We start from the raw sequence: 51,720 nt of genomic DNA, 5'->3' as shown, positions 1-51,720 counted from the left end.
TTCCGCTGGGTGCTCGACGCCGACGTTGGGCTGTCGAACGCCGGCGGGCTCCGGCAGGGCGACCCGTGGCACGGCGACGTGACGAAGGCCGACCTGATCAGCCTGATCCCGTTCGAGGAGCCCGTGGCGCTCGCGTCCGTCACGGGCGCGGAGCTCCGCGACGTGTTCCGCGAGATGGCCGCCCCCGACGTGGACTTCGGCGAGGACGACTGGTGGCACGGCCACGTCTCGAACGCCCGGGTCGTCTGGGACGCCGACGCCGAGCTGGTTCTCGAGGCCACGGTCGGCGGCGAGCCGATCGACCCCGAGGCGCGCTACACGGTCGCCGTCTCGGAGTACCTGCTCCACTCCGACCACGAGTTCCCGACGCTCGCGCAGCGCCACCGGATCGACGAGGCCGACATCCAGTACGAGGTGCTCGCCGACTACGCCCGTGAACGCGGGATCGACCCGCGGATCGAGGGGCGGATCGAGATCCAGAATCGGCGGGAAGTCGCCGGCGAAAGTCGGTGAGAAAACGGAAAGACCCTACGCGCTGCCGTCGACGAACTGCTCTGCGCCCTCGTAGAACCAGTAGCCGTTCTCGCGCATCGCGCGCCCGAGCTCCTGGTGGAACTCGACGAAGTCGGCGAACTCCTCCTTCTCGACGCCCTCGAAGATCTCCTCGACGGAGACGACCGTCTCGTAGTCGATCCGGATCGGGTGGTCGCCGTACTGCTCGACGTAGTCGGCGGCCGACAGCGGGAAGTCCTCCTCCTCGTCGACCTTCTTCGCGAGCACCGCGTGCCCGTACTGCCGCCTGCCCTCGCTCCCCTGTTCGCCGTCGGGGTCGTGTGGCCAGTCCATACCCGCGAATTCACCGGGACCGGGCATAGTCATTACGGAACACACGGCGGGCGTCGTCGCCGCGACCGGGCCGACGCCCGTCGACATCCATGCTCCGTTGATTATCCTAACTGATAATCATCTACCCAAGTTTATAAACAGGTGAGAGAATCGCGGTGTAATGCCTCCTGACGAGGATTCAGGCGCCCTCCGGACCCTCTACGACCGCATTCGCGGGCGGTACCTCTTCAAGATCGCGGCGGTGATACTGGTCGTCTCGGCGGTGTTGCTCGGGGCGGGCGCGCTCGCGTTCGACCAGGTCCAGGCGAGCGTTGAGTCCGACGCCCGAGAGACGCTGGTCTCGTCGGCCGAGCGCGAGGCCGAGGGGATCGAGGGGTTCATCGAGGAGGGGAACGACCACGCGCGCCGCATCTCCGCGGAGCGCCGGGTCCAGTCGTCGAGCGAGAACGTGATCCGCGACGAGCTCCGGAACAACGACCGGATCCTCCCGGAGTACGTCGTCGACATCCACTACTACGACCTCGTGTCGAACGAGATTGTGGTGAGCACCGCGACGGAGCGAGAGGACACCACGGTTCGGATCGACGACCGACCGTGGGCGGTCGGGCCCGCCGGATTCGCCGGTCCCGACCAGGTCCGGTCGTTCGAACCGTACGCCGTCGACGGGGAGACCCGGCTCGCGTTCGTCAGCCGGATAGAGAACACGCCGGGGATGGCGATCGTGGTCACGACCAGCCTCGCGGACCGGGGCGCGATCCTGAGCCCGCCGGTCGAGGGCGCGAACATGGAGATCGTCTCGGCGCAGACCGAGCGGGTCGCGCTCTCCGCGAACAGCGACGCGATCTTGGGGGAGTACTTCCTCATCGAGGAGCTCCCGCACCTCGAGACCACGAGCGACGAACCCCGCGTCGACGAGGTCTCGGGCGCGGGGCAGGACGTCGTCGACGCCGACCGGATCGTCGCCGCGAGCGTCCCGGTCGACAACAAGCCGTGGACGGTCGTCGTCGCGGCGCCCGAGGGGCAGGTGTACGGCACCGTCGGCGACGTGACCCGGAGCGTGCTGCTTTTGATCGGGATCGCCATCCTCGGGCTCGTCGCGGTGGGCGCGTTCATCTCTCGGGACGTGAACGGCTCCGTCGACGAGCTGCGGGGGTACGCCGAGGCGATCGAGGCCGGCGACCTCGACGTCGACATCGACCGCTCGCGGACCGACGAGTTCGGGCAGCTCTCCGGGCTGTTCGACCGCATTCGGAACACCATGCGCGAGCAGATCGAGGCGGTCGAAGAGTCCGCCGCGGAGGCGGCCGAGGCCCGCGAGGAGGCGGAGGCGCTCTCCGGGCACCTCGAGCGGAAGGCGGACGAGTACGGCGAAGAGATCGACGCGGTCGCCGACGGCAACCTCACGCGCCGGCTCGACCCCGAGAGCGACAGCGAGGCGATGACCGAGATCGCGACCTCGGTGAACGAGATGCTCGACCGCGTCGAGGGGCTGGTCGTGGCCATTCAGGACGCCGCCGAGACCGTCGGCGAGCGGAGCTCCGAGGTGACCGCGTCCGCCGAGGAGGTGGAGTCGACGAGCGTCGACGTCGCGGAGAGCGTCGAGGAGATCTCCGTGGGCGCCGAGAGACAGGAGGAGAACCTCTCGACCGCGGCCGCCGAGCTCAACGACCTCTCGGCCACCGTCGAGGAGATCGCCTCCTCGACCGACGAGCTGGCGGCGCAGTCGGCAGGGACGGCGGAGTCGGGCGAGGACGGCCGCGAGCAGGCGAACGCCGCGATCGACCACATGGACCGGATCGAGGCGGAGATGGGGAGCACCGTCGACGAGATGGCGGACCTCCGCGATGAGGTCGAGCGGATCGGCGAGGTGGTCGGGCTGATCGACGACATCGCCGAGCAGACGAACATCCTCGCGCTCAACGCCTCCATCGAGGCCGCCCGCGCGGGGGAGGCGGGCGAGGGGTTCGCGGTCGTCGCCCGCGAGGTGAAAGAGCTCGCGGAGGAGACGGCCGAGGCGACGACCGAGGTCGAGTCGCTCATCGAGGGCGTGGAGGACTCCACCCACTCCGTCGCGGACGACATGTTCGCCATGGAGGAGGACGTGGAGCGCGGTCGCGAGATCGTCGACGACACCGTCGACACGCTGGAGGCGATCGTCGAGGAGGTGTCTGACGCGAACGCCGGGATCCAGTCGATCAACGACGCCACCGACGAGCAGGCCGACTCGACGCAGGAGGCGGTCGCGATGATCGACGAGGTCTCGGAGGTGAGCGTCGAGACCGCCAGCGAGGCCCAGAACGTCTCCGCCGCCGCCGAGGAGCAGACCGCGGCGATCTCGCAGATCTCGTCGAGCGCGGAGTCGCTGTCGAGCCGCGCCGACGAGCTCCGGGGGTTGGCGGACCAGTTCGAGGCGCGCGACGACCGGGCGGACGAGGGAGACGGCGACGGGAGCAGCGACGACGAGACCGCCGAGAGCGAGATCAGCGACGACGCCTTCGAGCCGGCGACGGCCCGGGACCCGTCCCGACGCTCGTCCGCACGGGACGAACCGGGGGTCGACGATCCGGTCCCGTCCGACGACGACTGATTCCCGAACCGGCCCGTCCCGCGCCGGCGAGTCGACGCGTAGTTGAATTATACCTCAATTTATTAACTGTATAGTATAATGTAAAAACGTTTAGATTACTCGGTGTCCATCGATCACACGGATCACATCATGAGAGCCGTTGTATACCAAGGCCCGTACGACGTGGCCGTAGAGGAGGTAGACGACCCGGAGATCGAACACCCGAACGACGTCGTCGTCGACATCACGACCTCGTGTATCTGCGGGTCCGACCTCCACATGTACGAGGGGCGGACCGCCGCCGAGGAGGGGATCGTGTTCGGTCACGAGAACATGGGGATCGTGAGCGAGGTCGGCGAGGCCGTCTCGACGCTGGAGGAGGGCGACCGCGTCGTGATGCCATTTAACGTCTCGTGCGGCTTCTGTCAGAACTGCGAGGAGGGGTACACCGGCTTCTGTACCAACGTCAACCCCGGCTTCGCCGGCGGGGCGTACGGCTACGTCGCGATGGGCCCGTATCCGGGCGGACAGGCGGAGAAGCTGCGCGTCCCGTACGCGGACCACAACGCGCTGAAACTGCCCGAGGGACGCGAACACGAGGACGCGTTCTCGCTGCTCGCGGACATCTTCCCGACCGGGTGGCACGGCACCGAGCTGGCGAACCTCGAGTCGGGCGAGTCCGTCGCCATCTTCGGCGCCGGGCCGGTCGGGCTGATGGCCGCCTACAGCGCGAAGATCAAGGGCGCGGCCGAGATCTACGTCGTCGACCAGGTGCCGAGCCGACTGGAGCTGGCCGAGGAACACTGCGACGCCCACCCGATCGACTTCTCCGAGGGCGACCCGGTCGACCAGATCATCGAGGAGCACGGCGGGATGGTCGACAAGGGCGTCGACGCGGTCGGCTATCAGGCGACCGACCCCGACGACGTCGACACCGACACTGAGGACTACTCCTACCAGCCGGCCAAGGAGAACCCGGCGGTCGTCATCAACAACCTCATCCGCGTGGTCCGGCCGACGGGCGAGCTGGGCATCCCCGGCCTGTACGTGCCGGAGGACCCGGGCGCGCCGGACGACATGGCCGCGCAGGGGCGGCTCGGCATCGACTTCGGGAAGTTCTTCGAGAAGGGGCTCAAGTGCGGCACGGGCCAGTGTAACGTGAAGGAGTACAACCGGTACCTCCGCGACATGATCATCGAGGGTCGCGCCGACCCGAGCTGGGTCGTCTCGCACCGCGTCGACCTCGAGGAGGCCCCCGACATGTACGAGGCGTTCGACGCCCGCGAGGAGGGCGTCACGAAGGTCCTGCTCGAGCCCTGAGTCGACGACGCGAAGCCTCGCCGCCGCCGGTCCGACTTTTTCTCACCGCGCCGCGGATCAGGCCCGGAGCCACGCCTTCGGGTGCTCATCACGGAGGTGCGACTGGTACCGCCCGACGAGCTCCGGATAGCCGTCGGCGACGCAGTGCCAGCCGCAGTGCTCGCAGGTGCGTTCGACCGCCTCGTCCCCGCCCTGTACGTGTCCGCCGCGCCTGTAGGTGACCATGTGTGTCTCGTCGCGGGCCGATCGCGTCGATAGGTACCGTACGTCACGCGGGGGGTTCACTCTGTCGGCGCTCGGGGGACGTGGTCCCCTCGTCTCCGTCGAGGTGCACTCTCCCGCTCGCACCGCCGAAACCGGTTTGTCGGTTCCGCGCGTTGCGACCCGTATGTGTAAGTACTGCAACTGGGCGTTCCACGACGGCTGGGGGGAGCTGCTGAAGTACGACGACGTCTACCAGTCGGCCGTCGGCGCCGAGACCGAGTCCACCCACGGGTTCCACGAGGACTGGGACGACCTGCAGGCGGAACTGGGGATCTGACGGGGCGTCGCCCCTTCAGATCGGGAACGCGTCCGCGCTCTCGACGGCCTCGGGAGCGGCGGCCGCCAGCGCGTCGAGCTCGTCGCGGATCCGCGCTTCGTCCATCTCGCTGCCGATGAACACGAGCCGCGTGCGGCGGTCGCCGTCCGCCCCCCACTCGCCGATCGGCCCCGCCTGCACCGAGGGACCGGCCTGACTCACGCCGATGACCTCGTCGGTGCCCGCGACGTTGGCGACCCCCTTCGCCCGCACGACGGCCCCGTCCCAGTCGCCGAGCCAGTCCGCGAACGGTTCCGGATCGAGAGCGTCGGCCGAGCGGTAGACGAACGAGTCGACCCCGTGGGCCGCGGCGGCGCCCTCGCCGTGGTCGTGACCGCGGTGGTCGCCGCGGGGCTCGCCGCCGTCTCCCGACTCGCTCTCCGCAATCGCGCGCTTCCACCCCGGCGAGCGCTTCGCCGTCTCGAAGTCGAACCGCCCCGTGCCGAGCACGTCACCCGGGTCGACCTCGGAGTAGCTCGTCCGAATTCGCTTCGCCCGGGGACCGAGCCGGTCCGCGACCGACTCGATCTCGTCGAGCACGTCGTCCGGGACCATGTCCGTCTTGTTCAACACGAGCACGTCGCAGAACTCGATCCCCTCGACGAGCACGTCGGCGAGGGGGCGGTCCGCCGCCGGCTCCCCGTTACCCGGCAGGCTCTCGCCGGCGTCGAACTCCTTCCAGAACCCGTAGGTGTCGAGGACGGTCACCATCGTGTCGAGCCGGAAGCGCTCGGTCGGGTCGACCTCGGAGTCCTCGGTCCCCTCCGTGAACGCCCGCGCGACCGGGATCGGCTCGGAGATGCCCGACGACTCGACGAGGAGGTAGTCGAACTGGCGCGAGTCCGCGAGCGACGCCGCCTCGCTCAGCAGGTCGTCCTGCAGCCGACAGCAGATACAGCCGTTCGAGAGGTCGACGATCCCCTCCTCGTCGTTCTCGCGCGCGACGAGCTCGGCGTCGACGTTCACCTCGCCCATGTCGTTCAGGATGACGGCGATCCGCCTGTCGCCCGGGTTCGCGAGCAGGTGGTTCACCATCGTCGTCTTCCCGGCGCCGAGGAACCCGCTGAGAACCGTCACGGGGGTCCGGTCGTCGTCGCTCATGTGTGTTACCATGAGCCGTGCTAACAGTATGAAACGATCGATCGGGTCCCTCCGACGCCGACGCCACAAAGCCTATCGCCGCGTCGAACGCATCCGCCCTCATGCGCCGCAGAGCCCTCCTCGCGACCGCGGCCGCCGTCTCGACTACCTCGCTCGCCGGGTGTCCCACGCCCCCGTGGGGCGAGATTCCCGAAACCATCGACGGCGCCGAGGTGACCTTCCGCCGCGAACACACCGGCGAGTTCGACCCCGGCGACAGCGACGCCTTCGACGCGGCCGAACTTCGCCGCGAACTCGATCGGGAGCCGCCCCGACTCCTCGTCAGGGGGCGAACGATGGGCGGCGTGCAGGACTGTTACCGGGTCTCGCTGATCGAGGCGACGCGTTCGGCCGACCTGCTGTCGATCCGGATCGCGATCGAGAAACGTCCGCTGATAACCGCGTGCAACGACGCCGCCGAGTCTCACCCCTACGAGGTGGCGGTCGCGTTCACCGAGCCTCCGGTTCCCGAGCGCGTCGAAGTCCGCCACGGTGAGGACACGGTGTTAGCGGAAACGGTGTCAGTGACCCGTGATCTCGGATCGCGAGTTCATAAGTGAGCCGCGGCGGCGCGCGCCGCCGAGCGCCCATCGGGCGCGAGGTGCGCGTGCGAGGGAGATCGGCCGGCCCTTATAAGCGCCGGCCGACGAGGCTGGGGAGGCGTGAGGTGCGGTTGCGGTGTGGGCGCTGAAACCGTTCACCGTCGATCCGTAGACGGCCAGTTATAAGCGAACGGTTGGGGACTTTGAGCGCATTCTCCCTCGATCCGCGGACAGCTGTTTATAAGCAATCAGCTCGGGATCTGCGGTCTTCACCACGGAGCCGCTGTGAGTTACTTATAAAAGATCGGCTGGAGCGTTGGCCGTGTTTGTCGTCGATCCACAGACAACCATTTATAAAAAGTCGACAACCACGTGGCGATCGCCGACCGCGTCCTATCGCTCGATCCCGCCCTGCGCTTTGATCTGCATGATGTGCCGGACGTTCAGGTAGATCTCCTCCGGCGAGGTCTGTTCGTCGGGGTCGTACAAGTCCGACACGCGGTAGAGGATCGCCGAGAGCTGCTTGCTCTCGGAGCTGTCCCCCCGCACGTCCTCGGCGATCTCGCGGAGGAACGAGCGGACCTCGTCGTCCTCGGCGAACGCCTCGTCGGCCGCGGACGCGGCCGACTCCGGGACGACCGGATCGATGCCGGCGGCGTCGAGGGCGTCGGGTTCGTCGCCGTTCGCGTCGTCGTTCTCGGCGCCCTCGTCGTCACTCTTGCCGCTCTTGCCGTCTCTACCGTCCCCGCTCATCGCCCCCGGCTCACCCCGCGGCGGCGCACGACGCCGGCGTTGTTCGCGACGTTCTCCACGATCACTTTGAAGGCGTCCGCGGTTTCGCCCTCGTTGAGCACGACTGGCTCGCCGTCGTCGCCGCCGGTCCGGACCGCCGGGTCGAGCGGGACGCCGCCCAGGAAGGGGAGGTCCTGCTCCTGCGCGAGGGCCTTCCCGCCGCCGGAGCCGAAGATCTCGTGGAACCCGCCGCAGTCGGGGCATCTGAACCCGGCCATGTTCTCGGCGATCCCGAGGACGTTCGTGTCGTGTTTCCCGAACATCCGGAGCCCCTTCGTCGCGTCGTCGAGCGCGACCTCCTGCGGCGTCGTGACGATCACGGCGCCCGTCAGCGGGAGCGTCTGGAGGATGGTGAGCTGCGTGTCGCCGGTGCCCGGCGGGAGGTCCATCACGAGGTAGTCGAGTTCGCCCCACTCGACGTCCTCGACGAGCTGGGTGATGATCTTGTGGACCATCGGCCCGCGCCAGATCACCGGGTCGTCCTCGCCGGTGAGGAAGTCCATGCTCATCAGCTTCATGCCGAACTGCTCGGAGGGGACGATCGTTTCGCCGTCGGTCTCGGGACGCTGCTCGGCCGACACCATCCGCGGGACGTTCGGCCCGTACACGTCGGCGTCGAACAGGCCGACCCGCGCGCCCATCTCCGAGAGCCCCGCCGCGATGTTGACCGCCATCGTCGACTTCCCGACGCCGCCCTTCCCCGAGGCGACCGCAATCACGTTTTTCACGCCGGGGAGCACCTGCTCGTCCGCGTCCAGATCGTCCGGGATCGACGCCGACAGCTCCACGTCGAGGCCGGTGTCCGCGAGCGCGTCCCGCACGTCGTCGGCGATCGCCGACTCGTGCGGCGAGAACGGGGCGCCGAGCGCGAGCGAGATGCGGACCTCGTCTCCGTCCACCTCGATGTCGTTCACCAGCCCGAGCGAGACGATGTCGTCGCCGAGGTCGGGGTCCTGCACGTCGGCGAGCCGCTCTCGCACGTCCGCTTCGTTCATGTCGAAAGGGAGGGCGGTGGCCCGAATAAGGGTTCTGTACGTGCGCGCCGCGCCCTCGTCGATCCGACGGGGGCCGCGTGTGGATCCCCCGCGGCACCGAACCGATCGGCGACGGACCGGGCTAGTCGATCCGCGTTCCGGCGTCCTCGCCGCGCAGGAACGGCTCCAGTCCCGCGGCGCCGAACACGTGCGCCGGCGCGTCGAGCGCCAGCAGCTCGCGGACCTTCGCGGCCATCCCGCCCGACACGTCGGTCGCGTCGCTGGCGCCGAGCAGGTCCGCGACCGCGCCGAACTCGTCGATCGCGGGGATCACCTCGCCGTCGCCGTCGAGGACGCCCGGCACCGTCGAGCAGACGCCGACCCGGCGCGCGCCGAGCCCGGTCGCGAGCTCGACGACCAGCTCGTCGCCGGAGACGACGGTGACGCCGGCGCCCGCGGTCGCGACGCCGTCGCCGTGGAGCACGGGGACGAACCCCTCCCCGAGCAGCGTCGCCGTCGAGGAGAGCGGCAGGTCGAGGTCGCCGTCCGGCCCCGCGGGCCGCGCCGAAAGCGAGAGGGGGTGTACCGGGATCGCGGGCACGCCGCGGTCGCGGAGCCGGTCGAGGACGGCCCGGTTCAGCTCCGTCATCGCGCCGTGGATGTCCATCACCGCGTCCGCCTCGCTCGTCCCCGCGGTCGTCGAGACGCCGTGCTTGCTGGCGTGGTGATGGCCGAAGCTCCCCCCGCCGTGGACGACGACCAGTCGCTCGACCGCGCCGGCGGCGAGTGCGCTCGCAACCGCGTCGCAGGCCGCGTCGAGGGCCGCGCCGTCGAGCGTCTCCGGCCGGTCCTTCTCCGTGATCAGGCTCCCGCCGAGCTTGAGGACGACGGGGGGCGTCGCGGCGTCCGGTTCGGGGGCGTCCGGGGCGTCCTCGGGGGCGGCGCCGTCGTCCGTCACGGCTCCACCACCCGGACGCCCTCGGTCGCCAGCTCGGCGCGGAACGCCTCCTCGCAGCCCTGCGTGAACGAGAGCGCGGTCTCCGTCGCGTCGCTCGCGTCGAGCGCGACGATGCAGCCGCCGCCGCCGGCGCCCGTGAGCTTCGCGCCGTGAGCGCCGGCGTCGCGGGCGGCCCACACCATCGCGTCGAGCGAGCGCGCGGAGACGCCGAGCGCGGCGAGCAGGCCGTGGTTGAAGTCCATCAGCTCGCCCAGTTCCGCGAGCAGCTCCGGCGACGGCTCCGCGCCGGCCGCGGCGTCGCCCGCCGGGACGGCGTCTTCGAGCAGCGCCTCGCCGGTGCGGACCAGGTCGCCGATCGACTCGACGGTGTCGGCGGCGAACTCGTACTCCTCGCGCAGCTCGCCGACCCCGGCGACCAGCTCGCCGGTGTCGCCGGCGCCGCCGTCGAAGCCGACGACGAACGGGAGGTTCGGGGCCTCGATCCGCTCGCAGTCGTCGCCCTCGACGCGGACCGCGCCCCCCATCGTCGAGCAGAACGTGTCGGCGCGGGAGGCCTGTCCGTCCTGCACCTCGTACTCCGCGCGGTACGCGCGGTCGGCCAGCTCGCGGCGGTCGAGCGGCTCGCCGAGCGCGCGGGTCGCGGCGTCGATCCCCGCGACCACCACGGCGGCCGACGAGCCGAGCCCGGCGCCGAGCGGGATGTCGCTCTCGACGGTGATGTCGAAGCCGGCGTCGGGGGCGTCGGCCGCGTCCCGCGCCTGCTCGACCGCGGCGTCGACGTAGCCCATCGCGGCCTCGACCAGCGGCGTCGGCACGTCCACGTCGGGCCGGTCGCCGGTCCCGCCGGTGTACTCCACCGTGAACCCGTCGAGCGAGAGGTCCTCGGCCTCGACGCGGACGTGGTCGTCCGACCGGGGCTCGGCGGTCACCGTGGCGCGTCGCTCGATGGCCGCCGGCACGGCGGGCTCGCCGTAGACGACGGCGTGTTCGCCGAAGAGGTACACCTTCCCCGGCGCTTCACAGACGGTCATACGAACTCCCTCTCCCCGCGTGCTTACAGGCGTTGCGCTTGGTCCGCGAGCGACATCCTCCGCGGTCCCTCACCTTTTCGTCCGTCGCTCCCGTCGCGTGTGTCATGCAGATCCTCTCGAACCTGCTCGCGGAGTCGCTTCGGGGGTTCCTCGACGGGGTCGTCGCCGCGATCCCCCGCGTGCTCTCCGGGCTGGTCTTCCTCGCGCTGGCGTACGCGCTGGTCCGCGTCGTCCTCGGGATCGTCCGCCGGTCGGTCCGCCGGATCTACCCGGCCGAGCGCGAGCTCGTCGGGAATCTCGTGGTTACCGTCGTGGCGGTCTTCCTCTGGTTCGGCGTCGCGCTCACCCTGCTCAAGATCCTCGGCATGGGTGACGTCGCCGCGAGTCTCGGCACCGCGGTCGGCTTCATCGCGCTGGGCGTCTCGTACGCGCTCTCCGAGATGATCGAGGACACGGTGGCCGGCGTCTACCTCCTCCGCGATCCCGACTTCAACCCGGGCTACCGCGTCGAGGCGAAGGGCGTAACCGGAACGGTCGCCGCCATCGAACTCCGGAAGACCCGGATCGACACGGACGACGGCGACCGCGTCGTCCTCGCGAACCGGGAGATCGAAGGGAAGTGGACCTACGAGGGGTCGGGCGAGGCGGCGTCCGACTGACCATCGGCACGTACCGGTCTGTCAGTCCCCTCTCACCGAACCTTTATCCGATGAGACGGAGAGCGAACGGACATGTCGGGACAGACGACAGTTGACGGCGGGGAAACAGTATCGGGGGACACGACGCTCGCGGCGTTGGCGCACGCGTCGGCGCTCGTCGCCTCGTTCCTCGGGCCGATCCTCTTTTTGATCCTCGCGGACGACGACGACGAGCTCGTCAAACAGAACGCGAAGAACGCGATCAACTTCCAGATCGTCGTGTTCGTCGCGCTCATGATCGCCGGCGTGCTGTCGTTCGTGTTTATCGGTCTGCTGCTGCTTCCGCTCATCGGGCTGATCGACGTCATCCTCGTTCTGATGGCAACGGTGAAGGCCAACGACGGACAGGTGTACTCGTATCTGTACACGCCGGACATCATCTGATCGGACGACGACGCCGGCAGACTGTCAGCTGACGCCATTCTCGCAAGCCTCCCCGCGAAGCGCGCCGTCGCCACTGACGAGCGCGTTCGGAACAGCTCGGCGACCGTTCGATCGCAGAAAAGTCGAACTCGACGTCGAAGGTCGACTTACAGCTCGTCCTCGAAGTCGTCGAGGGCGAACACGGTGTCGGCGCCGCGGCGGTCGAGCGTCTCGTTGGCGAGGAGCCAGTAGACGACCGACAGCGCGCGTCGACCCTTGTTGTTCGTCGGGATGACCAGGTCGACGTTCGACAGCTGGTTGTTGGAGTCGCACATCGCGATGACCGGGATGCCGACGGTGATGGCCTCCTTGACGGCCTGCGCGTCGCCGATCGGGTCGGTCACCACGACGACGTCCGGCTCGATGTAGCCGGCGTAGTCGGGGTTCGTCAGCGTGCCGGGGATGAAGCGTCCCGTGCGGGCGCGGGCGCCGATGGCGTCCGCGAACTTCTCGGCCGGGAACCGGCCGTACTGCCGCGAGGACGTGACGAGGATCTGCTCGGGGTCGTAGTTCGCGAGGAAGTCCGCGGCGGTGCGGATCCGCTGGTCCGTCGTGCTCACGTCGAGCACGTACAGCCCGTCGTCGCGGACGCGGTGGATGAACCGCTCCATGTCCTTCGTCTTCTGCTGGGTCCCGATGTGGACACCGGCGGAGAGGTAGTCCTCGACGGGGATCAGCAGGTCGACATCGTCGTCGGGCATGACGTCGTCGTCGAACGGGGAGGCGTCCTCCTCGTCGTCGGCGTCGCCCTCGGCGTCTCCGGTCTCGGCGTCGGCGGCTGCTTCGGGTTCGGCGTCGGCGGACGCCCCCTCGGCAGCCGCGTCGGCGGTCGGTTCCTCGGTCGTGTCGGCCTCCTCCTCGACCGCCGCGTCGACCGCCTCGGTCTCCGCGTCGTCGTCGAGTTCGACCGCGTCGTTGTCTTCGCTCATGCGTGGTGTCGGCCCGTCATACCGCGTCGTCCGCGATGCGGACCAGTTCGTTCAGCTTGGCGGTTCGCTCGCCGCCGACCGTGCCGGTCTTGATGAAGCCGGCGTCGGTCGCCACGGCGAGGTGTGCGATGGTGGTGTCCTCGGTCTCGCCCGAACGGTGGGAGATGACCGTCTCGTACCCGTTCCGCGAGGCGAGTTCGACCGCGTCGAACGCGTCCGACAGCGTCCCGATCTGGTTCGGCTTGATCAGGATGCTGTTGGCCGCGCCCGTGTCGATCCCCTCGCGGAGCCGCTCGACGTTGGTGACGAACAGGTCGTCGCCGCAGATCAGCGTCCGGTCGCCGACCCGGTCGGTCAGCTCCGCGAACGCCTCGTAGTCGTTCTCGTCGAGCGGGTCCTCGACGTACGCGAGGTCGTACTCGTCGACGAGGGAGGCGACGTAGTCGATCTGCTCGCCGGTCGATTTGGTCTCGTCGCCGTAGACGTACGCGCCCTCGTCGTCGTCGTACAGCTCGGCGGCCGCCATGTCGAGGCCGAAGCGGATCTCGAAGCCCACTTCCTCCTCGACGCGGTCGACCGCCTCGTCGACGACGTCGAACGCGTCCGCGTCCGAGATCGGGGGCGCCCACGCGCCCTCGTCGCCCTTCGCCGCGGGCACGCCGCGCTCGTCGAGCACGTCCGCGACCGCCGCGTGGACCGCGGCGTTCGCGAAGACGGCCTCCGAGACGCTCGGCGCGCCCACGGGGGCCGCGAGGAACTCTTGGATGTGGGTCGCCTCCTTGGCGTGCTCCCCGCCGCCGACGACGTTGCCGAGCGGAATCGGGAAGTTCTCGCCGCGGAACGCGCCGCCGAGGTGCTGGTACAGCGGCGCACCGAGCACGTCGGAGGCGGCCTTCGCGGCCGCCATCGAGATCGCGACCGCGCTGTTGGCGCCGATCGCCGAGAAGTCGTCCGTCCCGTCGGCGGCGCGTAAGGCGTTGTCGACCGCGCGCTGGTCGCCTGCGTAGACGCCTTCGAGGCGGGGGACCGCGTGTTCGCGGGCCGCCGCGATGGACTCGTTGGCCGGGAGCTCAATCGCCTCGTACTCGCCGGTCGACGCCCCGCTGGGCGCCGCCCCGCGGCCGAAGCCGCCGGACTCGGTGAGCACGTCGGCCTCGACCGTCGGGTTCCCGCGCGAGTCGAGCACGCGACGCAGCGAAACGCCGGTGATTCGAGTCATCAGTTGGACTCCCTCCGGACCGTGAACGGGAGCGCGCCCGCGTCGTACTCCTCCGCGGCGACGAGGATCGGCTCCGTCTGGTCCGTCTCGATCAGCACGGGTGCCCCGTAGGACACCTGCAGCGCTCGCGCGCCGAGGATTCGTGCCTTCTCGTATCGATTGTATCGCTGTTCTGACATGGTTTACTGGTACGGCGAGACGACGTCGACGAGGTCGCGGTGGCTGACCAGCATGCGGCGGCAACAGTGCCGGTCGACGCCGAGCTCGTCGAGGACCTCGCCGGGGTCCTCGTCGCCCTCGCGGGCGCGCTCCTTGAACTCCTCCCAGTGTTCACCCACGACGTTGCCGCACGTGAAACACCGGACGGGGATCATCATGACTGGATCACCTCAGCGGTAGGACTTCTGGTAGCGGGCACGCGCGCCGGGTCCGCCCCACTTCTTGGGTTCGGACTGGCGGACGTCGTTGACCAGCAGCGTGCGGTCGAAGTTCATGTACGCGTCGCGCAGCTCGGCGTCGCCGAGGTGCTGGACGAGACCGCGCGCGATGGCGGTCCGCGTCGCGTCGGCCTGGCCGCTGAAGCCGCCGCCCTCGACGTTGACCTCGATGTCCACGTCGGCGCGGAGCTCCTCGCCCGCGATGCGGAACGGCTCCAGCATCTTGAGCCGCGCCTGCTCCGGTTCGACCAGCTCGACTGGCTGGGAGTTGATGCGAACGCGGCCCTCGCCGTCGCGCACGGTGGCGCGGGCGACGGCCGTCTTCTTCTTGCCTGAGGTGTTAGTTACCATGTGACGTTGGCTCCCAGAGACTCGGAGATGTCCCCGAGCGTCGTGAATTTGATGTTCGAGAGGCGGTCGAGCGAGGTGCCGTCGAGGACGACGCTCTCGACGTCCTCGTCGCGCTCGTAGGGGTTCCCGACGTACACGCGCACGTTCGAGAACGCCTCGCGACCGTCCTCCGTCTTGTACGGCAGCATGCCGCGGATGGCGCGCTTGAAGATCCGGTCGGGGCGCTTGGGGTAGTACGGCCCGCTGTCGGAGCCGAGCTCCGCGCGGGTGTGGTACGTCTCCATCGTCGCGTCCTCGTTACCGGTGATGACCGCGCGCTCGGCGTTGACGACGGCGACCGTCTCCCCGTCGAGGACGCGCTGGGCGACCTTCGACGAGACGCGACCGAGGATGCAGTCGCGGGCGTCGACGACGACATCCGCGTCGATCTTCGCGAGACTCATCGGATCACCCGGACGTTGCTCCCTTCAGGATTCTGTTCGATGAACTGTTCGAGCGACACCGCTTCGCCGGCCTGGTCGATCTTCGTGCGGGCGGTGCCCGAGAAGTCGACGGCGGCGACGGTGACGTTCTTTTCGAGCACACCGCTGCCCAGCACCTTGCCGGGGACGACGACCGTCTCGTCTTCCTGCGCGTATCGTTCGATACGGCCCAGGTTGACCTCAGCGTGCGTGCGCCGTGGCTTCTCCAGTCGGTCGGCGACGTCCTGCCACACGTTGGCACCGGAGTCGCGCGAGACCGACTTCAGATCGGCGATGAGGTTCTGTAGTTTCGGATTCGTCTTGCTACTCATAGCTGTCCCTCCTGAACTGGAGAGTTAGTGAAAACGGAGTGCAGGGAGCAGGATTTGAACCTGCGGACCTCTACAGGACAGCGCCCTGAACGCTGCGCCGTTGGCCTGACTTGGCTATCCCTGCGTGCACTCCTGCGTAATCCGGCTCCCTTCAAACCACTTTCGGTCCCGGCGTCGGGACGGCCCGAGTCGAACTCGGGCGCAGACCGCTCCGACGCGGCGTCGGAACGGGTCGCGGCGCCGCGGCTGCGTGCAGGGGCGAGCGCCGAGCGTGCGGTCTGAAGGTCCGTCATTACGTTAGACTGCGACTTTCGTCTGTAGTTCGTCCGCGCGCTCCTCGATGGAGTCGATCGCGCGGAGCAGCAGTTCCTCGACGTCGAACGAGCCGTCCGTCTCGATGTGGAACACGAACGCGCCGGGGACGTCCTCGACGCTGACTTCCTTCCCGGGGAACCGCTCCGAGAGGTCGTTGTCGAACTCGTCGGTGAGCTCGATATCCCCGTCGGGCGTCTCGATGACGCCGCGGAGGATGTTCGGCTCGTCGTCGTCGAACTCGCCGAGGTCGCCCTCGACGGAGACGCGCTGAAGGTGGCGGTAGCCGACGGAGACGCCGCCCTGATGTTTGGCGTGCTCCTTGCCGGTGTCGAGCACCGCGTCGGCCTCGAACTCCAGCCGCTGTCCCTCCTTCAGCTCGATGATCGGGACGTTGTCGTCCGCGACCTCGACGAGCGGGTCAGCGCTCTCGATGTCGCCAGAGTACGCCGTCGCCGGGCCTTCGACGTCGAGCGCGAGGGTGACCTCGTCGCCGATTTCGAAGTCGTCGAGCGGCGTCGTCAGGGGCACGAGCCCCAGCCGAAGCCCGATCATCTCGTCGAACATGACGGAGGAGTTCTCGACGAACCGAACGGTGTCGATCGAGAACGTCGGGACGTCGGCGATCATCGCCCGGCGGATGCCGTTGGCGAACGCCGGCGTGAGCCCGCGGATCAGTACCCGCGCGCTGCGTTCGTCCCGTTCGACGTACTGGACGTCGAAGTCGTCTTCCGTCATGTCAGACTCGCTTGTTCTTAGGCGCCTTCGTCCCGTCGTGCGGGATGGGCGTGACGTCCTCGATCCGGCCAATCTCGACGCCCGCACGCGAGAGCGCGCGAATCGTCGCCTGCGCACCGGGACCGGTGGACTTGTTGAGGTTGCCGCCGGGGCCGCGCACGCGAACGTGCACGCCCTCCAGGCCGGCGTCCTTGACGCGCTCGGCGACGACCTCCGCCATCTGCATGGCGGCGTACGGCGACGCCTCGTCGCGGTTCTGCTTCACCACGGTGCCGCCGGACGACTTGGCGATCGTCTCGGCGCCCGTCTCGTCGGTGACCGTGATGAGCGTGTTGTTGAACGACGCGTACACGTGGGCGATGCCCCACTTTCCTCCGTCTTCGGATTCACTCATGATTGCTCACTCCTGTGACTCCGCGCGCTCGGGGTGGAGATCGTCCGCGAGCGGGCTGTTCTCGTCGAAGGCGATGGCGCCCTCGTCGTCCACGTCGACCTTCACCGAGGGGCGCGTGACGCGTGCGCCGTTGACGGTGATGTGGCCGTGAACGATGAACTGGCGGGCCTGCTGGGTGGAGGACGCGAACCCCTGCCGGTAGGCGACCGTCTGGAGACGGCGCTCGAGCAGGTCGGTCACGTCCAGCGAGAGGACCGCGGAGATGTCGTCGTTGTCGCCGAGGATGCCGATCCGGCGGAGCCGTGCGACGAACTCCGAGCCGGCCTCCTGGGCGGCGTCGGCGTCGCCCTGGGCCTCGCCGAGCAGCCGACGCGCCTCGCGTCGCATGCTGCGCAGCTCGGACTGGGCGCGCCAGAACTCCTCTTTGTTCTTGAGACCGTACCGCGAGAGGAGGTCGGACTCCTCGGCGATGCGCTCGCCCTGGTACGGGTGGTTCGGCGTCTCGTAGCCTTTGGTGTTCTTGCCGGTGCTCATTCTTCGTCACCCGCTTCGTCTTCCGCCATCTCCTCGCGGATCTCCTCGACGTTGACCCCGATGGTCCCCTCCGAGCGACCCGTGGACTTCGTGCGCTGGCCGCGTACCTTCTGGCCGCGCTTGTGGCGAACGCCCTTGTACGATTCGATGATCTTCATCCGGTTGATGTCGTGGCGACGCTTCTCGCTGACGTCGGTGCCGACGAGGTGCGTCGTCTCTCCGGAGTAGAAGTCGTTCTGTCTGTTCGTCATCCACGACGGGACGTGGTCTTCGAGGTTCTCGGCGATGTCGACCACCGCGTCGAGGTCATCCTCGTCGAGGAGCCCGAACGTGGCGTTTCGGTCCACGTCGGCCTTCTCGGCGACCAGCCGCGCCGTGCGCGTGCCGATGCCGTCGAGTTCGGACAGGCTTCGCTCGACCGTCTTCGTCCCGTCGAGGTCAGCGCCCCCGATCCGGACGAAGTACTGGAGGTCTTCCTCCTCCTCCGGCGAGTCGTCCTGTGATTCTTCCGTGCTCATGTGTTGGTTGTGGTGAGCCCTACCGGCGCGAATCCGGCGGTGCTCGGTCCGTTCGAGCGTTGCGGCGGGGATTCGAACCCCGGAGGCAGTGACGCCACAGAGTTAGCAACCCTGCGCCTTGGGCCAGGCTTGGCTACCGCAACCCGCGTTGTATCATCGCCCTCGTGGACTCGGGACCCGGTGCCCCTGCAGTTCGTGCATCCGTATGGTCCCCCTTTCAGTACTTAAACATCACGAAAGGCTCGGGGCGGATGCGCCCGGCTCACACGGGTGAGGACAGTTAACGTGGCTGATGACGTGTGAGGACAGTTAACGTAGCGGATGCGCCACCGCCTGAATCGGACCGGAGAGATACGCACCGAGTGTGAGTTCCGTTCGCGAGTTCCGTTTGGCGTACTGTTTAGTGGGTGCCGCGGCTGGATCACCCCATGAAGGCCGTCCAGTTCGACTCCCACGGCGACCGCGACGTGATCGAATACGGCGAGTTCCCGGACCCCGAGCCGGACCGCGGCGAGGTCCTCGTCGACGTCAAGGCGGGCGCGCTGAACCACCTCGACATCTGGACGCGACGCGGGATGCCCGGCATCGACCTGGAGATGCCGCACATCCCCGGCAGCGACGCGGCCGGCGTCGTCGAGGCCGTCGGCGAGGGCGTGACGCGCTTCGAGCCCGGCGATCGCGTCGCCGTGAGCGCCGGCGTCTCCTGCGGCGAGTGCGAGTTCTGCCGCCACGGCGAGGAGTCGCTGTGTCCCTCCTTCCACATCATCGGCGAGCACGTCCGCGGCGTCCACGCCGAGCGCGCGGCCGTGCCCGCCGAGAACCTCGTGCCGGTCCCATCGGGCGTCGACTGGGAGGTCGCGGGCTCCGCCTCGCTCGTCTTCCAGACCGCGTGGCGGATGCTCCAGACCCGCGCCGATATCGAGGCCGGCGAGAAGGTGCTCGTCCTGGGCGCCTCCGGCGGCGTCGGCCACGCCGCGGTGCAGATCGCGGACCACGCCGGCTGCGAGGTGTTCGCGACCGCCTCCACCGAGGAGAAGCTCTCGCACGCCGAGGAGTGCGGCGCCGACCACGTCATCGACTACGAGGCGAACGACTTCGCCGAGGAGATCGCCGAACTGACCGACCGCCGCGGCGTCGACGTCGTCGTCGACCACATCGGCGAGGCGACGTACCCGAACTCGCTGAAGTCGATGGCGAAGGGCGGTCGGCTCGTCACCTGCGGCGCGACCACCGGCCCGAACCCCGACGCCGGACTCAACCGGATCTTCTGGAACCAGCTGTCCGTGATCGGCTCGACGATGGCGACCCCCGGCGAGGTCGACGACGTGCTGGAGCTCGTCTGGGACGGCACGTTCGAGCCGCGCGTCCGCGAGACGCTCCCGATGAGCGAGGCCGCGCGCGCCCACGAGATGATCGAGAACCGTGAGGGCTTTGGCAAAGTGGTCGTTAGACCGGACAGTGAGCTCTGAATCCGACGGCGACGCCGGCGAGAGCACGGACGGCGGCTACGTCCACGTGCCGGGCGAGGTCGGCGACGACGGGGGCACCCCGGGCAGAGACGACACCGGGGACTCCGAGCCCGAGGCCGACGGCTTCGGCCGGAAGGGGTGGGCGCTGACGGCGGTGCTTTTCACCTGCATCCTCGTCATCCCCGGGATCATCTACGTGTACCCGTACGCCGCGGGGGCGCTCGGCTTCTCGTTTTTCGCGACGTACCTCGCCCTGCCGCTCGTCCCGGCGGTCCTGCTCGGGCTGGTCGCCGTCTGGTCGATGACCGCGGCGACGCGGGACCAGTAGACGGGCGCCGGTCGACGGCGCCGCGGTGGCGCCGCTCTCCCGCCCCCGCGCGCCGAACGACAACCGTTTTGAACGACACCCGCGCAGTAGCGATATGTTGATCACCGTCTCCGGCCCGCCGGGAAGCGGGAAGAGCACGAACGCAGCGGCCCTCGCCGATCGACTCGACCTCGATCACGTCTCCGGCGGGGACATCTTCCGCGAGATGGCGGCCGAACGCGACATGACGCCCGTCGAGTTCAACGAGTTCGCGGAGGAGGACCCCCAGATCGACCGGGACCTGGACCGCCGGCTCCACGAGATCGCCGCGACCCGCGACGACCTCGTGCTGGAGTCGCGGCTCGCCGGCTGGCTCTCCGCGGACCACGCCGACTTCCGGTTCTGGTTCGACGCCCCCGTCTCGACCCGCGCCGAGCGCATCGCCGAGCGCGAGGCGAAGCCGGTCGACCGCGCGAAGGCCGAGACGGAGCGCCGCGAGGCCTCCGAGCGGAAGCGGTACCGCGAGTACTACGACGTCGACATCGACGACCTGTCGATCTACGACGCCGCGTACAACACCGCTCGGTGGGGGCCGGAGCCGTTCATCGACGTCCTCGTCGCGACCATCGACGCGTACGACCCCGAGACAGACGAGGGGAAGGCGCCGATCGAGGGCGTGAGCTACGACTTCTGACCGCCGAACACCCGTTACACTCTCTACACCCCCGCATGACTCGACACGCAGACGACACCGATTCCGACGACGACTCCGAATCCGATCGCGGCGAGGATCCCCTCCGAGCCCCGCCCGACCAGCGGTCGGTCCCGGAGCTGCTCCGGTTCGGCGTCGTCAACGTCGACAAGCCCGCCGGCCCCTCCTCCCACCAGCTCTCCGCGTGGGTGCGCGACGCGATCAACGAGACGCTGGCGGCGCTGGACCCGGACGGTCCCCGGATCGACGGGGTCGCACACGCCGGGACGCTCGACCCCAAGGTCACGGGCTGTCTCCCGACGCTGACCGGCGACGCGACCCGCGCCGCGCAGGTGTTTCTGGAGGGCAGCAAGGAGTACGTCTCGGTGCTGGAGCTCCACGGGTCGCCCCCCGCGGACTTCCGCGACGTGGTCGCCGAGTTCGAGGCGGAGATCTACCAGAAGCCGCCGCGCAAGAGCGCGGTGACCCGCCGGCTCCGCACCCGCACGATCCACGACCTCGACGTGCTGGCGGTCGACGACCGACAGGCCCTCCTCCGGATCCGGTGCGAGTCCGGGACGTATATCCGGAAGCTGTGTCACGACATCGGCCTCGCGACCGGCGTCGGCGCGCACATGGGCCACCTCCGACGCACCGCCACCGACCCCTTCGACGACGGCGACTTACACCCCTTACAGGACCTCGTCGACGGGCTGGCGTGGGCCGAGGCGGGCGACGAGGAGCTCCTCCGCGAGGTCGTCCGCCCCGCCGAGGACGCGCTGGTCCACCTTCCGAGCGTGACGATCGCACCCTCCGCCGCGCGCAACGTCGCCACCGGCGCGCCCGTCTACGCCCCCGGCGTGATCGAGGCGGACGGCGTCGACGCCGACGAGGGCCCGGACGAGAACGGCGACGGAAGCGACGACGCCCCGCTCGTCGCCTGCCACACTCCAGACGGTTCCGCGGTGTGTCTCGGCCGGCTGGTCGGCGATCCCGACGCCGAGTCGGGCCTCGTCGTCTCGCTGGAGCGCGTGCTCGTCTGAGGGCGTCGGAGTCGGCGGAGACGAGTGAAACGAAGTCCTTAATTACCGGACTCTCATTTTTCCGGGTACAGACAGGGACCGTGGGGTAGTGGTATCCTATGCGGATGGGGTCCGTATGACCTGAGTTCGACTCTCAGCGGTCCCATCAGAAATTTTACTGGTTGCTGTAAACAGCAGCCTTAGCCACCTCTACACTCCAAAAACCGGATTCGGGGGTGCGCTATGAACCGCCAAACCGGCGGTTCCGAAGATCTCGGACACTGTCGTCACTGCGACCGTCACGTTACTGATACGTTCCGCCGAGTCCACGGCGACAACAACGACATCGCCCACCGCTGTCTCGGATGCGACTGCTTCCGTCGCATCTCCCGCGGGAGCGCCGCCGGCGTCGACGTAGATCTCCCCGACCCGGTGAACCAACCGAACCGGAACCGTGGCCGGCGCGTCGACGCTGCCGTCCGCGCCGACGGAGGTGAGCTCGATGGCGACTGACGAGCGCACCTCCTGGGAGCGTCAGACCCGTTCGGAACTCGAACCAGACGTCGGCGCCGTCGACACCGACGACGCCTGCGAGCAGTCCGACCACTGCGACCGCGAACAGCAGTACCGCGTCCCGTGGCCCAACTTCGGCAGCGACGTGGCGCTCTGCGACTACCACCTCGCTCGGTACCGAGATCTCAACCCGGAGATCTGGGGACGTGTCCGCGGTCTCGACGGTGTCGAGGACCCCGATAAGTACGCCGTGATCGGCAGCCGGTTCCTCACGCTCGACGAGGTCCCCGAGGAGATCAGCGTCGACGGCGAGAAGATGCGGCGCGTCGCGCTCGGCGTCGACGGCCTCGCGCTGTTCGACAGCGCCGAGCCGGACGACGACGGGACCGTCCGGTTCAGGACGATCGGCCGCGATCTGGAACCCCGAGAGACGGTCGAGGTTCCGAAGGAGCACGCCGGCGGTTGCCTCGACTGGTACCGAACCGAGGAGGGCGTCCACGAACTCGACCCAGATGCTCGTGACGCGCTGTTTGGAGGTGGTCCAGATGCCTGAGCGCAGTCCGGAAGACGAGCGGGAAGACGATGGCGAGGTCCTGCTCCAGTACCGCGACGCAGTCTCCAACGACGAGATGCGCGTCGTCGCAACGCCGTACGAGGGCGACTGGCAGGAGGTCGACGACGAGTGGGAAGTCCGGTACGAGAAGCGAACTGACGGTACCGAGGAGTGGGGAACGTACGCGACCGACTTCGCACACGAGAAGCCGGAGGTCACCGATGTCTGAGCGCGCTGCGGAAGACGCCGATGGAGTTGAACGGAGGTGCCGCTGATGCCGCTCTCCGCGTTTCCCTACATCGGCGGGAAGACGAATATCGCGAACTGGGTGATCGACCACCTTCCCGACCACCGCGTCTACGTCGAGCCGTTTGGCGGCTCCGCAGCGGTCCTGCTGAACAAGCCGAGGAGCAACATCGAGGTCTACAACGACAAGGACCGGGACATCGTCCAGTTCTTCGAGGTCGCTCGGAACCGGACAGACGAGCTCATCGAGTGGTGCCGCCGAACGCCGTTCTCGGAGGAGCTTCACAACGAGTGGGGGCGCGCGTTCTACCGCGGCGAGCGGCCGGACGACCCGGTTGAGCGCGCTGGCCGTTTCCTGTTCCTTCGGTACTCGCAGTTCGCCGGGAAGTACCACAACCACAGCGGTTTCAAGCGCGACACGCTCCGGGCTCGAACCGGAGAATCGCGCAGTTGGGCGAACGCTCCCGAGAAGATCCGCGAGACGGTCGACCGGCTTCAGGGCGTCTCGATACAGCGGGACGACTTCCGTGAGGTGGCTGACCGCTACGACGATCCGGAGACCCTTTTCTACTTCGACCCGCCGTATGTCGAGAAGGAAGGTCTCTACCCGGCAGCCGAGGGGTTCGACCACGCCGACCTCGCCGACGCCGTCGATCAGCTCGAGGGAGACGTGCTGATCTCCTACACCGACCTCCCGCCGGACCTCTACGACGGCTGGAACGTCATCGAACGGACGGCGCAACACAACGCCGGATCGCGGGAGGAAGGATACCCGAACGAGGTGAGCGAGCGCCTCGTGATGAACTTCGACCCCGCTGATCGGGGAGAGTTCGTCGAGGCCGGGCAAACACGGCTCGTCACTGACGGCGGCCGTGTTCAAGATGGAGACGGTGCTGATCGCCTCACCGCAGTCGACCTGTTCTGCGGCGGTGGCGGCTTCTCGACAGGCCTCGCGCTGGCCTGCGAGGAGCTCCAGCGGGACGCCCGTCTCATCGCCGTGAACCACTGGACGAAGGCGATCGAGACGCACAAGCGGAACCACCCGTGGGCGGAGCACCACAACGCGAAGGTCGAGGAGCTCCACCCGCCGGCGATCGTCGGAGAGGACGACGTCGATCTCCTAGTCGCCGGCCCGGAGTGCACGCACTTCAGCAGTGCTCGCGGCGGGAAGCCGGTCAACGAGCAGAAGCGGGCGTCTCCGTGGCACGTCGTCGACTGGATCCAGAAGACCCAGCCGAACGCGGTGCTCGTCGAGAACGTCCCCGAGCTGCAGTCGTGGGGGCCGATCGACGACGACGGCCAGCCGACGCGGAACGGCGACACGTTCGAGGCGTGGGTGAACGCCATCCACAGCCTCGGCTACGCGGTCGAGTGGGAGACGCTCAACGCGGCCGACTACGGCGACGCGACGACGCGACGGCGACTGTTTGTCGTTGCCCGCCGCGGGAAGCGCGCGAGCCACCCCGACCCGACACACTCCGACGCCGACGACGATCTCGACGACTGGCGGCCGGCGGCGGACATCATCGACTGGAGCGATGTGGGGGGATCGGTGTGGTCCCGCTCGCGGCCGCTCTCGAACAACACGATGCAGCGGATCGCGAAGGGGATCCGCGACCACTGCGCCGACGAACTCGCCCCCTACGCGGATGTCATCGCCGGGATCGAGCCCGCCGACGTGGAGGCGATGCAGGAGGACGTGGTCGGGCTCGACGAGCTCGAGGACGCGGCGGCCGAGCGAGAGGAGCCGTTCCTCGTTGAGGGCCCGGCGCACGTCGAAGCCGACGGCGGGACGCCGATGGTGATGGGCCAGCACTCCGGCGCGAGAGCGCTCGACGCAGAGAACGAGCCCGTTCCGACGATCGCGACGCGGGGTGCGATCCACTACATCAAGGCGCAGCCGTTCGTGAAGCCGCGGAACGGCCCGGCCCGCGGACTCCACAGCAACGCCACGTACGAGGCGGAGGACCGACCGCTCCACACGGTCACGGCGAGCAACCACGACGGCCATCTCGTCTCGCCGTTCCTCGTCGAATACTACGGGAACAGCGACACGGCCGACGTCGACGAGCCGCTGCCGACGGTGACGACGAAAGACCGGCACGCGCTGTGCGTTCCGGACCTCTACCCGTGGGGACTCGACCTCCGATACCGGATGCTCCAACCCCGGGAACTCGCCGCGGCGCAGGGATTCCCGCCGGACTACGAGTTCGTCGGCAACAAGGGCGAGACAACCGAGCAGATCGGGAACGCGGTTCCGGTGAACCTCGCGAGCGCGCTCGTGAAGGAGGCGCTGACGGGCGAGGAGCCCAGTCTCCAGACGTACACGCCGGATGAGGGGGTGAGTCCGGCCGATGACTAACCGTGCTCAAGAGACCGACGAAGACGATCGTCTCCACGGGTCGTGGAACGACACCGGGACTCGCCGCTGGTGCATCGACTGCGGTGTCTGGGTCCGCCTGGAAGACTGGCAGCTCCACAAGCGCGACGTGGCGAGAGCGCTCACTGACGGTGGTCGCGATCAGTCCACTGACGACACTGATCGCGGGTCGACGCCGATAGCTCGCGAGCATCTCCTCGGCGCGACCGTCTGGGCCTACGGCGGCGGTGGGGTCGACATCAAACCGTGGACGACCTCCCGCAGGGCGAAGATGCCCGCGAGGCTGGACCGATGAGCAGCGAAACCCTTGCTGCCGCGAAGCGCGCCGGTCACAACGCCGAGCACCATGTCCTCGACCGCGTCGACGCGCTCAAACCCACCTCTGGCGAAGAGCACTGGGACGCAGTCGCCGACACCGCCATCTGGCCCTCGGAAGATCTCCCCTTCCACGGCCTCTGTGTTGTCGAGGCCGGTCTCCCTGTCGAGATCAAGAGCACGATGGTCGTCCAGACCAGCGTGCAGCGTCGCGGTCGGTTCAAGCTCCGGGCACAGCAGCACTCGGCGCTCGTCGAGCGCAGCGGCGTCTACCTCTTCGTCGTCTGCGAACCGCGTCCTCAGCGAGAGCCTCTCGCGATGAAGATCGTCCCCGCCCGCAGCGCCGGCGGCCTCGTCGACGCAAACGCGAGCTGGCGTGACGAGCTCGACGGGCGCGGTCGGAAGGCTCAGCTCACCTGGACGAACGTCTTCGACCCCGCGGAGGTCGAGTGATGCGGCTCGATCAGACCGTCCTGCGGCGCCCGATCGCGCGCTGGGTTGACGACCAGAAGGTGCCGGCCAACCCCGTCACGAAGGACATCATCGACGGCTCCCTCGGTACGCCGCTGATCCCGCGGCGCCGTATCGCCGGCAAGCACGTCAACCTCGTGCGCTCGGACGCCGTCCCCGTTCGTGGGTTCCGTGACGGCCGCTACGTCCTCGCGATCGCTCCGGAACACGCCTCTGTCGATGTGTTCGATCCGGGTGAGCGCGACGCCGGCGACCCACTGCTCGAGGTCACCGAGTCGTGGGTCCCGCTCGTTGCCGTCTTCACCGCCGGCGAGAAGCATCCGGTCGTCGTCCCCCGGAAGGAGGTCGACCTGTGAGCGACGACTACCTCGAACCCGGCCCGCAGGGCGACCTCGACGAGCTGCTCGGTGATGCCGAGCCTGTTACGGCCGCCGATGAGGACACGATCGAGGCTGAGGTTGACTCCGACGAGGCGCGCGAACTCCGCGACGCCGCCGGTGACGCCTCGCGACAGGTCCATCCCAGCAGTCCGGAGGCGACTGAGTACCAGACCTTCGATTCTGACGGTCCGATCCCCTGCGTCGAACCGCGCGTCCACGCGTTCGGCGCTCACCTGCTGTTCTCTCAGCCCGACGTGGACGAGAACGGTCATCCGGGTTCGTTGGCGCCGTACGACGCCATCGTCTCGCAGTACGAGCCCAGCATCGCCGACGATGTCGGCTCGTTCGTCTTCGACGGTGAGCTCTGGGAGATCAACCCGGAGAAGACGAAGTACTGGTCCGGCGGGATCGCGGCGCCGGGGCGTCCGTACGAGACCTTCAACGAGTACCAGATCGCCGTCCGCGCGCAGGACGGTCTCGGTGAGCGGAAGGCCACGCTCCAGTTCCGCCCCTCGATCCCTGACGCGCGGACAGCCAACGGCGACCGCATCGACTCGATGCCTGAGGGCCTCCCGTACGGACTGCGCGTCCAAGCCAACTCCAGCAACCTCGAGCCCGACGAGGTGATCCCCTTGATCCGCTGTCTCGGTGAGGAGATGGACATCAACGCCCACTACTTCGCTGACGAGTGCGTCCACGAGCACTCGAACGCCTACCAGATGGAGATGTACCTCCGGATGGACCGCGGCGCCGGCGAGCAGCACGTCGCCGGCCAGGGCGCCGTCCTCGATCAGATCGCGCTCTTCGGCTCGAACAGCCGCGGACGGGGAGAGTACAAGTGGGACAACGAGAAGGTCATCGGCCACCGCAACGCGGTTGCGCTCGATAAGGGTACCTGGAAGAAGCTCACGGAGAAGCCGAACGGCGTCGGGAAGCTGGTGAAGTACTACCATCCGGAGTTCGCGCGCTCGGAGGAGACGTCGGCTGAGGATGACCCGCTCTCCGATCCGAAGTTGGAGCTCCAGTGGTCGAAGGAGTACTCGAAGCGCTCGTCGGTGCCGTGGGAGGCCGAGGACGAGTTCGACGTCGAGTCGCTGCGGCACGAGCTCGACGAGTCGCTCGTGAACGTTCTCTTGTGGGCTGGCCTGCCGACGCGGGCCGACCCGCGCGTCTACACCGCCGATCACTACTTCGACGCCACGGAGAGCGAGCGAGATCTCGACCTCGTCGGGAACCGGATGCCGAACGTCCAGGAGGGAGAGGAGGAGCAGGCTGTCGCGCACTTCGCCCGTGGTGACGCCTCCGAGGGCGAGCGCTCAGTCCTCGCGGCGCTGACTGACGGCGGAGACGGCGCCGACGTCGAGCGTCTCGCAGAGATGTCCGATACCTCTCGGTCGACGGTCTACCGCGCGGCGGACAAGTTCGACGACCTCGTCGAGATCGCGAACGCGAAGATGTCGTTCGAGGACGGCGTGATCCGCGAGAAGTTCCAGGACCTGCTGAACACGTTCGAGGACGTGACCGAGTGGGTCGTCGGCGGTGTTCGGCAGCTGGCGTCTGAAGAGGCCTCGATGATCGACCAGGACTCCGCGCTCGCTCGGTGGGCGCGTCGTCACGGCGTCTCGATCACTGAGTCCGCGGACGGGATGGTCGTCGATCTCGGTGGTCAGCCGCTGACGCGCCTCGAGCTCGTGAAGCTCATCCGTGCCGGCGTCGACGCTGCGGAGAACAGCGGCATGATGGCGTACCGGAAGTTCATCAGCGGCGAGTTCTCCTGGACGGAGCGAGGCGGCGGCCGTCGAACGAACCAGCGGCCGATCAACCGGAACGGCGACGTGCTGTTCTCCTCGAAGCCGCCCCGCTAGAGCCCGACGGCTGAGTGGCAACACTACTCTGGACCCTGTTTCTTGTCGTCACCTTGAGGTTTTGAGTGGCATCTGGGCCGGTCTCGACCCTGATCGAGGTCGCGATCGTCGTCGACGCCGCCACCAGCGCCGCGGGAGATCGGGGGTGCGATCCCACCGGGTGACACGGACCCCTTAGGGAGTGTGCCTAAGGGCACCCCCTTCGGGGGAAAATACTCAGCAACCGCTCTCAGAAGTTCCACCTGAAGCACTCGAAACAGGGGTTCGCCGCGCGCGAAAATTGGCAGTGAGGCGCGTCAGATGAAGTGGCGACTCGTCGAGACCCAGACCACACCCATTCCGATCACAAACACGAATAGCGGCGCGACCCCGATCGCGTAGTACGGCTCGAAGAGCACTGAGGGGATCGCGTTGACGGGGATCCCAGCGGACGTGAGCGTCGGGCCGAACAGTTCGAGAAGACTAGCGAAGATGAGGTAAAATCCGAACAGTTGGATGACGGTCGATACGAGGTTCCTCACACGGAGCGCCCACGCTTCGAGCGTGTACCGGAACTCCGTCCACCATGATCGCGTCTGCTCATCTTCGAACTCCTGCTCTTGCGTATCCTCCTTCAGTTTTACCTCCGGGCTCTTGTGCTTCTTCTCGACCTCCTTCGCGCTCCTCGCTCTCCGTCCCTCGTTGAGGTCCATCGGCTCGGGGGGCGACTGGTCCTCATCTCGCCACCAGTACTCCTCGCGCTCATCAGACATGGTTTCGCTGTCGCGTCCATATGGAAAAAGTCTATCCCCCGTTCCATCAGAGGGCGCCGACGGCGACGTGCGCGGTTTCTACTCAGAGGTGGGCAGATACACCCCGAGGTACTCGACACCACGTAAGTCGGCGAGTGACGCCCACGTGTACGCCGCGTAGTTGAACCCGACGTAGACGAACAACAACGCTGGTCCGTCGATGACAACACCGAGCCCAACTGCAACGAAGGCAGTGAGCGCGATTGCAGTGCCGACCAAGAGCGGAGCGAGGTGGACGAGAGCCCGTCGCCACGGTGGCGTCGACGGGTCCCACGGGTTGACCTCGAACCCGATCTGGTCGAGATCGAGACGGCGACGCCCGCACCCGCGAGCCGCGACGTAGTGCGTAAGCTCGTGGAAGAGGACGCCTGGGAGCAGACAGAGCAGCATCACCACTTGGACACGGAGCGATAGTGCCCGCCACCAGCGCGGCGTTCGAGGCGGGCGCTCAGGCATCGCCCTCCTCCATCGTCGTTTGCGACCGCCACGCATCGATCTCTTCCAGATGCTCCTCCCACTCGTCGAGGTTCACGTCGTTCACGTCTGCCTCCCACGCTTCCAGACTGTCGTACTGGAGCGCAGTGACCGCCGGTTCGACGAACGCGCCGGCGACGAGGGCGGTCACGAGTATCTGACCCTGGTAAACGAGCTCCGGTTCGACCGGGAACCATCCGCGAGGGATCAGCCACACCGCCCCGAGAAGCGTGAGGGACCAGACGACGATGAACAGCGCCTGCTTGAACGGGCGCAGTTCGATCCAGTCCTGCCGGAGGCGAGAACAGAGCCCGGTCATCGTTCCTCCGCGATGTTCCGCAGCCCCATCACGAGCGCTGCGACGACGAGCATGTAGCCGATGATGGATACCTGTGGTGGGACGCCAGCGATCAACGTGCCGACGAACAGCGCGAGGATAACACCAGGAACAGCGATCTCCTGTGTTTGCCACCAGAGCGCGATCGTCAGCGGCACGCCGAGCAGCATGACAACGACTGGCTCTCCAAGGAGATCGAGGAACGGTTGGAGCGAGCAGTTGAGCCAGCTCTCGTTGTTGAAGCAGATGCTGTCGATCTGGCTCATAACGACGCCAACCCCCTGAGGATAGCAAGGATTGAAAGTCCGAACGCTAGGACTGCCATGACGTGAGCCGATGTCGCGATGACGCCCGGGATTCCCCATGAGGACAGGATCGGTCCCGTCTTCGTGACGAACAGCCACAACGCCGTGACCGCTCCCGTCGCACCAGTCGTGATCCCGAAGTTAGACGCGTCCTCGCCACCGAAGTCCTCTACCTCTGACTGAGAGACCTCGTCGCTGACGCTCTCGGCATCACTGACGTCGAGGCCACTAGTACCAAGGTCGACCCCGGCGATTTGCGAGAAGCCGAGTCCACTTAGGATACCGATAGCGAGGACGAGCGCCATCATCGTCTTCGCAACTTTGAGACCCTGCATCAGCGATCACCTCGAAGGTGCGCGCCGACCGCGATCGTGGCTGCGACCCACCACGCGATGCCGGAGACACCCAGCCATCCGATGAGGATGAACATACCTGCCATACCCACCGCTGCCATCGCAACGGTCGAACCGTACCGCGGGGACCCGAGGCTCGCGACGAAGACGACGGCGACGAACGCGAAGCCGTTGAGCCACTCGCTTCCGATCGGTACCGGGATGATGCTGCTCCCGCCGGCGGGGACACGCTGCCCGATCTCGTTTCCGTTTCGTGTTGCTGACCACTCTATCATGTATGCCTCCGACTCGTTCAGCGACGAGCTGAACGAGTAGTTGCCTCGCGGGCCGACCCACGAGTCCTCGTACGTCGCGTTCTCCGGATCCGACCGCGGGAAAACGCGCACCTCGAAGTCCGTCGTCTTTTCCGCCGGGTCGGTGTATCGAAAGTCGAGCCGGTCGCCGACCTGATCGTCGTCGACGACATCCCGCTGAACCGAGTACGAATCCGTGTCGGGGGGCTCGAACTCGATGCTCCCGATGTTGATCGTCTCGATGTCTGCGATACTCGCAGTGTACGATCCCGGATCGTACACCTGCCCCTCGCGGTTCTCGACGCGTAGATCATAGCGCGAATCCTGCTCGAGAACCACCGGAAAGCGTCCGAGACCGAAGTAATCGCCCGCGATGATCCGCGTCTCCGCGGTTCCGTTCTCCGTCGGGACGGCCTTCTCCAGATAGAGCTTCGTGTCCTCGGAGTCGAAGTCTCCACTCCTGTCCTCGATCGTGAAGATGACCTCAACCGACTCAACGGTCTCGTTGAGCAAGTACACGTTCTGCTGCTCTGTCAGAGAGTCGAGGATGATCCGTCGGTTGTAGTAACCGTCTGCCTCTGCGACAACGACCAGCTCCTCGTTTACCGGAAGGCCGGCGAGGGGGGCGACTCCATCCTGTGTGGTTCGCCGTTCCGTCGTCGTCTCCCCGTAGAACGTCAGCGTGAGGTTCGAGTCGGTGTCGGTGAGAAGGTCACCGGAGAGCTCATCCCGGATGTACAGCTCATCGGGTGCCAGGAAGGTGTACGTCTCACTCTGAACGGTGTTTCCGTACGCGTCAGTCACCTGAACGCGCCAGTCGTTCTCGCCACCGACGACATCACCGTCCCAGTTCGCCGTGGCCGTCCCGTTGCTCGTGAGCGTGTCTTCCCCGATGGTAGAGCCGTCGCTGTCGTCGTAGAACGTGACCGTGAGTTCGTCACCCTGCGAGGTGTCGAAGTCGGCGTCACTGATGTTGATGCTCAATTGGACAGGCGACTCTTGCACGGTATCGCCGTTTGCTGGGGATGGGTTTTCGACAGACGGAGGCTGATCGTTTATAATAAATGTCTCAGTTCTATCCACCTCTGTGTTGTCTTCATATGCAACTGCGTACCAACTTGCGACACGCGCGTCATCAAAAGACCAGTCAGCAGTAGCGGTGCCGACGCCAGTGACATTTTGAGTGTCGATTACAGAGTCATCAGCCGCATCTCGAAACTCAATTCGCAGTTCGCTGTCTGTATTTACATCAACGGACAACTCGACGGGGCTACTAGCATCTCCAGATGTAGGTGACGGATTAGCTAGATTCTCAAACGCGTAGGAGACATTATGAATATAAATATCATTTGCACCACCCCAATTGTTGGTTAAATTGAGATTCATAACTTCTTCGTGAGATATACTATCAATATCAAAGGTGATCTCTTGTTTTTGTACACCTTCATCTAACCTCTCTTCTCCAATTTTCGTCCCATTCAAACGGACAGCTAATTGCCCCGGGCCACCGTAACCGTTCTCACCGGTTTCAGTAACGACAAAACTGACAGAGGTGATGTTGCTTGACGTTCCGAGGTCGTGATTATATTCGACAAACTCACCATCTTGAATGGTGGTGTTGAGTTCGACGCTCGTCGTGTAAACAGCTCCTGCAGGTGTCGAAAATACCAGAAGTGCAAGAACGACCACGATGATTTGCCTGCGGTCTATTGATCGCACTATTCCCCGACCTCCATTCGCGCAGCTGCAAGCGGCTTCTCAGCATCTCGGGATTCGTCAGCCGCTTCATCGCGTAGCTGGCGTAGGTCGTCCTCGGTCATACTCTACCTCGAAACACGTCTCTCCGGATGGGACTCACGAGATACCACGTTAGGGCGATCGCCCCGAAGAGTCCCGGTCCGTACGAGTACGCTAGGTCGGCCATCAGCTGCACGCCGCGGTCGAAGCCGGCCTCCGCGACGCGAGTCGAGTCGAGAGCCATCGAGACGATCGGATCGAGCATCTGCGGGAGCGCATATGCCCAGATGACGAGCCCCAGCAGGATGATCAGCATCACCAGAGTCTCTGGCAGGAGTGCCCCGGACGATCTCGACAGTCGGGCCGCGATCAGGACCTCGAAGCCCATCCGAAGCAGTACGATCAGGAGCGACCACTCCCAGACTTTCAGGATCTGATCTCTCAAGAACGCAGCGTAGACGCTGCCGTTTCCCCAGCCGTCCTGGGCGACGAGAAGGGAGACGAGGAACTCGTCGAAGACGTACCAGAACCCTCCAGCGGTCACGAGTGTGACTGCACCTGTGACGACGACGAACGCCGTCGAGCCTTGGGCAGCGCTCATCAGAAACCACCGAAGGGGTCTTCCTGTCCGCTTTGGTCATCCCAGTTGTCGGGGTCCCACATGCCGCCGCCGTCGTCGAAGCTCGCGCCGTCGAATCCAGCTCCGTCGAATCCGTCGAACTCGCCACCACCTCCGCCCCATCCGACGAAGCTGCCGAACCCGGTGTCAGACTGCCACTCGTCTTCGAAGTCATCCTCCGCTGGCATCGCGTTCGATGAGCTGTCGGCCATCTCCATGCCGGAGTCGACGCCCAACACGTCGGTCGCGGTCGCGACGGGATTCGTGATCTGGATGTTGATGGGCGACGATCCGGATGGTTCCGGTTGCACCGAATCCGTCTGGAAGCCGGGGAAAGGCGGGCGGGGTGACCCACGACCCTGCCGCATTCGCGACGGCTGAGATGTGGTGTTCGGGTACGCGTTACTGACCCACTGGTTGTTCCCGAAGCCCTGTGAGTACGGTGTCGCAAAGGCCTGCGCCGGTGACGCCGAGTACACTTGAGACATGGGCGCCGTCGCAGGACCGTTCCTGACTGAGGTGTCGACTACAACATCCGTCGCCTCGGTTGGACCAGACCTCTCCGTAGGACCAGACCACGCACCCGGCCCGACTCCCGCCCCATCATCTCCTAGCCCACCAGAATTGATTGAGACCTCAGTCTCCGTAGTCGGTTGGCTGAGCTCGAAGCCCGGCTCGACCTCAGGAGTGCCGACATCCTCACCGATGCCCGATCCCACCGAGTTGTCAACGACAGCGTCTCCCCCAGTCGGGAAATCGCGCTCGACATCGGTGATAGTATCATCTGATGAGTCCTCTTCGAGCGGATCAGGCACGCTCGGAGAGTCAACCGGATTGCCGATGCCACCCGGAGTGTCCTCGTCGGTGATCTGTCCCGGCTCCGTACTGTCGACCGTTGTCGACATCGTGACTGACGGAACATCCACCTCGCCATCAATTCTGGTTGGGTCGCCAACCTGCATCTCGGAGGTGCCTGGTGCGAACTCGCCGATGGAGAGCTCGGCGACATCAGGGTCGCTTACCTCCATCTCGTTTACCGTCTGCTCGCCAGCCTCTACTTCCGAGACCTCCTGGTTCGGCTGGCCGACATCGAGCTCCGATCCCGCACTCGCGACGGCCGCTCCAGCCGCACCCACCAGTATCGCGGCGCCGGCCGTCGTCGTTGAGGGCTCCGGCGCGAGCACACCAAGACCGGCTACAACGAGAGCACCGTCCTCGCGATCGACGCTTGTGGCCTGGTCGACAGCACTGTCCGCAGCGTCGCCAGGATCGATCGGGTCGATGTCGATCCCGAGACGCTCTCGTCGGGCAGAGATGATCGCTTCCGATACGTCCCGTTGGTTCGTCGGTACGTCGGTCTTGATGAGTTCGGCCCCATCTCCAGTGAGCAGATCGGCCCCGACGCTGACTGCTTCACCTCGATTGGTTGGCCAGTCGCCTCCGGCTTCGACGATGGTGAAGTCGCCACCCTGCTTTGCAGTGTCCGGGGGTGACGCGCTAACCGCATCCTGTGTCTGTGCGTACGACGCGAACGACACGTCGACTAGCTCTCCATCCTCGAAATCGAACGCCAGATCGCTCTCGTCAAAGCGGCTGTCCGGACCAACCTGATCGGACTCTTCGACGATGCGCTGCGTCGCGATCTCGCGTTGCGTGCTCTCATCGAGGCGGATACCGTCCGACGTCGTCTCCACGTTCATCGTCGAGATGTCGACACCGGGATGCTCCTCGTCAAGGCTGTCGGCTGCCTGCTCCTCCGCAAGTTCGTTTCGGAGCCCTTCTCGCAGCACCCACTCTCCATTCTCGTTTTGCCGAACGTCACCGCTCCCGACACCACCGTCTACACGGTCGTTGAATTCTACTGCTGCATTTCGCCTACCGATACGTTGTTGGGTTTCATCAGTTAGCCTATATCCATCATCACCTTCCGTCACCATATCACCGGTAATGTCGATGTTCCGGTACCGCGCGTCAAACACGGATACGACATCTTCACGCGTATTTACCGTACCTGCGGCGGGGACTGCACGAGTGTACTCAACAGGTTCTGGTGGGTCGGGTTCGCGAGAGCCTGGGCGACCGGTTGATGACGAGAAATCAGCAGGTGCGTCACCAGCATCAGGCTGGGTTAGCGTAGTATCAGGGTCCGGTTCATTATCCAGATCGCCATCACTCGGGGTTGAGCGTGTATCTCGTGGGCGAGTGTCGCCTGCATCCGGACGCGCACCGCCAGACGGACCGCTCGATGGCGATCCGCCGCCGTCGTAGTTATCCGCGGCATCTTCAACTTCATCGCCCGGCGAGACCGCGCCCGCATCAGAGTCTTGCGAGGGGGCTCCGCCGTCATAGTTATCTGCGGCATCTTCAACTTCATCGCCCGGCGAGACCGCGCCCGCATCAGAGTCTTGCGAGGGGGCTCCGCCATCGTAATTCTCAGCCGCGTTTTCTACCTCGCTTCCGGGCGAAATTGCGCCCGCGTCAGAGTCCTGTGGGGGCGGAGACGTACTAGACGACCCGCCCGACGAGCTGCCCGATGACCCACTGCTACTCGACGAGCCACCGGAAGACGGGTCGGGGTCAGGCCGGTTAACATCGTCCGAGCTGTCGGAGTCACTTCCCGACGTATCATCAGACGACCCACTCGTGCTGCCACTGCTTCCGTCTGAGTCGGTTACTCCACCGCCCGAGGGTGCGTCGAGGTTCACACTACATCACCCCCGTGACGCGGATGAACACCATCGCGAGGACGGCGATCACGAAGATAACACCGAGGACGCCGCCCGCTCCGATGACGAGCGCTCGAAGCCACTCCTGACTGTTCCGCTGGCTCTGCTTTCCGCGCTCCTCTGAGTCTTTCAGGTCGGAGCCCGAGATGGAGTTCACCGCACGCTCAGCCATCGACTGTAGGCTGAACGCCCAACCGACACAGCCGTCCGGTGGCTGCATATGGTAGATCCGGTCTTCCCCGAAGCCGTTCGGACCGTCTTCGAGCGGGACATCGAGGTCAGAACCGTTCTGTTCGACACCGCCATCGGTCACCGCCCCCTGAGGTTTGGGCGTCGTCCGCTCGACCGTCGGTCCGTCGCCGTCGTACGTATGGACCGTGTACTCGCTCTCCTCGTCGAGCTCCGCGTGGATGCACGACGTGGCGTCGAACGGGCAGGGGATCAGTGCGTGCGTCCGGATCACCGGCACCCCGTGGTACGAGAGCGCGTTCCCGGCGCGACCCTTCACGCTGAACTGGAGCCCGTTGTCCGCGACGAGCTTGTTGTCTTCGGGGCGGTAGTCAACCGGGAGGTCCGTGATGGTCCCGTCAGCCCACTCGATCTGTGCGATGTGGTCGTGCCCACCCAACCGCTTTTGCAGGTACTTCTGGTGGTGTCGGCGGCTGTACTCCAGGGTTCCGGGGATGATGGCTTTGATGCTCATGAGTCACCTAGCAGGAACGATTTCGCCTTCCCGATCGCACCGCTCGACGAGGAGCCGGACGAGCCAGAGGACCCGCCACCGCTGCCACCGCCGAACACCGCCGTCTGGATCTGTGTGACGGCGTCGATCGCCTTTCCGTCGCGAGCGAGGGCCTGCTGGTTCGTCCGCGCACCCTCCTCGCCGACCGCACCGTCGATGCGCCGTTCCAGTTCACCCGACAGCTGCGGCCTGTTTGCTTCGGATTCGTCACCCGTGACAATCGCTCGGTACTTTCCGACGCACTTCGATCCCGGACCGGTCGCCGGGACGAACTCGCTTTTGATGCGCATGGCGAGGTTCTGGTTCAGGATCGCCCGCGCCGCGACCTCCTCGTCGGTCAGCGACGAGAGCATGTTCAGTCGCGAGGTCTCAGTCGCGACGACCTGTTCAAGGTCGTCGTCGGGATCGTCCGTCGCGATGTCGGGCTCGCCGAGCAGCTCCAGAAACTCCGGATCGTTGCCTCGGAGAGTCCCGATGTCCTGGCCAACCTGTGCCGCAGCTAGCTGGCGTTTCTGCCGTTCAGACTGTGCTTCTTCTTGTCTTTGGAGTGCTTCTTCTTGATCCATGAGTTACGAGAGCTGTCGCTCCAGGTCGTCGAGGTCTAGTTGCGTCTCCTGTGCTTCTTCCTGGGTGTAGTCGTGGATCGCGATGAAGATCGCAACGAGGTGCGTCACCGCGTTGAGGTAGCAGAGCCACGTGACCGCGCCGCTCCCGTAGAGGAACTCCTGGCCGTTGCTCACCACCTCGATCGCCGACGACGCGTCGCCGATCACGATCCAAACGAAGAACCCGACTATCGACGCGAGCCCGCGTGCACGGCCTGAGTACGCGCCGATCGACAGCAGCGTACCGGCCGCGAACACGAGCGCGTACTGTGTCACGTACATGTTATCTTCCCATCGTGTCTCTCGGTTTCGCCGCGTACGCCAGCGCCATCACCGAGAGGATGACGACCGGGATCAGCAGCAGTGCAACGTACGGGAGCAGTCCGGCGATGTCCTCGAAGATCGGACGGGACTCCCGGACCGCCTGCGAGCGGTCCTCGTAGGCGTAGCTCACGAGTGCGAGCTCGCCGTCGACGACCGACGGAGACGACGCGTTGAACGTCACCTCTCCCGTATCCGGGTCCCACACGTAGTCTTCGCCGGGGACGAGCTGCTCGCCCTGGTGGTAGACCACGATCTCGTCCTGGAGCCCGCGGGCGTCCGCGTTCTGCACCGCGTTCGGTTCGTCAGTCTGTACGACCATCTCCTCGTCTCGAACGTCGATGACGCGGTCCGGCGTCTCCTGATAGCTCGCCTCCATCGCGAACGATCCCATGATCGCGGCGAGCAGGAAGAGGCAGAACACGGCGATCCCGAACACGTATCCTCGTAGTTGCATGGCTGATTGGGGTGGGTGGGGTGGTCAAAAATCGAGTCGTGGGAGGGGCCGACTTAGCGACCCATTCCGCCGCCGCCCATGAACCCACCGAGACCACTTCGCATGAAGTAGCCGATGAGGGCGACGACCGGCACCGCGAGCAGCGTCACGGCGAAGATGATGAACCCGGTCCCACCGATGTCCACCGCCGTGTCGATGGACTCGTTGAAGGCACCCTCGGACGGAACCTCCGTCGCGAAGTACCCCGTGACGAGGGCCATCAGCACGATGATCATCAGCGCCATGCCGAACGTGATGGCGCCGCCGATCATGTTGTGCATGACCGACTGGTCCCGATCGACGGGGTTCAGCTCCTCCTCAGCGTGCTCGTAGGCAGCGCCGGCCTGAGAGACCTCCCAGTCCGCGCGCTCCTCGGCACGATCACGGGCTACCCCGAGACGGTTCCCGATCCCCTGAGCGAATCGTTCGACCCGCCCCATCTCACTGTGCTCCTGAAGTCCGGTCAGCCGGGCCGCGGGCGCCGCGCCTCGCGTGTCCGGGTTCATGGCAGATGCCATGATCGAGCCGCCCCGTCTCCGATATGTTAACCCTCCGAGCAGGGTTTGACTAGGTACAGCGCGGTGTGTGTTTGAAACCTTATCCTGACCCTGTGCAGGGAATTTAAGAGGGGTAGACATGACGGCGGCAGATAGATGTCTTCAAGCGATGCAACACGAGCCGCTGACGACCTCGCGCGCGCCTCGGAGGCGGTGCGAGAGATGGACGCAGTCGTCGGGCTCGACGACCTCTCGAAACGGCACCGTCCGCGGAAGCTCAGTCCCCACAGTAACACGACTTTCCGGGCCCACATCCCCCGTTCGATGGCGATCGACGGCGGGATGGAGGCCTCGGGAAACTACCAACCGCTCGTCTACACTGGCGGGGGGCCGCTCCTCATCGACGAACCGTGCGTGATCCTCCGGAAGTTCCCCGGCTCAGAGGGCAATGAGTGAGAGCGAAGATCAACCCGTCGGGCAGGTTACGACGGCGATCCACCGAGCGTACCGCGAGTGTCTCGCGGCGCGGAACCAGTGGGCCGGCGTCAACGGACGGGTGTACGACGACGAGGTCCGCGAGGAGTTGCACGCCGACCTGAACCAAGCCGTGATGGGGTGGTTCGAGGCGCTGTACCCGTACCTCTCCTCGCAGGACGGGGTCTCGGAGTACTGGGAAGATGTCGAACTGTGGCGGGTCGGGGTGAAGCGGACAAAGGCGCTCGTCTGTCAGAAGTGCGAGACGCGTCACGACCCCGACAAAGCCGATCCCGATCTGGGGTGCAAGAACTGCGGTGCGGGGCTCGGATGGGTCGGGCTCCCCGTCCGTGACGACGACGGTGAGGTCGAGTACGAGTACGCGACCGGCCTAGAGACGCTGACCGAATGGACCGACAAGACCGAGGTCGTCACGGAGAAGAAAGGACGGTACCGACCGACGACCGTTCAGAAGGTGAAGCCGCTCCGCCTGCCTCCTGAGGCCCTGCTCAAGGCGGCGCGGCTGCTCGATCAGGCCGCAGAAGAACTCGGACTGCTCGCGACCGTCACGGCCGCGACGCCGCGGACGGAACTGAACGACGAGATGATCGAGGAGGTGGAAGAATGGCGACAGAAGAACCTGGAGTGACCGATATCGATCCGGGCGAAGCGACCTCGCCGGTCGACATCTGGAAGCGCTATCCAGGGATCTCGGACTCGAAGCTCTTCCACGAGTTCGTCTCCCGTCTCACCGCCGGGCGCGACATGCACGTCATTATCACCGCGGCATCGGAGACCGGAGTCGGGAAGACCACCCTTGCGTTCTGTCTCGCCCTCCTGTGGGACATGTCCGGATGGACCGCCGACAAGGCGACGCTCGACCCGCGGGAGTACGAGGTGATGTACGACGAGGTGCAGCCGGGAAGCGTCCTCCTCCTTGACGAGGCGGAACGCGCCGTCGACGCCCGACGCGGGAGCTCGAAGGACAACGTCAAACTGAGTCAGGCGTTCGCATCGAAGCGCTACCGACAGGTCTTCGGCATGATGACGGCGCCGTCCAAAGGCTGGGTGGACGGGCGACTCGGCGAGGACTCAGCGGACTACTGGATACAGGCCCAAGAGACGGACACAGGGAAGCCGAAAGGGGAAGCGAAGGTCTATCGGTTGAAGAACAACGAACACTACGAATCGAGCTACACCCAGCGAACGGAAACTATCTCGTGGCCTATCCTCGACTGGCACCCTGAGTTCAAGGCGCTGGATAAGAAGAAGCGCGAGCGCCTCGAAGGCGACACGAAGTCCAGCTACGTCCACCGCGAGGAGTACGAGCGCCTCAAGGAGAACTACTGGAACAAGTCGATGCAGAAGACGCGCTTCGGAATGGTCAGAGCGATGTACGACCACGGACTGTCGCAGGGCGACATCGCATCAGTCCTCACAGCCGCCGACCACGTCGACGGATTGAGCCAACAACGAGTGTCGAACCTCGTGAACGCCGACAGTTTCGAGGATGTATACAGCCGATGATGCCCGATAATCCGCTAGTACGGGGACGTGCCGAATCGCAGTACGGCGTACAGGTACATACTACTAACAAACACGGCTGGGCTACATATACACGTTATCGTACGCTAAGAGCAGAAACCGACGATGGTGGTAGCCCGGGGGGTGCCCCGAGACGTGGTCGATCCGCTGATCTCGATCGAGATCTCGCCGATCGAAGCAGTGATCAATATGTCTGAGCTGCTCCAGCGAGTCGGTGCGAGAGCCTACTGGATCTCCCAGCGGTTCGCAGTGCTCGTGATCAACCAGTACGCGGAGACTCACGACGAGGGGTTCGAGCTCGTCGCCGAGTCACCTGGGCGGTATCGGTACCTCCCGGAGTCCCCGAACGCCGACGAGCGCGAGCTCGCATCGCTCGAAGGGATGCTCCGGCTCGGCATCCCGCTGCTGTGGTTCGTCCCCGCGTGGTGGGGATCGATCATCCTCTTCTCCGCGCCGGTGCCGAGCCTCCAGTACATGGCGGGTTCGGTGCTGTTCTTCGCTGGCGCGCTCGGCTGGTTCCTCGCGAGTCAGCACACATCGGAGACGGAGGTCGTCTCAGCTATCACCGTCTCCGGGCGCGGTGAGGACCTCCAGTTGTTCGAGGCGCTCAGCGAACAGCGACAGGAGGATGCCGATGAGTAAGACCACCACCGCCGCCGAGATACTGGCCGAGCAGGACCGTGCAGACCAACTCACCGACACGCGAACACGCGTCGATCCCACGGACGTGTCTGTCGCGGTCGTCTACCCCGGGAATCGTGTCGAGAAAGTCGCCGTCCCGCTGCAAGCCAGCCGAATGGACGTCGCGATCGACCCGCCGAACCCGTCCGACTACGACATCCTTCTCGTTGACAACGCCGACCGCGATCTCGGCGTCGAGGTGCTCAAGAAGCCGTTCCACGACGCCACGCTCGTCTACCGGATGCGCGGCGACGTGTTTCGCGAGCTCGACCTGTGGGACATGCACCCGCTGAAGAAGTGGGCGGCCAAGCGGGTTGTCCTCCAGCACGTCGACGCCACACTCGCGGTCTCACCCGGCTGTGCGACGCAGTTCGCCGCCCGGACCGGCGTCCCGACCGGCGTCGCCGGGCTCGTCAAAGACCCGACCGAGTGGCCGACAACCGTCCACGCCGACAACGAACTCCGGATCGCGACGCTGACCAACTTCGACTACCAGCTCAAGATCGCGCCGATTCTTGAGTGGGCGCCGGTTGTTGAGGAGGTGCTCTCCGAGAGCGGTGGGTACTGGCGCGTGTGTGGCGACGGCGAGTACTCGGACATCGCCGAGGAAGCGCTCGCAGAGTACGACCACGTCGAGTTTGCGGGATACGTCGATCCGAACGCCGAGCTCAACGACTCGAACTGCATGATCCACGCCTCGCGCCTGGACGCCCTGCCGAACGCGATGCTTGAGGGGCTCGCTAGCGAATTGCCGGTGATCACGACCGACTTTCACGAGTTCCTCGCGTACGGCGAGCCGTTGGTCTGTGTCGACTCCGAGACCCGGCTGCGCGACACACTCCACGAATTCCGAGATCCGAAGACCCGCGCCGAGCGGGGGCGGGCGGGGCTCGAACGCATCCGCCGCGACCACACCGCGATGGCCGTCGCGCGGCAGTACGAGGCCTTCTTCACGGAGGTGCTCGCGAATGCCTGACCGGGTGAGCGCGATCTGTGACGCTGTCGAAGGCCCGACCGTTCTCGATCTTGGCGCGGTGCAGCACGAGGCTGCGGCCGCCGCCGACGACGACTGGCTGCACGGCCGGCTGTGTGACCGGTACGAGAGTGTCATCGGTATCGACACCGAGGCCGACGCCGTCGACGAGCTCCGCGATCGCGGGTACGACATCCGCGTGGGTGACGCGACCGACCTCAGCGTTGACGTAACGGCGGATACGGTCGTCGCCGGCGAGCTTATCGAACACGTGAGCGACCCCGGCGGCCTTATCGAGAGTGCCCGCCGGCACCTCCGCCCGGGTGGACAGGTCGTGCTGTCGACGCCGAACCCGTGGCTCCTCGCGCATGTTCGGCGTGTTCTCGGCGGCCGCGAGCAGGTCAACGAGGCGCACGTCGCGTGGTATGGCCCGACCGTGCTCCAGCAACTGCTCGACCGGCACGGCTTTAGCGAGATCTCCTGTTTCGGCGTCGGACCGAGTCACTCTGGCGCAACCGGACTGGCCCAGCGACTCGGGTGTGAGCGGCTGGGTGAGACGACGTGGCTGTGTCTCGCACGGAGGGGCCAATGACGGCGACGCGCTGGTGGGTTCGGATCGCCGCCCGGTGGCTCGCACGTATCGACGGCGTTAGTGGCCAGATCCGGCTGGCGATGCTCGTCATGACCGGCCTGTCGACCGCGACGCTGACGCTCCGCCAGTACGGCTACGGCGAGTACGCGTGGCCACTTATCGGGCTGACGGCCGTTGGACTACTCGTGTTCACGTTCCTCTACACCGAAGGGGGGGTGTGGAACCAGATGGCACGAGACCGCGCCGATCTGTCGGGTAACTACGCCACCCCGGCCGCGAAGATCAACACCGAGATGAGCGCTGTCGCGCTGTTTGCGGCGCTGGAGGGTCGGCCGCCGGACGCTGAGGAGCGCGAAGCGATGGAAGACGCTGTCGACGAGCGCTGGGAGCAGTACCGTGACGGTGTCGACCTCGACGACCCCCCGGAGGTGACGGTCGGTGACTGAGTCGGTGCGCGAGTCTGTCACCAGGCACTGGGCGGCAGAGAAGATCCTGATGCTCGTGTTCGGGCTCGTGTTCGGCGTCACGTTCGTCCGGGATCTGGTCCCGCGACACGGCGCGATCAACTATCAGGCGCTCGGTTGGGTGCTGCTCTCTGCCGCGTTCTGGTACGCTATCGGTGTAGCTGCCTCGGTCTCACTGGGGTGGATCTGATGAGTACGCTATCCGAATGGCTCAATCGCTATCCTCGGCTAGAGCGTCTGGTAATGGTCCTGATGTTCGTTTCCGCCATCGTCGTTTTCGGTTTGGGGCTCACAATCACCGTGGGCCTGATTCTACCATGACCGAGCGAGCGCAGCTGGCCGGCGGCGACGCGGCAGGCTTCCTTATCACGCTGGTCGTGCTCGGCGCGGTGGTACTGACCGGCGTCGCCGTCATGGACGACGCGGCCGCGGGCGTCGAGCCCGACAGCGAGTACATGGCCGCCGCCGACGCGCACTGCGAGCAAGAGCTCGGCGTCGACGCCGATCTGTACGTCGCGAACGTCGTCGGCCGGCACGGCGGCCTTCACTGCGAAGGGCCCGGCGGGGCGCTGATCCACTACCACGACGTGCCGGACAGCGAGGTCTACGCGGCCGCAGACGGAGGCGATCGCCGATGAGTAGTTCGGCGGCGCTATTCGGCAACCCACTTTTTTGATTACTGAATGTATTCTTGAGATTATGCATCCCGCAGCACCGATAGTTGCTATCGTTGCCGTGCTACTAGCAGTGGCCGTGCTCGGCATGGTTCTTTGTCCACCCGAGGGGCCGTATGCGATCTTCTACTGGTGGGTCTGTAACGTCTAGATCCATATCTGGGCACAGATCACCGTTTCACGTTTCCACACAAGCGCGAAAGCAAACCCCCATATCCGCCCCGATCACTCCGGAAACCCGGTGCGCCGCAAGCTTCATATTTCATGGACATGCGGACAAACGCGAAATGAGAACCGAACGAAATCGCGACGGCTCCTGGAACGTCTGGATGTCCCGCGACGAGTACCAGGCGCTCCCCCGAGCCGCCGACTCCTTCGAGCACGAGGTCGCCATCCGACTGATGGGCGACTGCGGACTTCGCGTCGGTGAAGTCCTCGACGTCGAGCCGCGGCACATCTCGCGGATGTCCGACGGTCGGCACTACGAGCTCGAAGTCGTCGGCGGGAAGGACACCACCGGCGAGTACGCCGGCGGGAAGCAGCGCGAGACCTGGCTCCCCGTCGACATCGAGGCAACGATCAACCGCTACGTCCAGACCGAGAAGATCGCGCGCGACGAGCCGCTCGTCGACGTCACCAAGCGCAGCGTCCAGAACTGGGTCGCGAAGGCCGCCGCCGGCGCCGCCGAGGAGAGCGGTGACTCGGACTACGAGCGCGTGAGCACGCACGACCTCCGGCGCTGCTGGGCGAACCACCTCCTCGTCGAGGAGCACGTCTCCCCGCGGATCGTGATGGCACTCGGCGGGTGGAGCAGCTACGACGCGATCGAGCCGTACCTCGCGGCGCCGACCGAGGAGAACATCATCGACTCGATGAGCGGGGTGGCGCTTTGAGCGATCAGTCTGCTGTAGGACTCGATCGCGCTTCCCGGTTTGCGGACGGTATTCTTCGACCGCCCGCAGCTGTGGCTGTCGGTCTGGCGCTCTGGGTCTCGATGCTCGCCTGCCGGCAGTCATGGGCGTACTGTAGCGAGTGGGGCTGTGCGACGGGTCCGACTCTCGCACCGCGCTGCTCGACTGTGGCCGGCGTCTCGGTCGAGCCGTGGTCGCTCGCTGTGGTCGGCGTCGCTACCGCTATCTGCGTGTTCGCTGGGGTGCATCGGCTGTGAAACGCGATCAGTCTTCGGGCGAAGGCGATCGCCCCAGTTACGAGACGTTCATCGGCGCCATGATGGGAACCGGCTTCGGCTACTCGATGATGAGCGGTGCTGGGGTCGTCGACTCGCTACTCATAGCCCCAGCGTACGGCGTGTTGGCGTTGGTTTTAGCGCTAGGTCACCATCTGCACCGCCGACGCTCGAACGGTGGTGGTCATGGAGTCTGAGCAAGAGACGGATGACGTCGAGCAGGAGACTGGCGGCATTGAGCTCACACCTGATGAAACGTCACTGCTGATCGGCGGCTGCTACGGGTCTGCGCTGGGGGCGACAGTAGTCGCCGGCACCGGACTCGGGACAACGACGGTCGTTGTCGCCGGGATTGTTGGTGGCTGGGCACTGAGTAAGGTGTGAGACACGGCAAACATATGGATCAAGAACCTACTGTCGTGGAGGTCCGAAAGGGCTGGCACGGCGACGACGGAGCGAGGTACCGAGAAGTTATCGTCGAACAAGACGGTCGGCGTCGCAGAGCGGTTCAGAAAGGCGCCGACGGTCGGTACGTCTTGCTCGATCGTGAGGAGTAGGCAGAAGGTACTGATCGACCCGGGTTCTCCACCAGTTGTCGGACGCGGACCACTTTCACTCCGGACGGCTCGCTTACAAGTCAGCGAATCGAGAACAGCGAGCCGTGATCCAAAACGCCCGTGTTCTGAAGGAGGACTGGGTCCCGCAGGAACTCCATCACCGAGAGGGACACCTCCAGCATCTCTCTGCTCAGTTGAAGCCCCTCGCGCACGGCCTCGGCGCCGAGACCGTGATGATCACCGGCTCCAGCGGGACCGGGAAGACGACGATCGCGAACTACATCGTCCGCCAGCTGGACCAGGAGGTCCTCGGTATTCGCTGGGGCTACGTGAACTGCATCTCCGAAACGTCGATGTCGGCGATCGTCTACTCGCTCGTTCGCGACGCCGGTCGGGCGAACGACCTCCGGAAGAAGGGCACACCGACCTCGACGATGTTCGATCGCCTCCGCGACCTCGACGAGCACTTCGTCGGCATCGTCGACGAGGTCGATGTTCTCGACGACGAGCAGACCATCCAAGCGCTCTGGGAGATCCCGAACGTGACCCTCGTGCTGATCTGCGTCGACGAAGACGACTTCTTCAGCGACCTAGACTCCCGCGTCGCCTCACGAATCCGGGGCGCGACGAAGGTCTGTCTCGAACGCTACCACCACGACGAACTCGTCGACATCCTCTGGAGCCGGATCGACGCCGCCCTCGCGACGGGTGTCGTCGACGAGGACGCTGTCGAGACGATCGCCGACATCGCCGCCGGCGACGCCCGCCACGCGATCACGCTGCTCCGCCGATCGGTTCGGGACGCCGTCGAGCACGGCGACGAGACCCTGACCGTCGACAACGTGCAGCCCGTCCGCGAGGAGGCTCGCGAGGAGATCCACGAGCGCCACGTCGACACGCTCGGGACGCACCAGCGCCACCTCTACGAGATCATCAAGGACGCCGGCGAGATCCGCGCCTCGGAGCTTCACCGACGGTACGAGGAGCGCGTCGCCGACCCGCGCGTGAAGAGCACGCGACGGAAGTACCTCCAGTCGCTGGAGCACTACGAGCTGATCGAGTCGACCGGCTCGACTCGCGATCGCCGTTACCGATACAGCGAGCCCTGACTTTCGATATTCCGATAATCGCCGTACGACGTTGCTTTCGATATATTCGATATTTCGCCGTCTCGAAGGGGCTCGACACGGCGAGGCTCTGAAAATCGGCGTTTGCGATCGTCTTTCGATACGCTCCCCGGTTCCGCTTTTACCGAATCTTCTGTCGGCTGTCTTGTATGCGAGCACCACCGAAGCCGCGCGACGCGAGTGACCTGATCCGAATCGACCCAGAGGACGACGATGTCGATCCGGTCAGCGTGATCATCTTCGATGACCCGGACAGCCGCATCGTCGTCGACAACAACGACGACACGTGGGAGTTCGCGATCAACGACGAGATCGCGTACTCCCGCTGGGAGATCGGAGAGCTCCCCGAATGGATCGAGCCCGTGCTCTCGCAGATCGGGATTCGAGCAGTCCGTTCCGGGCAGGTGGACGTGTGAGGTTACTCTTCGGCGGCGACGTACTCGCGCCCTTCGTCAGTCAGCCACCATGCTTTACCCTTTCCTGCAGATTTCGAACCCAGTTTTCCGTCATCTGCCAAGGCTTTCAGCCGCTTCAGGATACCGCTGTTAGTGAATCCAAATTCATCCGCGACTTCAGAAGTGGTAAGGAACGGATCATCAGATTCCTCGAAAAGTTGCAGAATCTGTTGGTCGGGCACGGTATTTTTTCTCCCCGCCATTGGAGATTCCACTCTGCTCTGGGGTTATATTTTCATGGGGAATCTAATCCAAATATAGATACTAGTCCATATTTGCGGATTAGTTCAAACAAAGCAACTAAGTCCCCTCGCTCTAGAACGTGTAACTACGGAAGCACTCTCGCGGACCCGTCGCTCGTCGGTGGGTCCCTTCGCAAAACGAATGCGGACACGCTGCTAGTACAGCGGGTCCGCGTGGGCTTCCGTGCTCCAACCACGAAAGCCATGTCAGCAAACCCGTCCGGGGACCTTCAAACTCCCGGCACGCACGCAGGCGGAATCGTTCTCAACGGCGACAGCGACGCTTGTCCGGGTTGCGATCGCCCGCTCTCGACGCACGGTTACTCGTTCGAGGGTCCGGGCGGTCGCGCCACGCTGTCACCGTGCGGCCTCGACGTCAGCGGCGTTCCGCTGCGGAACCTGCTCGACGCGATCGGCCGAGACACCTCGCAGTTTGAGACCATCGACTCATGAGTACCGACTCTACCACCCCGACCGACACCGAGACGCACCGCATCCGTCACACCGACCTGACCGCGTTCCACTTCGACCTCCTCGCCGTCTGCGCGCGGCTTGAGGCTGGTCTAGACAACGTCCACGGCCTCGCGATCAAGGACGGCCTGCAGGACATCCACGGCGAGGAGATCAACCACGGGCGCCTCTACCCGAACCTCGACGAGCTCGACGAGAAGGGGCTGATCGAGAAGCGGGCGCAGGAGATCGATGCGCGGACGAACGCCTACCGCGTCACGAAGGAGGGCTTCCGGCTGCTCGATCAGCGCCGGTTCCACCTCGCGAGTGCGGTCGACGGGGGTGCGTGATGGCGGACAACGCGCACGCCGGGATGGTCGCGCACCAGCTGGCGGTGGACGCGGCCGAAGACGACGAGCCGCGTCTCGTCGAGGCGTCGGTACAGATCCACCGGGACGACACCGGCCTGTTCTGCTGGATCGACGAGGAGTCCGTCGACGAGGACCTGGCACAGGAGATCAACCTCGATCACATCGAGGCGATCGAGCGCACGCTGTTCGACCGCTTCCCCAACGTTCTGCTCGACAACGCGTTCGAGAACCTGACTCCCGAGGCACGTCGCCAGGACGAGGACCCGCCTCGCGTCGCGACCGTGGAGTACTACCCCGACGTGGAGCGCATCGGCGGTGTCGCGGTCTCGCTGGACCAGTCGGCGCAGTGGGCGATGATCCCGCAGACGGACGAGGGAGGTGACTCGGCGTGAAGCACGTTCGGCAGCTCTTCGAGTGCCGATCGTGCGGTGGCCTCGTCGCCACGAAAACTCCCGCCTGTCCGTACTGCGGAGCGACAGATGGCGGGACGAAGACGGTCCGTTCGTTGAAAACTGGTGAACCGGTGAAGACGACAAAGTCGCTGTACAATCGGGTCAAACTGATGGAGGAAGCATGACCCTCGACTGGCCCGCGGGCTTCGACCGGACACCTGCCAGCGAACGGAAGCGGTACCCCGGCGGCTTCGAGGTGAGCCGGTCGACCGCGTTCGACTCGATCGTCGAGGAGCTCGACAAGATGGACGCGGTGAACGTCGACGTCGAGACGGCGGCGCCGCACACCGCGCGTCACCCGCACAGGCCCTACAAGGACCGCGACCCGGATGATCCCGGCGTCGTGGTCTACTTCGACCGCGACGGACAGCGGTTCGCGGTCCCGTGCGACCGGTGGAACAACCTCCGGGACAACGCGAGAGCGATCGCGAAGTACCTCGACGCGAAGCGCGCGATCGAGCGCTACGGCGTCGCGACGGTCGAGACCGAAATGAGCACGCAGGCGCTCCCGAGCGGCGACGACGAGATCGTGGTCGCCGGCGGCGAGACGAAGGCGCCGCACGAGGTCCTCCAGATCCAGGAGGGCGCACCCGAGAAGGTGGTGAAGGCCGCCGCCCGTGCTCGGAAGGCGGAGACCCATCCGGACTCGGGCGGCGATCGCGCCGAGTTCGAGCGCGTCAACGACGCCGAGGAGGCGATGTTGGAGGGCGAGCGATGACGGACCTCGACCTCGCCGAGCCGCTCGTCGAGGAGATCTGCGAGAACCTCGACCTCTCCGAGGAGGCGACGGAGATGGCGACCGAGTTCGCGCATCGCGCGGACATGGAGCACCCGATCAACCGGTCGGGGCGCGTGGTCGCGGCGAGCGCGGTGTACTGCGCCGCGATGCTGGTCAACGAGAAGCGGACACAGGCCGAGGTCGGCGTCGCTGCCGACGGTGTCAGTGATGTCGCGATTCGCGGGTGCTATCCGGAGATCCTCGAACACGAGGAGTACTCGACGCCTGACGAGCACGCGATCGAGAACCCCGGCCACGGGCGAGAGCGCGTCCGCCGTAGCGAAGACGAGTCTCCCGGTCGCGGGGTGGTCGATCGAATCGCCTCGATGGTTCGGGGTGACCGATGAGCTACCGAGCAGTCTGTAAGGAGTGCCCGTGGACCGGCGATGCGACGACGCTCGTCGGGACTGGCCGAGAGGTCGACGAGCACCGTCAGGAGACCGGACACGCGGCGAAGGTCGAGAGGGACGACCGATGAGCGAGACCGCGGGTGATGGACAGCGTATCGATGTCGCTGGTCACCAGGTGTACCCGGAACAGCGGTCGCAACTGCCATGCCCGGTCTGCGACGGTGTCTCCGAGGTCTACTACCTCGGCTCTCGCTCCTCGCTCACTGCTGGAGACGAGCCGCGTGAGACAGTCGTCTCTGGGTGGGTATGCCCGGACTGCGAGTCGACGCTTGAGGTCCCGGATCGGGATCTGATGGGCGACTCGGATGTCGAAGAGTCCGACGTTATCGTGCGGGGAGATCAGCCATGAACGGGGATGGCATCGAACGCCGCGTCGTCGACGCCGAGCGCCCACTTACGGGGGTAACGTACGGGCCTGCGGTCGACGCCGACGGCTACGTCCTCACGCTGATCACCGCGGACGGTCCGCTCGAAGTCGAGTTCGACCAGGAGGCGATGTACCTCCTCTGGACAGAGGTCCGCGGAACGCCGTGGCCCGACCCGCCGACGTCGACCGAGTCGGACCTGCTCGTGAAGCGGCTCGTGGAGCTCGCGAACGGCGCCGACGAGGAGATGCTGCGCGAGGCGATCCGCGCGCTCGGAGGTGAGCGGTGAGGGACGACGAGTACGAGGCGCCGGAGGGGGGCGACGAGCTGATCCCGATGGCGCCGCGCGAGGCGCTCAACATCTGGCTCGAACGCCAGCAGATGGACAAGGCGGAGAGCACGGTTCAGAGCTACCGCTACCGTGTCGAGCCGTTCGTCGAGTTCCTCGAGGACGAAGGCGTCGAGAACCTGAACGACCTGAACGGGCGTCACCTGCTCCGCTTCGACTCGATGCGGCGGTCGAGCGGCGACGTTCAGAAGAACACGCTGAACAACCAACTCGGGACGATCCGGCAGTTCCTGGAGTTCGGCATCAAGGCGAACGCGGTCGAGGCCGCGGTCGCCAGTCAGGTCGACATCCCGCACGTCTCGAAGGACGAGCGGATCAACCGCGAGAAGCTGCCGACGCAGCGCGCGAAGGACATCCTCGCGTACCTCGACCGGTTCGAGTACGCGAGCCGCGACCACGTCCTCGCGTTCCTGATGTGGGAGACCGGCGCCCGCGCCGGGTCGCTCCGGGCGCTCGACCTGGAGGACGTCTACCTGGAGGAGGACGATCTCGATCGACTGCGGTACCAGGAAGACCTCGACGTCGGCGAGTCCGTCCTGGAAGAGATCCTCGGCGGCGTCGAGCTTCCGTTCCTCTACTTCCGGCACCGGCCGGAGACCGACACGCCGCTGAAGAAGAAGGCGAGCGGCGAGCGCCCGGTGAACATCTCGGACGAACTCGGCGACGTGCTCCGCGCGTACATTCGGCATCGCCGGAAGGACGGCACTGACGAGCACGGACGGAAGCCGTTGCTCGCCTCAGAGAAGGCGCCGGGACGGATCAGCGTCTCCGGGATCCGGGTCCGTGCGTACGTGATGACTCAGCCGTGCCAGGTCGGGAAGGAGTGTCCTCACGACCGCGATCCGGCTGACTGTGAGGCTCGTGTCCACGGTCAGCAGTCGCGTTGCCCGTCGGTCCGGTCGCCGCATAAGTGGCGGACGGGCTCGGTGACGTGGCATCGCGATCGCGGGTGGCCGCCCGAGGAGATCGCGG

At 66.0% G+C, this 51,720-nt stretch carries 71 protein-coding genes and 3 tRNA genes (2 of these 74 only partly in view); 40 read left to right on the top strand and 34 right to left on the bottom strand.

Features of this window, described 5'->3' with window-relative positions; translation table 11 throughout:
* A protein-coding gene (locus JIN95_RS14870; RefSeq protein WP_200531974.1) for a 5'-nucleotidase C-terminal domain-containing protein crosses the window boundary here: on the top strand, nt 1–513 show its 3' portion. It extends 972 nt beyond the left edge of the window; only the last 513 of its 1,485 coding nucleotides appear in the window; its start codon lies beyond the left edge, outside the window; the stop codon is at nt 511–513.
* Nucleotides 514–528: 15 nt separating this feature from the next.
* On the opposite strand, the gene JIN95_RS14865 is transcribed toward JIN95_RS14870, so the two are convergent.
* Nucleotides 529–846, bottom strand: coding sequence for a DUF5785 family protein (locus tag JIN95_RS14865; protein ID WP_095637211.1), 318 nt, complete (start codon nt 844–846; stop codon nt 529–531).
* Between the two features lie 160 nt (nt 847–1,006).
* Between JIN95_RS14865 and JIN95_RS14860 the strand changes: the two genes are divergently transcribed.
* Both JIN95_RS14860 and JIN95_RS14855 read left to right on the top strand, forming a co-directional pair.
* Complete coding sequence (locus tag JIN95_RS14860) at nt 1,007–3,433, top strand: methyl-accepting chemotaxis protein (RefSeq protein ID WP_200531973.1); 2,427 nt, start codon at nt 1,007–1,009, stop codon at nt 3,431–3,433.
* A 129-nt stretch (nt 3,434–3,562) separates the two neighbouring features.
* Entirely contained in the window at nt 3,563–4,732 is a 1,170-nt protein-coding gene (locus JIN95_RS14855; RefSeq protein WP_095637374.1) for a glutathione-independent formaldehyde dehydrogenase, read from the top strand.
* A gap of 57 nt (nt 4,733–4,789) precedes the next feature.
* On the opposite strand, the gene JIN95_RS14850 is transcribed toward JIN95_RS14855, so the two are convergent.
* Entirely contained in the window at nt 4,790–4,957 is a 168-nt protein-coding gene (locus JIN95_RS14850) for a hypothetical protein (protein WP_198951548.1), read from the bottom strand.
* 163 nt (nt 4,958–5,120) lie between these two features.
* On the opposite strand from JIN95_RS14850, the gene JIN95_RS14845 reads away from it, so the two are divergent.
* Nucleotides 5,121–5,273: a hypothetical protein gene (locus JIN95_RS14845; RefSeq protein ID WP_004046465.1), complete on the top strand. Its 153-nt coding sequence runs from the start codon at nt 5,121–5,123 to the stop codon at nt 5,271–5,273.
* Between the two features lie 15 nt (nt 5,274–5,288).
* Here the strand turns inward: JIN95_RS14845 and JIN95_RS14840 are convergent, their stop codons facing one another.
* On the bottom strand, nt 5,289–6,413 hold the full coding sequence (locus JIN95_RS14840) for a GTP-binding protein (protein ID WP_200531972.1): 1,125 nt from the start codon (nt 6,411–6,413) through the stop codon (nt 5,289–5,291).
* A gap of 101 nt (nt 6,414–6,514) precedes the next feature.
* On the opposite strand from JIN95_RS14840, the gene JIN95_RS14835 reads away from it, so the two are divergent.
* A complete protein-coding gene (locus JIN95_RS14835) occupies nt 6,515–7,012 on the top strand; it encodes a hypothetical protein (protein WP_095637214.1) in 498 nt (165 codons plus the stop codon).
* A 375-nt stretch (nt 7,013–7,387) separates the two neighbouring features.
* On the opposite strand, the gene JIN95_RS14830 is transcribed toward JIN95_RS14835, so the two are convergent.
* The 4 genes from JIN95_RS14830 to mvk form a co-directional block, all read right to left on the bottom strand.
* The gene (locus JIN95_RS14830; protein WP_200531971.1) at nt 7,388–7,747 is read right to left on the bottom strand and encodes a hypothetical protein; all 360 of its coding nucleotides are present in this window, start codon (nt 7,745–7,747) and stop codon (nt 7,388–7,390) included.
* The gene (locus tag JIN95_RS14825; RefSeq protein WP_095637216.1) at nt 7,744–8,781 is read right to left on the bottom strand and encodes an Mrp/NBP35 family ATP-binding protein; all 1,038 of its coding nucleotides are present in this window, start codon (nt 8,779–8,781) and stop codon (nt 7,744–7,746) included. Before JIN95_RS14825 ends, JIN95_RS14830 begins: the two co-directional genes overlap by 4 nt.
* 121 nt (nt 8,782–8,902) lie before the next feature.
* A complete protein-coding gene (locus tag JIN95_RS14820; RefSeq protein ID WP_200531970.1) occupies nt 8,903–9,718 on the bottom strand; it encodes an isopentenyl phosphate kinase in 816 nt (271 codons plus the stop codon).
* Complete coding sequence (mvk, locus tag JIN95_RS14815) at nt 9,715–10,749, bottom strand: mevalonate kinase (protein WP_095637218.1); 1,035 nt, start codon at nt 10,747–10,749, stop codon at nt 9,715–9,717. The genes JIN95_RS14820 and mvk overlap by 4 nt, the downstream gene beginning before the upstream one ends.
* Nucleotides 10,750–10,853: 104 nt before the next feature.
* On the opposite strand from mvk, the gene JIN95_RS14810 reads away from it, so the two are divergent.
* Both JIN95_RS14810 and JIN95_RS14805 read left to right on the top strand, forming a co-directional pair.
* Nucleotides 10,854–11,408, top strand: coding sequence for a mechanosensitive ion channel domain-containing protein (locus JIN95_RS14810; protein WP_095637219.1), 555 nt, complete (start codon nt 10,854–10,856; stop codon nt 11,406–11,408).
* Nucleotides 11,409–11,480: 72 nt separating this feature from the next.
* Complete coding sequence (locus tag JIN95_RS14805; RefSeq protein WP_200531969.1) at nt 11,481–11,831, top strand: DUF4870 domain-containing protein; 351 nt, start codon at nt 11,481–11,483, stop codon at nt 11,829–11,831.
* A 146-nt stretch (nt 11,832–11,977) separates the two neighbouring features.
* On the opposite strand, the gene rpsB is transcribed toward JIN95_RS14805, so the two are convergent.
* From rpsB to JIN95_RS14740, 13 genes are all read right to left on the bottom strand, one after another.
* Nucleotides 11,978–12,799 (bottom strand): 30S ribosomal protein S2, encoded by an 822-nt coding sequence (gene rpsB, locus JIN95_RS14800; protein ID WP_095637221.1) that lies wholly within the window; start codon nt 12,797–12,799, stop codon nt 11,978–11,980.
* Between the two features lie 16 nt (nt 12,800–12,815).
* Nucleotides 12,816–14,018 carry a phosphopyruvate hydratase gene (eno, locus tag JIN95_RS14795; protein WP_200531968.1) on the bottom strand — a complete coding sequence of 401 codons (1,203 nt, stop codon included), beginning with the start codon at nt 14,016–14,018 and terminating at the stop codon, nt 12,816–12,818.
* Nucleotides 14,018–14,197: a DNA-directed RNA polymerase subunit K gene (locus JIN95_RS14790; protein WP_050024947.1), complete on the bottom strand. Its 180-nt coding sequence runs from the start codon at nt 14,195–14,197 to the stop codon at nt 14,018–14,020. The genes eno and JIN95_RS14790 overlap by 1 nt, the downstream gene beginning before the upstream one ends.
* A 3-nt stretch (nt 14,198–14,200) precedes the next feature.
* Nucleotides 14,201–14,395, bottom strand: a complete 195-nt coding sequence (locus tag JIN95_RS14785; protein WP_004046453.1) for a DNA-directed RNA polymerase subunit N — start codon at nt 14,393–14,395, stop codon at nt 14,201–14,203.
* Between the two features lie 12 nt (nt 14,396–14,407).
* Complete coding sequence (locus JIN95_RS14780) at nt 14,408–14,806, bottom strand: 30S ribosomal protein S9 (RefSeq protein WP_004046452.1); 399 nt, start codon at nt 14,804–14,806, stop codon at nt 14,408–14,410.
* Nucleotides 14,800–15,249 carry a 50S ribosomal protein L13 gene (locus JIN95_RS14775; protein ID WP_095637223.1) on the bottom strand — a complete coding sequence of 150 codons (450 nt, stop codon included), beginning with the start codon at nt 15,247–15,249 and terminating at the stop codon, nt 14,800–14,802. Before JIN95_RS14775 ends, JIN95_RS14780 begins: the two co-directional genes overlap by 7 nt.
* Complete coding sequence (locus JIN95_RS14770; protein WP_008848306.1) at nt 15,246–15,599, bottom strand: 50S ribosomal protein L18e; 354 nt, start codon at nt 15,597–15,599, stop codon at nt 15,246–15,248. The genes JIN95_RS14775 and JIN95_RS14770 overlap by 4 nt, the downstream gene beginning before the upstream one ends.
* Before the next feature lie 39 nt (nt 15,600–15,638).
* A tRNA-Leu gene (locus tag JIN95_RS14765) sits at nt 15,639–15,723 on the bottom strand.
* Nucleotides 15,724–15,896: 173 nt separating this feature from the next.
* Nucleotides 15,897–16,649: a DNA-directed RNA polymerase subunit D gene (locus JIN95_RS14760; protein ID WP_095637224.1), complete on the bottom strand. Its 753-nt coding sequence runs from the start codon at nt 16,647–16,649 to the stop codon at nt 15,897–15,899.
* Between the two features lies 1 nt (nt 16,650).
* On the bottom strand, nt 16,651–17,043 hold the full coding sequence (locus tag JIN95_RS14755; protein WP_004595254.1) for a 30S ribosomal protein S11: 393 nt from the start codon (nt 17,041–17,043) through the stop codon (nt 16,651–16,653).
* Nucleotides 17,044–17,049: 6 nt separating this feature from the next.
* Nucleotides 17,050–17,577 (bottom strand): 30S ribosomal protein S4, encoded by a 528-nt coding sequence (locus tag JIN95_RS14750; RefSeq protein WP_095637225.1) that lies wholly within the window; start codon nt 17,575–17,577, stop codon nt 17,050–17,052.
* Complete coding sequence (locus JIN95_RS14745) at nt 17,574–18,095, bottom strand: 30S ribosomal protein S13 (RefSeq protein ID WP_095637226.1); 522 nt, start codon at nt 18,093–18,095, stop codon at nt 17,574–17,576. Before JIN95_RS14745 ends, JIN95_RS14750 begins: the two co-directional genes overlap by 4 nt.
* Nucleotides 18,096–18,152: 57 nt before the next feature.
* Nucleotides 18,153–18,238 (bottom strand) — tRNA-Ser (locus tag JIN95_RS14740).
* Nucleotides 18,239–18,523: 285 nt separating this feature from the next.
* On the opposite strand from JIN95_RS14740, the gene JIN95_RS14735 reads away from it, so the two are divergent.
* From JIN95_RS14735 to JIN95_RS14685, 11 genes are all read left to right on the top strand, one after another.
* Nucleotides 18,524–19,564: a zinc-binding dehydrogenase gene (locus JIN95_RS14735; protein ID WP_095637227.1), complete on the top strand. Its 1,041-nt coding sequence runs from the start codon at nt 18,524–18,526 to the stop codon at nt 19,562–19,564.
* The gene (locus tag JIN95_RS14730; RefSeq protein WP_200531967.1) at nt 19,554–19,892 is read left to right on the top strand and encodes a hypothetical protein; all 339 of its coding nucleotides are present in this window, start codon (nt 19,554–19,556) and stop codon (nt 19,890–19,892) included. The genes JIN95_RS14735 and JIN95_RS14730 overlap by 11 nt, the downstream gene beginning before the upstream one ends.
* A 94-nt stretch (nt 19,893–19,986) precedes the next feature.
* Nucleotides 19,987–20,565, top strand: a complete 579-nt coding sequence (gene cmk, locus JIN95_RS14725; RefSeq protein WP_095637229.1) for a (d)CMP kinase — start codon at nt 19,987–19,989, stop codon at nt 20,563–20,565.
* Between the two features lie 35 nt (nt 20,566–20,600).
* A complete protein-coding gene (locus JIN95_RS14720; RefSeq protein WP_200531966.1) occupies nt 20,601–21,605 on the top strand; it encodes an RNA-guided pseudouridylation complex pseudouridine synthase subunit Cbf5 in 1,005 nt (334 codons plus the stop codon).
* 74 nt (nt 21,606–21,679) lie between these two features.
* Nucleotides 21,680–21,750 (top strand) — tRNA-Pro (locus tag JIN95_RS14715).
* A 336-nt stretch (nt 21,751–22,086) separates the two neighbouring features.
* A complete protein-coding gene (locus JIN95_RS14710; RefSeq protein ID WP_200531965.1) occupies nt 22,087–22,650 on the top strand; it encodes a hypothetical protein in 564 nt (187 codons plus the stop codon).
* Nucleotides 22,643–22,879 carry a hypothetical protein gene (locus JIN95_RS14705; RefSeq protein ID WP_200531964.1) on the top strand — a complete coding sequence of 79 codons (237 nt, stop codon included), beginning with the start codon at nt 22,643–22,645 and terminating at the stop codon, nt 22,877–22,879. Before JIN95_RS14710 ends, JIN95_RS14705 begins: the two co-directional genes overlap by 8 nt.
* A gap of 45 nt (nt 22,880–22,924) precedes the next feature.
* Entirely contained in the window at nt 22,925–25,258 is a 2,334-nt protein-coding gene (locus tag JIN95_RS14700) for a DNA cytosine methyltransferase (RefSeq protein WP_200531963.1), read from the top strand.
* 309 nt (nt 25,259–25,567) lie between these two features.
* Nucleotides 25,568–26,044, top strand: a complete 477-nt coding sequence (locus tag JIN95_RS14695) for a hypothetical protein (RefSeq protein WP_200532165.1) — start codon at nt 25,568–25,570, stop codon at nt 26,042–26,044.
* Nucleotides 26,044–26,418, top strand: coding sequence for a hypothetical protein (locus tag JIN95_RS14690; RefSeq protein WP_200531962.1), 375 nt, complete (start codon nt 26,044–26,046; stop codon nt 26,416–26,418). Before JIN95_RS14695 ends, JIN95_RS14690 begins: the two co-directional genes overlap by 1 nt.
* The gene (locus tag JIN95_RS14685) at nt 26,415–28,307 is read left to right on the top strand and encodes a hypothetical protein (protein WP_200531961.1); all 1,893 of its coding nucleotides are present in this window, start codon (nt 26,415–26,417) and stop codon (nt 28,305–28,307) included. The genes JIN95_RS14690 and JIN95_RS14685 overlap by 4 nt, the downstream gene beginning before the upstream one ends.
* 296 nt (nt 28,308–28,603) lie before the next feature.
* Here JIN95_RS14685 and JIN95_RS14680 read toward each other — a convergent pair whose 3' ends face one another.
* From JIN95_RS14680 to JIN95_RS14620, 13 genes are all read right to left on the bottom strand, one after another.
* Complete coding sequence (locus JIN95_RS14680) at nt 28,604–29,059, bottom strand: hypothetical protein (protein ID WP_200531960.1); 456 nt, start codon at nt 29,057–29,059, stop codon at nt 28,604–28,606.
* Between the two features lie 78 nt (nt 29,060–29,137).
* Nucleotides 29,138–29,554: a site-2 protease family protein gene (locus JIN95_RS14675; RefSeq protein ID WP_200531959.1), complete on the bottom strand. Its 417-nt coding sequence runs from the start codon at nt 29,552–29,554 to the stop codon at nt 29,138–29,140.
* On the bottom strand, nt 29,547–29,891 hold the full coding sequence (locus JIN95_RS14670; protein WP_200531958.1) for a hypothetical protein: 345 nt from the start codon (nt 29,889–29,891) through the stop codon (nt 29,547–29,549). The genes JIN95_RS14675 and JIN95_RS14670 overlap by 8 nt, the downstream gene beginning before the upstream one ends.
* Nucleotides 29,888–30,175, bottom strand: a complete 288-nt coding sequence (locus JIN95_RS14665; RefSeq protein WP_200531957.1) for a hypothetical protein — start codon at nt 30,173–30,175, stop codon at nt 29,888–29,890. Before JIN95_RS14665 ends, JIN95_RS14670 begins: the two co-directional genes overlap by 4 nt.
* The gene (locus JIN95_RS14660) at nt 30,172–30,549 is read right to left on the bottom strand and encodes a hypothetical protein (RefSeq protein WP_200531956.1); all 378 of its coding nucleotides are present in this window, start codon (nt 30,547–30,549) and stop codon (nt 30,172–30,174) included. The genes JIN95_RS14665 and JIN95_RS14660 overlap by 4 nt, the downstream gene beginning before the upstream one ends.
* Nucleotides 30,549–31,844 carry a hypothetical protein gene (locus tag JIN95_RS14655; RefSeq protein ID WP_200531955.1) on the bottom strand — a complete coding sequence of 432 codons (1,296 nt, stop codon included), beginning with the start codon at nt 31,842–31,844 and terminating at the stop codon, nt 30,549–30,551. Before JIN95_RS14655 ends, JIN95_RS14660 begins: the two co-directional genes overlap by 1 nt.
* A gap of 832 nt (nt 31,845–32,676) precedes the next feature.
* Nucleotides 32,677–33,198 carry a hypothetical protein gene (locus tag JIN95_RS14650; protein ID WP_200531954.1) on the bottom strand — a complete coding sequence of 174 codons (522 nt, stop codon included), beginning with the start codon at nt 33,196–33,198 and terminating at the stop codon, nt 32,677–32,679.
* Entirely contained in the window at nt 33,198–35,195 is a 1,998-nt protein-coding gene (locus JIN95_RS14645) for a hypothetical protein (protein WP_200531953.1), read from the bottom strand. The genes JIN95_RS14650 and JIN95_RS14645 overlap by 1 nt, the downstream gene beginning before the upstream one ends.
* 727 nt (nt 35,196–35,922) lie before the next feature.
* Nucleotides 35,923–36,645 (bottom strand): hypothetical protein, encoded by a 723-nt coding sequence (locus tag JIN95_RS14640; RefSeq protein ID WP_200531952.1) that lies wholly within the window; start codon nt 36,643–36,645, stop codon nt 35,923–35,925.
* Nucleotides 36,642–37,250, bottom strand: coding sequence for a hypothetical protein (locus JIN95_RS14635; protein WP_200531951.1), 609 nt, complete (start codon nt 37,248–37,250; stop codon nt 36,642–36,644). Before JIN95_RS14635 ends, JIN95_RS14640 begins: the two co-directional genes overlap by 4 nt.
* 3 nt (nt 37,251–37,253) lie before the next feature.
* On the bottom strand, nt 37,254–37,571 hold the full coding sequence (locus JIN95_RS14630; protein ID WP_200531950.1) for a hypothetical protein: 318 nt from the start codon (nt 37,569–37,571) through the stop codon (nt 37,254–37,256).
* A gap of 1 nt (nt 37,572) precedes the next feature.
* Nucleotides 37,573–38,067, bottom strand: a complete 495-nt coding sequence (locus JIN95_RS14625; RefSeq protein ID WP_200531949.1) for a hypothetical protein — start codon at nt 38,065–38,067, stop codon at nt 37,573–37,575.
* 53 nt (nt 38,068–38,120) lie between these two features.
* Entirely contained in the window at nt 38,121–38,624 is a 504-nt protein-coding gene (locus JIN95_RS14620; RefSeq protein WP_200531948.1) for a hypothetical protein, read from the bottom strand.
* Between the two features lie 201 nt (nt 38,625–38,825).
* Here JIN95_RS14620 and JIN95_RS14615 point away from each other — a divergent pair, with 201 nt between their 5' ends.
* The 14 genes from JIN95_RS14615 (at nt 38,826) to JIN95_RS14555 (ending at nt 47,292) form a co-directional block, all read left to right on the top strand.
* On the top strand, nt 38,826–39,059 hold the full coding sequence (locus JIN95_RS14615) for a hypothetical protein (RefSeq protein ID WP_200531947.1): 234 nt from the start codon (nt 38,826–38,828) through the stop codon (nt 39,057–39,059).
* Nucleotides 39,052–39,726: a hypothetical protein gene (locus tag JIN95_RS14610; RefSeq protein WP_200531946.1), complete on the top strand. Its 675-nt coding sequence runs from the start codon at nt 39,052–39,054 to the stop codon at nt 39,724–39,726. Before JIN95_RS14615 ends, JIN95_RS14610 begins: the two co-directional genes overlap by 8 nt.
* The gene (locus tag JIN95_RS14605) at nt 39,702–40,604 is read left to right on the top strand and encodes a hypothetical protein (RefSeq protein ID WP_200531945.1); all 903 of its coding nucleotides are present in this window, start codon (nt 39,702–39,704) and stop codon (nt 40,602–40,604) included. Before JIN95_RS14610 ends, JIN95_RS14605 begins: the two co-directional genes overlap by 25 nt.
* Nucleotides 40,605–40,727: 123 nt before the next feature.
* Nucleotides 40,728–41,264, top strand: a complete 537-nt coding sequence (locus tag JIN95_RS14600) for a hypothetical protein (protein WP_200531944.1) — start codon at nt 40,728–40,730, stop codon at nt 41,262–41,264.
* Nucleotides 41,257–42,279, top strand: a complete 1,023-nt coding sequence (locus JIN95_RS14595; protein ID WP_200531943.1) for a glycosyltransferase — start codon at nt 41,257–41,259, stop codon at nt 42,277–42,279. The genes JIN95_RS14600 and JIN95_RS14595 overlap by 8 nt, the downstream gene beginning before the upstream one ends.
* Entirely contained in the window at nt 42,272–42,868 is a 597-nt protein-coding gene (locus tag JIN95_RS14590; RefSeq protein ID WP_200531942.1) for a methyltransferase domain-containing protein, read from the top strand. The genes JIN95_RS14595 and JIN95_RS14590 overlap by 8 nt, the downstream gene beginning before the upstream one ends.
* Entirely contained in the window at nt 42,865–43,314 is a 450-nt protein-coding gene (locus JIN95_RS14585) for a hypothetical protein (protein WP_200531941.1), read from the top strand. Before JIN95_RS14590 ends, JIN95_RS14585 begins: the two co-directional genes overlap by 4 nt.
* The gene (locus JIN95_RS14580; RefSeq protein ID WP_200531940.1) at nt 43,307–43,522 is read left to right on the top strand and encodes a hypothetical protein; all 216 of its coding nucleotides are present in this window, start codon (nt 43,307–43,309) and stop codon (nt 43,520–43,522) included. Before JIN95_RS14585 ends, JIN95_RS14580 begins: the two co-directional genes overlap by 8 nt.
* A 127-nt stretch (nt 43,523–43,649) precedes the next feature.
* The gene (locus JIN95_RS14575) at nt 43,650–43,970 is read left to right on the top strand and encodes a hypothetical protein (protein ID WP_200531939.1); all 321 of its coding nucleotides are present in this window, start codon (nt 43,650–43,652) and stop codon (nt 43,968–43,970) included.
* Between the two features lie 61 nt (nt 43,971–44,031).
* Entirely contained in the window at nt 44,032–44,157 is a 126-nt protein-coding gene (locus JIN95_RS16435) for a hypothetical protein (protein WP_255521292.1), read from the top strand.
* A 136-nt stretch (nt 44,158–44,293) separates the two neighbouring features.
* Nucleotides 44,294–44,899 (top strand): site-specific integrase, encoded by a 606-nt coding sequence (locus JIN95_RS14570; protein WP_200531938.1) that lies wholly within the window; start codon nt 44,294–44,296, stop codon nt 44,897–44,899.
* A 479-nt stretch (nt 44,900–45,378) separates the two neighbouring features.
* Nucleotides 45,379–45,576 (top strand): hypothetical protein, encoded by a 198-nt coding sequence (locus JIN95_RS14565; protein WP_200531937.1) that lies wholly within the window; start codon nt 45,379–45,381, stop codon nt 45,574–45,576.
* A gap of 277 nt (nt 45,577–45,853) precedes the next feature.
* Nucleotides 45,854–46,858: an AAA family ATPase gene (locus tag JIN95_RS14560; RefSeq protein ID WP_200531936.1), complete on the top strand. Its 1,005-nt coding sequence runs from the start codon at nt 45,854–45,856 to the stop codon at nt 46,856–46,858.
* Nucleotides 46,859–47,025: 167 nt separating this feature from the next.
* On the top strand, nt 47,026–47,292 hold the full coding sequence (locus JIN95_RS14555) for a hypothetical protein (RefSeq protein WP_200531935.1): 267 nt from the start codon (nt 47,026–47,028) through the stop codon (nt 47,290–47,292).
* A gap of 2 nt (nt 47,293–47,294) precedes the next feature.
* Here JIN95_RS14555 and JIN95_RS14550 read toward each other — a convergent pair whose 3' ends face one another.
* The gene (locus JIN95_RS14550; protein WP_200531934.1) at nt 47,295–47,534 is read right to left on the bottom strand and encodes a winged helix-turn-helix domain-containing protein; all 240 of its coding nucleotides are present in this window, start codon (nt 47,532–47,534) and stop codon (nt 47,295–47,297) included.
* 488 nt (nt 47,535–48,022) lie between these two features.
* Here JIN95_RS14550 and JIN95_RS14545 point away from each other — a divergent pair, with 488 nt between their 5' ends.
* The 8 genes from JIN95_RS14545 to JIN95_RS14515 all read left to right on the top strand — a co-directional run.
* Nucleotides 48,023–48,373 (top strand): helix-turn-helix transcriptional regulator, encoded by a 351-nt coding sequence (locus tag JIN95_RS14545; protein ID WP_200531933.1) that lies wholly within the window; start codon nt 48,023–48,025, stop codon nt 48,371–48,373.
* On the top strand, nt 48,373–48,786 hold the full coding sequence (locus JIN95_RS14540) for a hypothetical protein (protein WP_200531932.1): 414 nt from the start codon (nt 48,373–48,375) through the stop codon (nt 48,784–48,786). Before JIN95_RS14545 ends, JIN95_RS14540 begins: the two co-directional genes overlap by 1 nt.
* A gap of 181 nt (nt 48,787–48,967) precedes the next feature.
* Complete coding sequence (locus JIN95_RS14535; protein WP_200531931.1) at nt 48,968–49,564, top strand: J domain-containing protein; 597 nt, start codon at nt 48,968–48,970, stop codon at nt 49,562–49,564.
* Nucleotides 49,561–49,971: a hypothetical protein gene (locus JIN95_RS14530; RefSeq protein ID WP_200531930.1), complete on the top strand. Its 411-nt coding sequence runs from the start codon at nt 49,561–49,563 to the stop codon at nt 49,969–49,971. The genes JIN95_RS14535 and JIN95_RS14530 overlap by 4 nt, the downstream gene beginning before the upstream one ends.
* Nucleotides 49,968–50,102, top strand: coding sequence for a hypothetical protein (locus tag JIN95_RS16430; RefSeq protein ID WP_255521291.1), 135 nt, complete (start codon nt 49,968–49,970; stop codon nt 50,100–50,102). Before JIN95_RS14530 ends, JIN95_RS16430 begins: the two co-directional genes overlap by 4 nt.
* A complete protein-coding gene (locus JIN95_RS14525; protein WP_200531929.1) occupies nt 50,099–50,383 on the top strand; it encodes a hypothetical protein in 285 nt (94 codons plus the stop codon). The genes JIN95_RS16430 and JIN95_RS14525 overlap by 4 nt, the downstream gene beginning before the upstream one ends.
* Nucleotides 50,380–50,688 (top strand): hypothetical protein, encoded by a 309-nt coding sequence (locus JIN95_RS14520; RefSeq protein ID WP_200531928.1) that lies wholly within the window; start codon nt 50,380–50,382, stop codon nt 50,686–50,688. The genes JIN95_RS14525 and JIN95_RS14520 overlap by 4 nt, the downstream gene beginning before the upstream one ends.
* Nucleotides 50,685–51,720: the 5' portion of a site-specific integrase gene (locus JIN95_RS14515; protein ID WP_200531927.1), read on the top strand. 107 nt of this gene lie beyond the right edge of the window; only the first 1,036 of its 1,143 coding nucleotides appear in the window; it begins with the start codon at nt 50,685–50,687; the stop codon falls past the right edge of the window. Before JIN95_RS14520 ends, JIN95_RS14515 begins: the two co-directional genes overlap by 4 nt.

It is taken from the genome of Halorubrum sp. LN27 (assembly GCF_016635065.1).
GTDB classification, from domain to species: Archaea; Halobacteriota; Halobacteria; order Halobacteriales; family Haloferacaceae; genus Halorubrum; species Halorubrum salipaludis.
Note: the sequence above shows the minus strand (reverse complement) of the source record. Positions and strands in the feature narration are given on the sequence as shown.

Coding starts and splice junctions, on each gene's coding strand:
- JIN95_RS14865 (WP_095637211.1), bottom strand. CDS start 846: ATGGACTGGCCACACGACCCCGACGGCGAACAGGGGAGCGAGGGCAGG.
- JIN95_RS14860 (WP_200531973.1), top strand. CDS start 1,007: ATGCCTCCTGACGAGGATTCAGGCGCCCTCCGGACCCTCTACGACCGC.
- JIN95_RS14855 (WP_095637374.1), top strand. CDS start 3,563: ATGAGAGCCGTTGTATACCAAGGCCCGTACGACGTGGCCGTAGAGGAG.
- JIN95_RS14850 (WP_198951548.1), bottom strand. CDS start 4,957: ATGGTCACCTACAGGCGCGGCGGACACGTACAGGGCGGGGACGAGGCG.
- JIN95_RS14845 (WP_004046465.1), top strand. CDS start 5,121: ATGTGTAAGTACTGCAACTGGGCGTTCCACGACGGCTGGGGGGAGCTG.
- JIN95_RS14840 (WP_200531972.1), bottom strand. CDS start 6,413: ATGAGCGACGACGACCGGACCCCCGTGACGGTTCTCAGCGGGTTCCTC.
- JIN95_RS14835 (WP_095637214.1), top strand. CDS start 6,515: ATGCGCCGCAGAGCCCTCCTCGCGACCGCGGCCGCCGTCTCGACTACC.
- JIN95_RS14830 (WP_200531971.1), bottom strand. CDS start 7,747: ATGAGCGGGGACGGTAGAGACGGCAAGAGCGGCAAGAGTGACGACGAG.
- JIN95_RS14825 (WP_095637216.1), bottom strand. CDS start 8,781: ATGAACGAAGCGGACGTGCGAGAGCGGCTCGCCGACGTGCAGGACCCC.
- mvk (WP_095637218.1), bottom strand. CDS start 10,749: ATGACCGTCTGTGAAGCGCCGGGGAAGGTGTACCTCTTCGGCGAACAC.
- JIN95_RS14810 (WP_095637219.1), top strand. CDS start 10,854: ATGCAGATCCTCTCGAACCTGCTCGCGGAGTCGCTTCGGGGGTTCCTC.
- JIN95_RS14805 (WP_200531969.1), top strand. CDS start 11,481: ATGTCGGGACAGACGACAGTTGACGGCGGGGAAACAGTATCGGGGGAC.
- rpsB (WP_095637221.1), bottom strand. CDS start 12,799: ATGAGCGAAGACAACGACGCGGTCGAACTCGACGACGACGCGGAGACC.
- eno (WP_200531968.1), bottom strand. CDS start 14,018: ATGACTCGAATCACCGGCGTTTCGCTGCGTCGCGTGCTCGACTCGCGC.
- JIN95_RS14790 (WP_050024947.1), bottom strand. CDS start 14,197: ATGTCAGAACAGCGATACAATCGATACGAGAAGGCACGAATCCTCGGC.
- JIN95_RS14785 (WP_004046453.1), bottom strand. CDS start 14,395: ATGATGATCCCCGTCCGGTGTTTCACGTGCGGCAACGTCGTGGGTGAA.
- JIN95_RS14780 (WP_004046452.1), bottom strand. CDS start 14,806: ATGGTAACTAACACCTCAGGCAAGAAGAAGACGGCCGTCGCCCGCGCC.
- JIN95_RS14775 (WP_095637223.1), bottom strand. CDS start 15,249: ATGAGTCTCGCGAAGATCGACGCGGATGTCGTCGTCGACGCCCGCGAC.
- JIN95_RS14770 (WP_008848306.1), bottom strand. CDS start 15,599: ATGAGTAGCAAGACGAATCCGAAACTACAGAACCTCATCGCCGATCTG.
- JIN95_RS14760 (WP_095637224.1), bottom strand. CDS start 16,649: ATGACGGAAGACGACTTCGACGTCCAGTACGTCGAACGGGACGAACGC.
- JIN95_RS14755 (WP_004595254.1), bottom strand. CDS start 17,043: ATGAGTGAATCCGAAGACGGAGGAAAGTGGGGCATCGCCCACGTGTAC.
- JIN95_RS14750 (WP_095637225.1), bottom strand. CDS start 17,577: ATGAGCACCGGCAAGAACACCAAAGGCTACGAGACGCCGAACCACCCG.
- JIN95_RS14745 (WP_095637226.1), bottom strand. CDS start 18,095: ATGAGCACGGAAGAATCACAGGACGACTCGCCGGAGGAGGAGGAAGAC.
- JIN95_RS14735 (WP_095637227.1), top strand. CDS start 18,524: ATGAAGGCCGTCCAGTTCGACTCCCACGGCGACCGCGACGTGATCGAA.
- cmk (WP_095637229.1), top strand. CDS start 19,987: ATGTTGATCACCGTCTCCGGCCCGCCGGGAAGCGGGAAGAGCACGAAC.
- JIN95_RS14720 (WP_200531966.1), top strand. CDS start 20,601: ATGACTCGACACGCAGACGACACCGATTCCGACGACGACTCCGAATCC.
- JIN95_RS14710 (WP_200531965.1), top strand. CDS start 22,087: ATGGCGACTGACGAGCGCACCTCCTGGGAGCGTCAGACCCGTTCGGAA.
- JIN95_RS14705 (WP_200531964.1), top strand. CDS start 22,643: ATGCCTGAGCGCAGTCCGGAAGACGAGCGGGAAGACGATGGCGAGGTC.
- JIN95_RS14700 (WP_200531963.1), top strand. CDS start 22,925: ATGCCGCTCTCCGCGTTTCCCTACATCGGCGGGAAGACGAATATCGCG.
- JIN95_RS14695 (WP_200532165.1), top strand. CDS start 25,568: ATGAGCAGCGAAACCCTTGCTGCCGCGAAGCGCGCCGGTCACAACGCC.
- JIN95_RS14690 (WP_200531962.1), top strand. CDS start 26,044: ATGCGGCTCGATCAGACCGTCCTGCGGCGCCCGATCGCGCGCTGGGTT.
- JIN95_RS14680 (WP_200531960.1), bottom strand. CDS start 29,059: ATGTCTGATGAGCGCGAGGAGTACTGGTGGCGAGATGAGGACCAGTCG.
- JIN95_RS14675 (WP_200531959.1), bottom strand. CDS start 29,554: ATGCCTGAGCGCCCGCCTCGAACGCCGCGCTGGTGGCGGGCACTATCG.
- JIN95_RS14670 (WP_200531958.1), bottom strand. CDS start 29,891: ATGACCGGGCTCTGTTCTCGCCTCCGGCAGGACTGGATCGAACTGCGC.
- JIN95_RS14665 (WP_200531957.1), bottom strand. CDS start 30,175: ATGAGCCAGATCGACAGCATCTGCTTCAACAACGAGAGCTGGCTCAAC.
- JIN95_RS14660 (WP_200531956.1), bottom strand. CDS start 30,549: ATGCAGGGTCTCAAAGTTGCGAAGACGATGATGGCGCTCGTCCTCGCT.
- JIN95_RS14650 (WP_200531954.1), bottom strand. CDS start 33,198: ATGAGCGCTGCCCAAGGCTCGACGGCGTTCGTCGTCGTCACAGGTGCA.
- JIN95_RS14640 (WP_200531952.1), bottom strand. CDS start 36,645: ATGAGCATCAAAGCCATCATCCCCGGAACCCTGGAGTACAGCCGCCGA.
- JIN95_RS14635 (WP_200531951.1), bottom strand. CDS start 37,250: ATGGATCAAGAAGAAGCACTCCAAAGACAAGAAGAAGCACAGTCTGAA.
- JIN95_RS14630 (WP_200531950.1), bottom strand. CDS start 37,571: ATGTACGTGACACAGTACGCGCTCGTGTTCGCGGCCGGTACGCTGCTG.
- JIN95_RS14625 (WP_200531949.1), bottom strand. CDS start 38,067: ATGCAACTACGAGGATACGTGTTCGGGATCGCCGTGTTCTGCCTCTTC.
- JIN95_RS14620 (WP_200531948.1), bottom strand. CDS start 38,624: ATGGCATCTGCCATGAACCCGGACACGCGAGGCGCGGCGCCCGCGGCC.
- JIN95_RS14615 (WP_200531947.1), top strand. CDS start 38,826: ATGGACGCAGTCGTCGGGCTCGACGACCTCTCGAAACGGCACCGTCCG.
- JIN95_RS14610 (WP_200531946.1), top strand. CDS start 39,052: ATGAGTGAGAGCGAAGATCAACCCGTCGGGCAGGTTACGACGGCGATC.
- JIN95_RS14605 (WP_200531945.1), top strand. CDS start 39,702: ATGGCGACAGAAGAACCTGGAGTGACCGATATCGATCCGGGCGAAGCG.
- JIN95_RS14600 (WP_200531944.1), top strand. CDS start 40,728: ATGGTGGTAGCCCGGGGGGTGCCCCGAGACGTGGTCGATCCGCTGATC.
- JIN95_RS14595 (WP_200531943.1), top strand. CDS start 41,257: ATGAGTAAGACCACCACCGCCGCCGAGATACTGGCCGAGCAGGACCGT.
- JIN95_RS14590 (WP_200531942.1), top strand. CDS start 42,272: ATGCCTGACCGGGTGAGCGCGATCTGTGACGCTGTCGAAGGCCCGACC.
- JIN95_RS14585 (WP_200531941.1), top strand. CDS start 42,865: ATGACGGCGACGCGCTGGTGGGTTCGGATCGCCGCCCGGTGGCTCGCA.
- JIN95_RS14575 (WP_200531939.1), top strand. CDS start 43,650: ATGACCGAGCGAGCGCAGCTGGCCGGCGGCGACGCGGCAGGCTTCCTT.
- JIN95_RS16435 (WP_255521292.1), top strand. CDS start 44,032: ATGCATCCCGCAGCACCGATAGTTGCTATCGTTGCCGTGCTACTAGCA.
- JIN95_RS14570 (WP_200531938.1), top strand. CDS start 44,294: ATGAGAACCGAACGAAATCGCGACGGCTCCTGGAACGTCTGGATGTCC.
- JIN95_RS14565 (WP_200531937.1), top strand. CDS start 45,379: ATGGAGTCTGAGCAAGAGACGGATGACGTCGAGCAGGAGACTGGCGGC.
- JIN95_RS14555 (WP_200531935.1), top strand. CDS start 47,026: ATGCGAGCACCACCGAAGCCGCGCGACGCGAGTGACCTGATCCGAATC.
- JIN95_RS14550 (WP_200531934.1), bottom strand. CDS start 47,534: ATGGCGGGGAGAAAAAATACCGTGCCCGACCAACAGATTCTGCAACTT.
- JIN95_RS14545 (WP_200531933.1), top strand. CDS start 48,023: ATGAGTACCGACTCTACCACCCCGACCGACACCGAGACGCACCGCATC.
- JIN95_RS14540 (WP_200531932.1), top strand. CDS start 48,373: ATGGCGGACAACGCGCACGCCGGGATGGTCGCGCACCAGCTGGCGGTG.
- JIN95_RS14535 (WP_200531931.1), top strand. CDS start 48,968: ATGACCCTCGACTGGCCCGCGGGCTTCGACCGGACACCTGCCAGCGAA.
- JIN95_RS14530 (WP_200531930.1), top strand. CDS start 49,561: ATGACGGACCTCGACCTCGCCGAGCCGCTCGTCGAGGAGATCTGCGAG.
- JIN95_RS16430 (WP_255521291.1), top strand. CDS start 49,968: ATGAGCTACCGAGCAGTCTGTAAGGAGTGCCCGTGGACCGGCGATGCG.
- JIN95_RS14525 (WP_200531929.1), top strand. CDS start 50,099: ATGAGCGAGACCGCGGGTGATGGACAGCGTATCGATGTCGCTGGTCAC.
- JIN95_RS14520 (WP_200531928.1), top strand. CDS start 50,380: ATGAACGGGGATGGCATCGAACGCCGCGTCGTCGACGCCGAGCGCCCA.